Origin of the sequence: Micromonospora sp. NBC_01405 (genome assembly GCF_045040155.1) — a bacterium.
Lineage (GTDB): Bacteria > Actinomycetota > Actinomycetes > Mycobacteriales > Micromonosporaceae > Micromonospora.
Genome location: NZ_CP109532.1, coordinates 3347672 through 3404439, shown reverse-complemented (window position 1 = coordinate 3404439; position 56768 = coordinate 3347672). Strand labels below are relative to the sequence as shown.

The window sequence follows — 56768 nt, the reverse complement described above, 5'->3', positions numbered from 1 at the left end:
CGTCGACCACGACCTGCCCCGGCTCGCCGACGCGGTGGAGCCGGTGCTCGGCCGGCGGCCCACCTTCGCGGTGCTCAAGGGGCGGCACCACTACCTCTGCCTGGCCCGGCTGGACAACTCGACCGAGGACGAGCCGACGGACACCCTCTTCGACGCCGTGGAGCCCCGGGCCGGCGGCGGGGGCGGGAAGTGGCTCGGCGAGGCCGGCCGGATGGGCAAGCAGATCCAGCGGCTGCGGGACTGGGCGCTGGAGACCGACACCGGCGACCGGGACGAGCTGGACCCGGGCGTCGACGACCAGGCATGGCGGCTGGTGTCCATGCCGGCCCGGGAGTGCGTCGGGGCGTCCCGCTGCCCGTTCGGCGCGGAGTGCTTCGCCGAGGCGTCCCGGGCCCGGGCCCGCGAGGCCGACCTCGTGGTCACCAACCACAGCCTGCTCGCCGTCGACATGCTCGCCGGGCGGCACATCGTGCCGCCGCACAAGCTGCTCATCGTGGACGAGGCGCACGAGTTGGCCGACCGGGTCTCCTCCGCCGCCCAGGCCGAGCTGGTGCCGGAGCTGATCGACCGGTCCACCCGGCGGGCCCGCCCGCTGCTGCGCCCGGAGGTCGCCGAGCGGCTCACCGAGGCCGGCGACGCCCTCGCCGGCGGGCTGGCCGAGGTGCCGGCGGGCCGGCTCACCGCCGGGCTGCCGGGGCCGCTGCGCGAGGCGTGCACGCTGCTCGACGCGGCCACCCGGGCCGCGCTGGACGCGATCGGCGACGTCAAGTCCGACGACCCGGACCCGGTGCGCAAGCAGCAGGCCAAGGCGGTGCTGGACGAGCTGTCCGCCACCGCCCAGCGGCTGCTGGAGGAGGCCGAGCACGACGTGGCCTGGGTGGAGAAGCCGGACAACGGCAGCCGCCGGGCCCTGGTGGTGGCCCCGCTCTCGGTCGCCGGCACCCTCGCCACCCACCTCTACGACGAGCGCACCGTCGTCGCCACCTCGGCGACCCTGGCGCTGGGCGGCCGGTTCGACACGGTGGCCCGGGCGCTGGGCCTGGACGCGCCGACGCCCTCCCCGCCGTCCCCGGCCGCCGCCGCGCTGGCCGTCGCCACGGCCCGTGGTGACGCCCCGCCCGGTGCCGCCCCGGTCGCCGCCGCGCCGGGCAGCCGCCCCACCACCGGAACCGTCCCGGCCACCGAGGGGCCGGGCTGGCGGTCGCTCGACGTCGGCTCGCCCTTCGACTACGCCCGGCAGGGCATCCTGTACGTCGCCGCGCACCTGCCCCGCCCCAGCGTCTCCGGGCTGCCCGAGGCCGCCGGCGAGGAACTGCTGGCGCTGGTCGGCGCGCTCGGTGGGCGTACCCTCGGGCTCTTCTCCTCGCGGCGGGCCGCGCAGCAGGCGGCGGAGCTGCTGCGGGCGCGGACCGACCTGCCGGTGCTGCTCCAGGGCGAGGAGTCGCTGCCGCTGCTGGTCCGCAGGTTCCGCGAGGAGCGGTCGAGCTGCCTGTTCGGGGTGATGTCGCTGTGGCAGGGCGTGGACGTGCCGGGCGACGCCTGCCAGCTCGTGGTGATCGACCGGCTGCCCTTCCCCCGCCCGGACGAGCCGCTCGCGGCGGCCCGCGCCGCAGCCGTGGACGCGGGCGGCGGCTCCGGCTTCGCCGCGGTGAGCGTGCCGATCGCCGCCGTCCGGCTGGCCCAGGGGGTGGGCCGGCTGATCCGGGCCACCGGGGACCGGGGCGTGGTAGCGGTGCTCGACTCGCGGCTGGAGACGGCGCGCGGCTACGGCCCGTTCCTGCGCCGCTCGCTGCCCCCGTTCTGGTACACCACCCGCCCGGAGGTCGCCCGGGGCGCCCTGGAACGCCTCGGCCGGTCCTGACGTACGCGTACGGCGAGAGACGGGCCCGCCCCCGCGCGAGACGGCGGGGGCGGGCCCGGTGGCTCCACGGGACGGTCAGGGCGCCTTCGAGGCGACCACCACGGCGTCCGGCGGGGTGTCCGGCACGGTACGCGCGGCGAGCCGGCGGACCGCCGTGTTGAGCACCGCGATCAGCGGCACCGAGACCAGCGCCCCGGTGATCCCGGCGAGCACCACGCCCGCCGCGATGCCGATGATCACCGCGAGCGGGTGGATGGCCACCGCCCGACCCATGATCAGCGGCTGGAGGATGTGGCCCTCGACCTGCTGCACGCCGATCACCACGCCCAGGATGATCAGCGCGGTGACCGGGCCGCTGTCGACCAGCGCGACCAGCACCGCGACGACGCCGGAGAGCGCCGCACCGACGATCGGGATGAACGCCCCGAGGAAGACCAGCGCGGCCAGCGGGAACGCGAACGGGATGTCGAAGAAGACCAGGAAGGCGCCGATGCCGACGGCGTCGATGAACGCGACCAGCACGGTGGCCCGGACGTAGGCGCCCAGGGTCTCCCAGGACGCCCGGCCGGCGTCGTCGACCTTCCACCGGGCGGCCACCGGCAGCAGCCGGACCATGAAGCGCCAGATCCGGCTGCCGTCGCGCAGGAAGAAGAAGGTGGCGAAGAGCACCAGCACGATGCCGGTCAGCACCTCGGCCAGGGTCGCCGCGGTGGAGACGGCCCCACTGGTGAACTTCTCGGTGTTGTTGTTGATCCAGTCCTGCGCCTCGTCGATGTACCGGGTGAGCTGACTGTCGGACAGGTGCAGCGGGCCGGTCTTGAGCCAGTCCTGGATCTGCCGGACGCCCTCGGACGACTTCTTGCTCAGCTCCGGCACGCCCTTGATGAACTCGTTCACCACCAGCGTCAGCGTGCCGATGACGCCGGCCAGGCCGCCGACCAGCACCACCGCCGTGGCCAGCGAGCGGGGCAGCCGTGCCCGCAGCAGCCAGCCGACGGCCGGCGCGAGCAGCGCCGAGAGCAGCAGCGCGATGGCCAGCGGGATGATCACGATGCTGATGGTGGCGACGATCTTCAGCAGCGCCCAGAACACCACACCGACGACGATCAGCCGCCACGACCAGGCGCCGGCGATCCGCAGGGCGTGCGGCACGTCGGCGTCGTCCCGGCTGGCGGTGGAGTTGTGCATCGCGGCGGGCGGCTCGGCGCCGACCACCGTCGCCGACGGCGGGGCCGCCGGGCCCGGCGAGGTGGGGGACGCCACCCCGGCCACCCCGGTGGAGTCGACGCCGCCCGCCGCCGCAGCCCGGCCCGGTCCCCCGTCGGCGACGGTGGTCGGGTCGGCGCGGGCCCGCCGCACCGACTCCCGGCCCGACTCGTACGCGCGGCGGAGCCGTCCCCGTACCCGCTCGAAACGGCTCAAGCGCACCTCCCGCATCAGAATCAACCTGTCCGGAGGACAGGGGGGACAGGATACGTCCGTCGCCCCAGCCTAGGGCGGTTCCGCCACACATTGCCCCGGCCGGCGTCCGCGCAACCACCCCCGGGGCGGCCCGGCCGGACGCGGTACCGTTCCGTCCGTGACCGCCGACCAGAACCTCGACTCCGGCCTGCCGATCCGTCTGCTGCACGACCGCGTGCTGGTGAAGGTGGACGGCAGCGAGGGTGAGCGCCGCTCCAGCGCCGGCATCGTGATCCCGGCGACCGCCGCCGTGGGTAAGCGACTGGCCTGGGCGACCGCCGTGGGAGTGGGGCCGCACGTCCGCTCGATCGTCTCCGGCGACCGGGTGCTCTTCGACCCCGACGACCGCTCCGAGGTCGAACTGCACGGCCGGGGGTACGTCCTGCTGCGCGAGCGGGACGTGCACGCCGTCGCCGCCGAACGGATCGAGTCGGAGTCGAACGGCTCCACCGGCCTGTACCTGTAACGCCTCCGGCAGGCCCTTCCGCTTTCCTCCCCCGGGTCCGCTCCGGCCTCCCGCCGTCGTCCACCCCGGTCGGCGACGCGTCGTTTGCGGCTGCCCACTACGGGAAGCCAGGCACGTCCAGCGCCCTGGGGAGGGATCGTGCCGGTATTCGTGAAGAAGGTCTTCCTCTGGGGAAGCGTCGCGTTCCTGATCTACTTCGTGGCTTTCCGACCGGACAGCGCGGCGCAGATGTGCAAGGCGATCGGGGCGGGCCTGGCGGCGATGGCCGTGGGCATCGGTGACTTCCTCACCGGCCTGATGACCTGACCGGCCGACCCGCCCCCGTCGGGCGGCGCCCGCCTGACCGGCCGACCCGCCCCCGTCAGGCGGTGCCCGGCGGCCAGGGGGCGGCCGGGCGGGGGCCGTACCAGCCGGGCGGGCCGTAAGGCCCCGGGTGGGCCGGGGGCGGCGGCGGGGCGAGCACCACCGGGATCGGCACCACGGGCTCGTCCGGGGCGTCGACCGGCCGCTGCGACCCGTCGGGGAACCGCAGGTGGTAGCGGTGGCCGTCCCAGCTCCCGACCGGCACCTGCGGATCCCGGCCGACGAAGAAGGACCGGTACGCGGCGATCGCGTCCAGCAGCTCCCGTTCCTCCCACGCGGTCCGTTCCCGGTCGGCCGGCCGACGGTCCAGCCCTCGGTGCATCCCGTCGCGCAGCAGCGCCAGCCGGGTGGCGGAGAACTGGTATCCGCGCATCGCCTTGAGCCCCGCGTCGCCGGCCACCCGCCGGGCCCAGGTCCGGGCGGCGTGCCGCCGGCCCAGGCTGCCCAGCGCCGCCACCTCCGGCGGGGTCAGCCACCCGGCCCGCACGTATTCGGGCAGGGTGCGCTCGGTCAGCCGCCCCTCCCAGCCGCGCAGCCAGACCGCCAACCCGACCATGCCGAAGAAGATCGGCACCATCACACCGAGGTAGCCGTACAGGGCGAGCATCGTCTGCCCGGTGGCCTGGGCCAGCGACGGCAGCAGGTTCCAGGTGCCGTGCAGCATCATCGCCAGTAGCAGGCCCGCGACCGGGGCGAGGAAGCGCACCCGACGGTCGGCGGTCCGGGCGGCGATGCCGAGACCCACACCGGTCATCGAGGTGAACAGCGGGTGGGCGAAGCCGAACAGCAGGATCCGGACGATGAAGATCGCGATGACCTGCCGCGCCCCGGTCGCCGGACCGTACTCGTTGACGCCGGAGGCGTAGCCGTAACCGCCCAGGTAGAGGATGTTCTCCACCATGGCGAAGCCGACCGCCGACAGCCCGCAGTAGACCAGGCCGTCGGTGATGCCGGACCACTCCCGGCGGCGGAAGATCAGCAGCAGGATCGGGCCGATCGCCTTGGTCAGCTCCTCGATGAACGGGGCGACCAGCACCGCGGTCAACGCGTCGGGCAGCCCCCAGTCGGCGAACCGGGCGGCGAAGAACCCGTTGACGGTCAGCGAGGCGGCCGTGGAGACGAACGCGCCCCAGACGAAGCAGAAGATCAGATACTTCAACGGCTCCGGCTCGTACCGGTCCAGCCACAGGAAGCAGGAGACCAGCACCGGCACCGGCAGGATCGCGGCGACCACGCCGATCAGCAGCGCCTCCGGCCCCAGGTTGAAGCCGAGCTTGAAGAGCATGTAGACCGCGCACGCCGCGATCAGCAGCACCACCAGGACCACCACCAGGACCCGCCGCCAGCCCAGCCGGCGCACCGGCATCCGGGGGGCGGCCCCACCGGGCTGCGAAGGGAGATCGTGCGGGGTCCACGGCGACGCGGCGCCGCCGGGCGGGGTGTCGGCCATTACATCAGCGTAGTCATCCCCCGCCGGCTGTTCCGGCCGCATCGGTCGACCGTTATCCTGTCGTCAGGTCACGAGCGCCAGCGTCAAGCCCCGGCTTGCTGGCCGGCAACCCTCGTCGAGTTCGCGGTGGGGTGCCCCGGGTGATGACCGGGCCCAGCCCTGTCCGGCGCTGGGCAAGCGCGGACCCCGTCCCGGTGGCGTCACCCGGGGTCCCCGGACCCGGAGGTCGTGCCATGACCGTCACCCTCGTACCCTCGCTCACGCCGCCGCCCGCGCGGACCGTGTCGGCGTCGTCGCGGCCGCTCGACGTGCTCGGCGTGCCGGGCCAGATCAACCTGGACTACGCCGCCAGCGCGCCGTGCGCGCGGGCCGCGGCCGACGCGGTGGCCGAGCTGCTCCCCTGGTACGCCAGCGTGCACCGCGGTGCCGGCGCCCTGTCGCGGCGCTGCACGTTGGAGTACGAGCGGGCCCGGCAGACGGTCGGCGACTTCTTCGGCGCCCGCGCCGACGACCACGTGGTGTTCACCCGCAACACCACCGACGCGCTGAATTTGCTGGCCCGGGCCCTGCCCACCGGGACCACGGTGGTGACGTTCGCCGGGGAGCACCACGCCAACCTGCTGCCCTGGCCGCGCGGCTCGGTGCGGCTGCCGGTGCCGGCCGCCCCCGCCGAGGCGGTCCGGGCGTTGGATGCGGCGCTGACCGAGCTGCGCCGAGGCGCCACCGCCCGCCCGCCGGTGCTGGTGGCGGTGACCGGGGCGAGCAACGTGACCGGGGAGCGTTGGCCGGTGGCCGAGCTGGCCCGGGTGGCCCGCCGGCACGGCGCCCGGATCGCGGTGGACGCCGCCCAGCTCGCCCCGCACGCCCCGGTCGACGTGGCCGCGCTGGACGTGGACTACCTGGCCGTCTCCGGGCACAAGCTGTACGCGCCGTTCGGCGCGGGGGTGCTGCTCGGCCGGGGCGACTGGCTCGACGCGGCCCCGCCGTACCTGGCCGGTGGGGGCGCCACCAGTCACGTCGGGGCCGCCACCCACGATGTGCGCTGGGCCACCGGCCCGGCCCGGCACGAGGCCGGCACCCCCAACCTGCTCGGCGCGGTCGCGCTCGCCTCGGTGTGCGCGGCGCTGGCCGGGGCGGACCGGGCCGCGCTGCACGCCCGCGAGCAGACGCTGCTGGCCCGGCTGCGGGCCGGGCTGGCGGCCCTGCCGCACGTGGTGGAGCTGCGCACCTTCGGCCCGGACTCGCCCCGGGTGGGCATCGTCTCGTTCGTGCTGGCCGGCCGGGACTCGGCCGAGGTCGCGGCGGAGCTGGCCATTCGGTACGACATCGGGGTCCGCGACGGGCTGTTCTGCGCCCACCCGCTGGCCCGTCGGCTGCTCACCGAGGCCGCCACGCGCAGCGGGCACCGGGACCTTCCGCCGACCGCCCTGCGGGCCAGCATCGGCCTGGGCAGCACCCAGCAGCACGTCGAGAGCCTGCTCACCGCCCTCGCCGAGCTGGGCTGAGCACGCCTCAGCCCAGCGGCGGGGCCGTGGGCGGCTTCGGGGCGGGGACGCTCTCGGCCGGGCCGACGTTCGGTTTCTCCTGCTCGCCGAAGGACTCCCGGATCAGCCGGTTGGCCTCCTCCTGGTCGATGCCGGAGGCGACCAGCAGGTCGCTGGCGGTGGTGCGCACCTGCGCGATCACCACGCTGCCGGAGAACCCGACCCCCTGCGCGTACGCCCGGCCGGCCTCACTGACCGCGCGCAGGGACCGCTCCCGGGCCCTCTCCGGTTCCGCCCCGACGGCGAACTCGTGGCGGAGCAGGCGGACCGACTCGGCGAGGTGGGCCACCGCGTACGGCATCGGCTCCGGCACCGGCTCCCCGTCCTCGATCATCGTCACGGAACGCCGGATCAGGGTCCCGCTGTTGCGCATCGCGCGGTCGATGGGGTCGGCCGCCTCGGCGTAGTGGGTCAGCTCACTGCGCCGGTGCCAACGGGCCGGGGAGAGGATGCTGGTCTCCTTCGCACCCTCGATCGCCTCGATGAGGGTGCTCAGCTCCTCCTTGTTCTCACGGAGCCGTTCCAGGGCCCGCTGGGCGCTGTCCCGGTCCCGCCCGCGCAGCGCCTCGGCGGCGGCGTCGAGCTGGTCGGCGAGCAGGTCCAGCGCGGGCCGGGCGGCCCGGTTGATCACCCGCAGCGGGTTCAGCGGCAACAGGATCGCCGTCACCAACAGCGCGATCCCGCCGCCGATCAAGGCGTCGATGAAGCGCGGTATCTCCAGGTCCTCGGTGGACGGGCTGAGCGTGACGATCAGCACGGCGGTGGCGGCGGCCTGGATGACGACCGACACGCTCCCACCGAAGAAGAGGGTCAGCACGATGGACGCCGTCACCACCAGCCCGAGCTGCCAGCCCCCGGTGCCGACGAGGTAGATCAGCAGGTCGCCGAGGAACACCCCGACCGCCACCCCGACGATCAGCTCGACGGTCCGGCGCAGTCGCTGACCGACCGACGCGGCCAGGGCGCCGACCGCCGAGATCGGCGCGAAGACCGGCTGCGGGTTTCCCAGCAGGTGATGGGAGATGACCCAGGCCAGCGTGGCGGCCAGCCCGGCCTGCACGGCCAGGCCCATCGCCATCCGGACCCGGTGCAGCCGATCGTGCAGGGTGGCTCTGCTGCGACGGCGAAGCTCCTCCATCGCCGCCGAGATCCGCGCCGAGTCGATGTCGGCCACGCCGTCGTGCAGGCCTGCACGCCGCAGCAGCGACGATCGGAGATCCCGGGCCACGGCCATGGCGGGGACTACCCACCGTGAGGGCGGTGAATCCTCGCCCGATCCGGCAGACTCGGCCAGATGACGGGCTCGGACGGCCGCCGGGGAACGGTGGAACTGATCGGCCGGTGGCGGGCGGCGGCCCTGGGCGCCGGGGCCGGGGACTCACCGGCGCTGACCGACGCCGGGGCGGGCCTGCTGGCCCGCTGGCGGGAACCGCACCGGCACTACCACACCGCCCGGCACCTGACCGCCGTCCTCGATGTCGTCGACGCGCACGCCGAACTGGCCGACGACCCCGACCTGGTCCGGCTCGCCGCCTGGTGCCACGACGCGATCTACGACCCGCGGGCCGGCGGGGACGGCAACGAGCGGGCCAGCGCCGACCTCGCCGACCCGTTGCTGACCGGGGTCGGGGTGCCGACCGTGGCGGTGGCGGAGGTCCGCCGGCTGGTGCTGCTCACCGCCGGGCACACGGTCGCGGCCGGGGACCGCGACGGCGCGCTGCTCTGCGACGCCGACCTGGCCGTGCTGGCCGGTCCGCCCGACGAGTACGACCGGTACGCCGCCGCCGTCCGCCGGGAGTACGCGCACGTGCCGGAGCCGGTGTTCCGGGCCGGGCGGGCCTCGGTGCTCGACGGCCTACTGGCCCTGCCCACCCTCTATCGGCTGCCCACCCTGGCCGCCCGCTGGGAGCACCCGGCCCGCGCCAACCTCCACCGCGAACTCACCGCCCTCCACTAACCCACCCCCACCTCTCCCCACCCCGCGCTCCGCGACCCGCCCCCGCCCTCGCCCTCTCCCTCGCGATCTTGCAGTTGCGGCCCGCACATATGCCACCTAAGGCGCAAAACTGGGGCCGCAAGTGCAAGATCGCGGTGAGCGGGGGCGTGGTGGGGCGGGGCGTGCGGTGGGGCGGTCGCGCGGCGGGGTGGGGCGGGGCGTGCGAAGGGGGGTGGGGTGGGTCAGGGGGTGGGGCGGGTCAGGTGTTTGGGGCGGCGGAGGCCGGATGCGCGCAGGAGGCGGACCAGTTCACGGCTGGGGACCACCCTGGCTCCGAGGTGCACCGCCATGGCGTACCGCTCGGCGGGGATGTCGTAGTGGTCGCGGTCGAACGCGCGGCGGGGCGCGCCGAGCGCCTCGGCGAAGGCGTGCAGCTCGGCGGGCGAGACGTCGCTGATCAGATGCGACCAGAGCCGCCCACGGGCCGGCCAGGCAGGCCGGTCAAGATACAGCATGGTCGCCAAACTAGCCGGGGGTTAGCCTCTGCTGCATGATTGCCTCACCCCTCCTCGCCGACCTGCGCGCCGTGCTCGGCGACGACGCCGTCCTGACCGATCCGGACCTGCTCCGGATGCACGAGCGGGACGAAGCCGACCTGTGCGCCTCCGGGACGCCGCTGGTGGTGGTCCGCCCACGCGGCACCGACGAGGTGGTCGGCGTGGTCCGGGCGGCGGCCCGGTACGGCGTACCGGTGGTGCCGCAGGGGGCGCGGACCGGGCTGGCCGGCGCGGCGAACGCGGTGGACGGCTCGGTGGTGCTGAGCACCGTGGCGATGGACCGGATCCTGGAGATCGACCCGGTGGGCCGGATCGCGGTGGTCCAGCCCGGCGTGGTGAACGCGACGCTGGCCGGGGCGGTACGGCGGGAGGGGCTGTACTACCCGCCGGACCCCGGCTCGTGGGAGTCGTCGACCATCGGCGGCAATGTCTCCACCAACGCGGGCGGCATGTGCTGCGTCAAGTACGGCGTCACCACCGAGTACGTGCTCGGCCTGGAGGTGGTGCTCGCCTCCGGCGAGGTGCTGCGCACCGGCCGGCGCACCGCCAAGGGCGTCGCCGGGTACGACCTGACCCGGCTCTTCGTCGGCTCGGAGGGCACCCTCGGGGTGATCACCGAGGTGACCGTGTCGCTGCGGCCCGCCCCGGAGGCGTCGCTCACCCTCGTCGCCGTGTTCGACTCCACGGCGGAGGCCGGCGTGGCGGTGGCGGAGATCGCCGCGAAGGGGCTCACCCCGAGCCTGCTGGAACTGCTCGACCGGACCCACCTGGCGGCGATCGAGGCGTACCAGCCGATGGGGCTGCGCACCGACGCGCAGGCGCTGCTGCTCGCCGCCGTGGACACCGGGTCGCGGGCCGCCGAGGACCTGGCCCGGATCGCCGAGGTGTGCGAGGCGGCCGGGGCCGACGAGGTGTACGCGGCCACCGACGCGGCGGAGGCGGCGGCGCTGCTCCAGGCCCGCCGGCTGGCCCACCCGGCGATGGAGAAGTTCGCCGCCGACGCGTACCCGGGCGGGAACGGCGGGCTGATCATCGACGATGTGGCCGTCCCCCGGGGCTCGCTCGCCGCGCTGCTCGACGGGGTGGCCCGGATCGCCGAGGAGTGCGACGTGCCGATCGGCGTGGTGGGACACGCCGGCGACGGCAACCTGCACCCGAACATCGTGGTCGACCGCGCCGACCCGGCCAGCCTGGACCGGGGCCGGCGAGCCTTCGACGAGATCATGCGGCTCGGCCTGGAGCTGGGCGGCACCTGCACCGGCGAGCACGGGGTGGGGCTGCTCAAGCGGGACTGGCTGGCCCGGGAGATCGGCCCGGTGGGCGTTCGGGTGCACCAGGCGATCAAGGCGGCGCTGGACCCGGAGGGGCTGTTCAACCCCGGCAAGGTGCTCTGACCCCGGCCTGCGGCAGCGGGTCGGTCACCGGGGGAACGACGGGAGTTCGACGGGATCGCCGTCGGCGCCCCGGTCCGCCGCGAAGCCCCGCACGTCCGGCGCGCCGAGCCGGGCCGCGTCGGCGGTCGCGTCGTCCGGCATCAGCTGGGACTGCCGCTCCGCCTCCACCCGCGCCCGGTAGTGCTCGACCTCGCGCGCCCGGGTCGCGGCGTCCCAGCCCAGCACCGCGCCCATCAGCTCCGCGGCGTGCTCGGCGGACTCCAGGCCGCGGTGGGTGGTCTCGAAGGAGATCCGGGTACGCCGGGTCAGCACGTCCTCCAGGTGCAGCGCCCCCTCGGCGCGGGCCGCGTACGTCACCTCGGCCGCGAGGTATTCCGGGGCCCCGGCCAGCGGGGACGCCAGCAGCGGATCGACGTCGACCAGGGCGAGCAGGTCGAGGGTCAGGGTGCCGTACCGCTCCAGCAGGTGCTCGACCACCCCGACCGGCACCCCGTGCCGGCGGGCCAGGTCGGCCCGGTCCCGCCACATCGCGGCGTACCCGTCGGCGCCGAGCAGCGGCAGGTCGGCGGTGCGCGACGGGCGAACCCCGCCGAGCCGGCGGGCCGCGTGGTCCACCACGTCGGAGGCCATCACCCGGTACGTCGTGTACTTGCCCCCGGCGACCAGCAGCAGCCCGAGCATCGGCTCGATGACGGCGTGCTCCCGGGACAGCTTGGAGGTGGAGTCGGCCTCGCCGGACAGCAACGGACGCAGCCCGGCGTAGACGCCCTCGATGTCGGCGGTGGTGAGCGGCCGGTCCAGCACCGTGTTGACCTGGTCCAGCAGGTACGCGATGTCGCGGGCCGAGGCGGCCGGGTGGGACCGGTCCAGCCGCCAGTCGGTGTCGGTGGTGCCGATGATCCAGTGCCCGCCCCAGGGGATCACGAACAGGACGCTGGTGGCGGTGCGCAGGATCAGCCCCGTCTCGCCGGTGATCGCCGAGCGGGGCACCACGAGGTGCACCCCCTTGGACGCCCGGACCCGGAAGCCGGGGCGCAGCCCGACGTCGTTGAGCATCCGGGACATGTCGTCGCTCCACACGCCGGTGGCGGCGATCACCGTACGGGCGCGCACCTCGAACTCGGCGTCGGGTGAGCCGGGTGGGGCCTCCAGGTCACGGACCCGGACGCCGGTCACCTCGCGGGCCTGCCGGATCAGGCCGACCGCGCGGGTGCTGTTGACCACGGTCGCCCCAAGGCTGGCCGCGGTGCGGGCCAGGGTGACCACCAGCCGGGCGTCGTCGACCTGCCCGTCGTAGTAGCGGATCGCCCCGGCCAGGGCGTCGGCGCGCAGGCTCGGGAAGATCCGCCGCGCCCCCTCCCGGGTGAGGTGCCGGTGCAGCGGCATGCCCCGGCCGCCACCGAAGAGCCCGGCGAACGCGTCGTACGCGGCCACGCCGAGGCCGTAGTAGGACCGGCGGAAGGTGCGGGCCGGCACGTCCCGTGCGCCCCGGCCGGCGGGCAGCGGGATCAGGATCGGCACCGGCCGGACCAGGTGCGGGGCGAGCCGGGTGGCGAGCAGCCCCCGCTCGGTGAGCGCCTCGTGGACCAGGTGGAACTCGAACTGCTCCAGGTAGCGCAGGCCGCCGTGGATCAGCTTGCTGGACCGGCTGGAGGTGCCGGCCGCGTAGTCGCGCGCCTCCACCAGGGCCACCTTCAGCCCTCGGGAGGCCGCGTCCAGCGCCGCCCCGGCACCGGTGACGCCGCCGCCGATGACCAGGACGTCGAACCGCTCGGCGCGCAGCCGGCGCAGGTCGGTGGCGCGGCGCGCCGGGGAGAGCTGACCGGCGACGGTTCGGGAGACGTTGGGGTCACGCACCCGTCCACGGTAACCGTCCCGGCCGTCCCGCGGCATGTCGTGATCACGCCGTACTGTCTGGGGATGGAGGTCGACCCCCCACCGTTCGCAGGCCAGCCCCTGCCTCCGGCCGTGCCGGGTCCGCCGCCGTCGGGCCCCGGCCCGTGGCCCGTGGTGGCGGCGGTGCTGGTCGGCTGCTGGGCTGTCGCGGTCACCGTCTCCGCCGAGCTGGCCGGCTGGCTGACCGACCAGATCCTGCTGATCAGCGGGCTGGACCGGGCGGTCTGGCTCTGGCCGGTGGTGGCCGGCGTCACCGTCCTGCTGGCCGGCGTGCCGGCGCTGCTGCTCACGCTGCTGCCCCGGTCCGGGACGGTCCGGGCCACCGGCCGGGCCTGGCTCACCGGGGTGCTGGCCGTCGGCGCGCTCACCCTGCTGCGCGCCCTGCCGCCGGTGCACCACGAGGCGTACCTCGCCGCGCTGGCCGTGGCGGCCGGCCTGCTCGCCGCCGTGCTCGGCCGGCTCGCCAGGGGCCGCGCCCAGGCGTCCCCGGGTGCCGGGACGGTCGGTGAACCGGGCACGTCCGCACGGCCCGCCCCGGTGCCGCCGGCCGCCGGCGGGAACGGGACGGTGACGCTGCTGGCGGTGGCCGCCGGGGTGGCGACCGTGCTGCCCTGGGCGTGGCTCGGGGCGCTCGGAGGGCTGCTGGAGACCGTCCTCGCGGCGGTCGCCGCCGCGGCGGTCGGCGTCCTCGCCGGTGCGCTGCTCGACGCCCGGTTCTGGGCGCACTTCGCGGTCGGCCGTCCGCCCCGGCCAGCCCGGCTGGTGCTGGTCGGCGGTGCGGTCGCCGGGGTGGCGCTGCTGCTCGTCGCCGCCGGGGCCGGGCAGTCCGGGGCGCAACTGCCCGCCCTGCTGACCCTGCCACCGCTGGGCTTCGTGCTGGCCGCCCTCCAGGCCCCCGCCGCCCGTGCGGGCGGGTCCGCCGGGCCCGGCCCGGCGCGCTGGCTCGTCGGGCTCGGCGTTCTCGGGCCGCTGGCCTTCGTCGACCCGGAGGAGAACACCCTCGTCCTGGCGGCCACTCGCGACGTGCCGTACTGGGTGGCGGCCACCGCCGCCGCCGGGCTCGCGGTGGCCGCGGTGCTGGCCGTCGCGTACGGCGTGCTGCTGGCCCGCCCGCGCGGCGGGACGCCCAGCCGGCCGGTGGCGGCGGCGGTCGCCGTGGTCCTGCTCGCCGGGGCGGCGGCGGTGTACCTCGGGCCCGGCCGGCCCGGTCTGCACGGCGAGCGGCTGCTGGTGGTGCTGCGCGAGCAGGCCGACCTGGGCGGGATCCCGGCCGGCGCACCGGGCCGGGCCGGCCGGGACGCCCGGGCCGGGGAGGTCTACCGGCGGCTCGTCGCCACGGCCGAGCGCACCCAGCCCGACCTGCGCCGCGACCTGGCCCGGCTACGGCTCGACCCGACGCCGTACTACCTGGTCAACGCGATCGAGGTGGACGGCGGCCCGGCCGTGCGGGCCTGGCTGTCCGGCCGGCCGGAGGTGGCCCGGGTGCTGGTCAGCCAGCGGCTGCGCCCGCTGCCGGCCGCCGCGCCGACCAGCCGGGGCGACGCGCCGGCACCGGCCGGGCCGGCCTGGAACGTGTCCCTGATCGGCGCGGACCGGGTCTGGTCCGGGCTGGGGGTGACCGGCGCCGGCGTGGTGGTGGGCAGCTCCGACTCCGGGGTGGACGGCCGGCACCCGGCGCTGGCCGCCGGCTTCCGGGGCGGCGACGACTCCTGGTACGACCCGTGGGACCACACGACGACGCCGACCGACCAGGGCGGGCACGGCACGCACACTGCGGGCAGCGCGGTGGGGCGCGGCGGCATCGGGGTGGCCCCGGGTGCCAGCTGGGTCGGCTGCGTGAACCTGGACCGCAACCTCGGCAGCCCGGCCCGCTACCTCGACTGCCTCCAGTTCATGCTGGCCCCGTTCCCGACCGGCGGCGACCCGTTCACCGACGGACGGCCCGAGCGGGCCCCACAGGTGCTGACGAACTCGTGGGGCTGCCCGCCGATCGAGGGCTGCGACCCGGCGGCGCTGCGGGCGGCGACGGCGGCGCTGGACGCGGCCGGCATCTTCGTCGTCGCGGCGGCCGGCAACACCGGGCCGCACTGCGGGTCGATCGAGGACCCCCCGGCGCCGTACCCGGACGTGTTCACGGTCGGGGCGGTGGACCGGGACCGGAAGGTCGCCCCCTTCTCCAGCCGGGGGCCGGTGCCCGGCGGGAGCAAGCCGGACCTGGTCGCCCCGGGCGTCGGGGTGCTCTCCGCGATGCCGGGTGGCACGTACGCCAGGCTGGACGGCACCTCGATGGCGACCCCGCAGGTGGCCGGGGTGGTGGCGCTGATGTGGTCGGCGAACCCGGCACTGGTGGGCGACCTGGACCGGACCCGGCGGATCCTGCGGGACACCGCCACCCCGGCCGGCGCGACGTACCGTTCCCGCAACCCGGCGGACGCCTGCGGCGGCGACGCGAACATCACCGGCGCCGGCCTCGTCGACGCGTACGCGGCCGTCCGCGCCGCCCGAGTGGGATGACCCGCGCCGCCCGCGGCGGATGACCCGGGCCCCTCGTCGATGCCCACGGCGCGGGCCTCTCACCCCCGCCGCCACCCGCCCCCGGGGCGGCGGGGCGGTCGGCAGGTGCGGCGGGGCGGTCGGTGATCTAGGGTCGGCGACCATGGACGCGGAGACCACCCTGGCCGAGCTGACCCCGGGCGCACTGCCCGCCGTGGTGGACCTGTGCCGGCGCGCGCTGGACCTGCCGGAGGACGCGGCCGAGGCGGCGGCCGTGGTGGACACCCTGCACACCCGCGCCGGGGCGGACCGGACGGTGCTGGGGCTGGGCGCGTACCACGGGACGGAGCTGGTCGGCGCGCTGATCGCCTCACTCTCCGGCGGGGAGCCCCCGGTCGGGCACGTCGACCTGGTGGCGGTGGCCCCCGAGCGACGGCGTCGGGGCGTCGGGCGGGCCCTGCTGGACCGGGCCGAGCGCGACCTCGCCGGGCGGGGCGCGACCGAGGTGCTGCTGGCCGGCAACCCGCCGTACTACGCCTGGCCGGGGATCGACGTGCGGTACACCCCGGCGGTCTGCGCCGCGCTGGCGCTGGGCTACGCCCAGGACCGCACGGCGTGGAACATGACGGCCGACCTGTCGTACGACGAATCGCCCGCGCTGCGGACGACGGAGCCGGCGGAGCGGCGGCTGGCCGAGCGGGGCGTCACGGTGCGGCGCGCCGAGCCGGCGGACCTGCCGGCGCTGGCCGCGTTCGCCCGGTCCACCTTCGGCGGCGCGTGGGACAGCGAGCTGGCCGGTTCGCTGGGACGCCCCGGCGCCGGGGCACACCTGGCGGAACGGGCCGGCACGGTTCTCGGCTTCGCCGCCTGGGGCTCGTCCCGGCCGAGCTGGTTCGGCCCCATGGGCACCGCCCCGGAGGCGGAGGGCACGGGGATCGGCGGGGTGCTGCTGCGCCGGTGCCTGCGCGACCAGCGGGCCGAGGGGGTGGAATCCGCCCAGATCGGCTGGGTGGGCCCGGTGCCCTTCTACTCGGGCAGCGCGGGGGCCCGGATCGAGCGGGTCTTCTTCCTGTACCGCAAGGCGCTGCCGGCCACCGGATGAGCGGGGACGCCCGGGCCGCCGAGTGCTGCGTGGCAGGCCGGGCCGCCGGGTGCATGGCAGGCCGGGCGGCGAAACGGGCATGGGCCCGTATAGCGCCGTTCGGCCGCGTCGGCCATCGACGGCCCCTACCGTCTGGGTAGAGGAGGCGGTCATGGCCACGGACGACGAGCAGACCGACGACGCGCAGCCGGCCACCTGGGTGCCGGTCGAGGAGATCCCGGGGCAGCTGCCGTTCGACCGGCTGGACTACGGCGACGCCGAGCAGCTCGCGGAGATGACGGAGGACGACGCGCCCCCGGCCGAGGAGCCGGTGGTCCTGGTGGACGAGCCGATCCGCATCCACCCGCCGTACGACCGGGCCCGGAAGCGACGCAACCAGCGACCCCTGCCGACGTGACCGGCGGGCCGGCAGACGACGAAAGGGGCGGGCCGTGTCAGCGGCCCGCCCCTTCGGCGTTCGGTGGAGCTGGACTCAGAAGTCCATGTCCCCGCCACCCGGGCCAGCCGGGGCAGCCGAGGCCTTCTCCGGCTTGTCCGCGACGACGGCCTCGGTGGTGAGGAAGAGCGCCGCGATGGAGGCGGCGTTCTGCAGCGCCGACCGGGTGACCTTGGCCGGGTCGATGATGCCCGCGGCCAGCAGGTCCACGTACTCGCCGCTGGCGGCGTTGAGGCCGTGGCCCGGGTCGAGGTTGCGGACGCGCTCGACGACCACGCCACCCTCAAGGCCGGCGTTGACGGCGATCTGCCGCAGCGGGGCGTCCAGCGCGATCTTGACGATCTGCGCGCCGGTCGCCTCGTCGCCGGTCAGGTCCAGCTTCTCGAAGGCGGTCTTGCCGGCCTGCACCAGCGCGACGCCACCACCCGGGACGATGCCCTCCTCGACGGCCGCCTTCGCGTTGCGAACGGCGTCCTCGATGCGGTGCTTGCGCTCCTTGAGCTCGACCTCGGTGGCCGCGCCGACCTTGATCACCGCAACGCCGCCGGCCAGCTTGGCCAGGCGCTCCTGCAGCTTCTCGCGGTCGTAGTCGGAGTCGCTCTTGTCGATCTCGGCCCGGATCTGGTTGACCCGACCCTGGATCTGGTCGGCGTCGCCGGCACCGTCGACGATGGTGGTCTCGTCCTTGGTCACCACGACCTTGCGGGCGCGGCCCAGCATGTCGAGGCCGACGGCGTCCAGCTTGAGGCCGACCTCCTCGCTGATGACCTGGCCACCGGTGAGGATGGCGATGTCAGCCAGCATGGCCTTGCGGCGGTCACCGAAGCCCGGCGCCTTGACGGCGACCGACTTGAAGGTGCCACGGACCTTGTTGACCACGAGGGTGGCCAGGGCCTCGCCCTCGATGTCCTCGGCGATGATCAGCAGCGACTTGCCCGACTGCATGACCTTCTCCAGGATCGGGAGCAGGTCCTTCACCGAGGCGATCTTGCTGTTGACGATGAGGAGGTACGGGTCGTCGAAGACGGCCTCCATACGCTCCGGGTCGGTCATGAAGTACGCGGAGATGTAGCCCTTGTCGAAGCGCATGCCCTCGGTGAGCTCAAGCTCCAGGCCGAAGGTGTTGCTCTCCTCGACGGTGATGACGCCTTCCTTGCCAACCTTGTCCATCGCCTCGGCGATGATCTCACCGACGGTGCTGTCACCGGCGGAGATGGAGGCGGTGGAGGCGATCTGCTCCTTGGTCTCGACGTCCTTGGCGAGCTTGGACAGCTCCTCCGAGACGCTGGCCACGGCGGCCTCGATGCCCCGCTTCAGGGCCATCGGGTTGGCGCCGGCGGCCACGTTGCGCAGGCCCTCACGGACCAGGGCCTGGGCCAGGACGGTCGCCGTCGTCGTGCCGTCACCGGCAACGTCGTCGGTCTTCTTCGCGACCTCCTTGACCAGCTCAGCGCCGATCTTCTCGTACGGGTCCTCGAGCTCGATCTCCTTGGCGATGCTCACACCATCGTTGGTGATGGTGGGGGCACCCCACTTCTTCTCGAGCACCACGTTGCGGCCCTTGGGGCCGAGGGTCACCTTCACGGCGTCGGCGAGCTGGTTCATGCCCCGCTCGAGGCCACGGCGAGCCTCTTCGTCGAACGCGATCATCTTGGCCATACGGCGTTGTCCTCCTGGACACTCACGGGCCACCCGAGTGTGTGTCCCGGATGGGCCGCCTGGTGTACGCACCTTGGGACGTCGCCACCTGGCGACGACGACGTCTCCTCGGCCGGGCCGGATAGCCCGCGACGACCGGCCATGCGCACCCGGCAGTTGTCCGCCGGGGGCCCGTGGCCCCACCGTCCCGACCATTGGCACTCACGGTATGCGAGTGCCAATGACCTGTTTAGCACTCTGCCTTGCCGAGTGCAAGCACGATGCCGGGTCCGGACCCGGTTTGCGAGCCCTGACCAGCGCTGTCCGGCCGCCGACTCGGCCAAGTTCACCCGCCTACCGACGGCGGTCACCGGGCCGCCACACGCCCGCCACCCAGGTCCGTGACGACCGAGCCGAACCGGCTCCGCAACCGTCACGGACCAACAAGCCGGCAGGCAGGCGAAGCCGAGGCAACCATCGGGGCTACGGGCCGGCGGGCGTACCGGGCACCGTGGGGTACCGGGGCGCCATGGGGTACCGGCTCATGGGGTACCGACGGCGGGCCGGGTACACCCGGGGTATGGGCGGCGGGCCGGGTACGCCCGGGGTACGGGGCGGGCCGCCAACAGCAGGCGGCGTCGGCCAAGGCGTCGGCGGGGCTCGACTGGGCGGCGGCCGGGTGGGCAGCCCGCCGGGGCGGCGCAGCACGCCGGGGCACCGGAGAGTCAGCCCCGCGTCGAGACTCAGCCCCGCGTCGCCGTCCCGGGGCCACCCCATCCGGCCACGGCATCCAGCTGACGCACCCGGCCACGGCATGCGGCTGACCCGTTCGGCTGGGGTGGCCCGTCGTCGCGGTCGCCGGGCGGGTCGGCCCGGGCGCGCCCAGCCGTGGGCCCCGGACCTGGTCGGGGGGTCAGGCGACGACGCGGACCCGCTCGGCCTGTGGGCCCTTCTGCCCCTGGGCGATCTCGAACTCCACCCGCTGTCCGTCGTCCAGCGCCTTGTAGCCGTCCATCTCGATCGCGGAGAAGTGGACGAAGACGTCCTGCCCCCCGTCGACGGCGATGAAGCCGTAGCCCTTTTCGGCGTTGAACCACTTCACGGTGCCCTGTGCCACGGTGCACTTCCTCACGTCGCGCGGCCTGCCAAAGCGGCGGGACGCCGGCGCGAACCGGCGGCCCCGGACCACCGGCTCCGGGGTCGACGACGACCCCGAATTCAGTGACCAAAATCGCACGGTACACGAGCCGTCACGCAGGCGCACGACCGCAAATCAGGCAATATCGGACCGACCTCGACCCGGAGACGCATAGGCGAGCGTCACTGCGGTATGCATGCGGAATGACAGCAGGTCCCCGCCCGTCGGCCGCCGGGCGCCCCGCGCCGGACAGGACGCTCGCCCCGGCCACGCGGGCGACCGTCGTCCACCGGGTGACCCCGTGGGACGCGGCCCGGATGCGCGCGCTGCGCCTGGAGATGCTCGCCGACGCCCCGCTGGCCTTCCTGGAGACCCTGGCGGACGCCGCCGCCCGTCCGCACGCCGACTACGCGGCCCGGATCGCCTCGGTCGCCGTCGGCCGGCACACCGCGCAGTTCGTCGCCGACCCGGGCACCGACCGACCCGGCGGCCCCGCCGGCCGGCTCCTGGGGCACGCCGGCGGCACGGTCGCCCCGGACGAGCCGGGCCTGACCGTGGTGTACGCCGTCTACGTCACCCCGCAGCGGCGGGGCACCGGCCTGCTCGCGGAGCTGATCGACGCGGTGGCCGGCTGGTCCCGCGAGTGCGGCCGGCCGGAGCTGATGCTGGAGGTGGTGGTCGGCAACGACCGCGCCTACCGGGCGTATCAGAGGCTGGGCTTCGTGGACACGGGCGTCCGGGTCCCCCACCCGGTGATTCCCGCCCTGCGCGAGCTCCAGATGCGCCGCCCGGCCTGAGCGCCCGCACCGAGGGGTGGGGCCCCAGCGCCGAGGGGTGGGGGTGCCCAGCGGCCCGGCCCGACGCCCGCGCGCCGAGCGGACCCCTGGGCACCCCGCCCCGTCAGGCGGGGCGGCGGCTCTGCACGACGCGGAACCGGTTCGCCACGTACGCGCCGTCGGTCAGGGCCGCGTTGGCGGCCGGGTTGGCGCCGCTGCCGTGGAAGTCGGAGAACGCCGCCGACTGGTTCACGAAGACGCCGCCGGTCAGGTTGCACGACAGGTGCACCCCGGTGTCGACCGCAGCCGCCTCGGCCGCGTCCAGGACCGACTCGTCGGTGGAGTAGACGCCGGCGGTCAGCGCGCCCTTCTCCCCCACCGTGGAGCGCAGGATCTCCAGGCCGTGCGCGGTGGAGTCGGTCGCGATGACGAACGAGATCGGCCCGAACCACTCCCGCGAGTACGTCCCGGTGTCGCCGGCCGCCAGCTTCACGATCGTCGGGGTGCGGACCACCGCGCCGGGGAATGACGGGTGCTCGACGGCCCGCGACTCCAGCACGGCCTCGCCGACCTTTGTGACCTCGTCGAGGCGCTCCAGCACCCCGTCGTTGACGATCGCCCCGGTCAGCTCGACGCCCCGGGCCGGGTCGGCGGTGATCTTGCCGACCGCCGAGGCGATCCCGGCGGCCACCTCGTCGAAGCTCCGGTGCCCCTGGTCGGTGGCGATGCCACCCGACGGGATCAGGATGTTCTGCGAGGTGGTGCACATCTGGCCGCTGTAGAGGGTCAGCGTGAAGCCCAGGTTGCGGCACATCCCGGCGAAGTCGTCGGTGGAGTCGATCACCACCGTGTTCAGGCCGGCCTTCTCGGTGTAGACCGCCGCCTGCCGGGCGTTGGCCTCCAGCCAGTCGCCGTACTCGGTGGAGCCGGTGAAGTCGACGATCTTCACGGCCGGGTGCAGGGCGAGCGTCGAGGCGAGCTTCTCGCCGGGGGCCTCGGGGGCGAGCAGCACCAGGTTCGGGTCGAAGCCGGCCTCGGCGAGCACCTCCCGGGCGTAGCGCACGGTGATGGCCAGCGGCAGCACCGCGCGCGGGTGCGGCTTGACCACCACCGGGTTGCCGGTGACCAGCGAGGCGAACAGCCCCGGGTACGAGTTCCAGGTCGGAAAGGTGTTGCAGCCGATGACGAGGGCCACCCCGCGCGGCACCACGTGGAACGTCTTGGTCATCCGCAGCGGGTCGCCCTTGCCTGCGGGCTTCTCCCAGCCGGCCGTCCCCGGGAGCCGGGTCATCTCCGCGTACGCGTAGGCGATCGCCTCCAGCGCCCGGTCCAGCGCGTGCGTCCCGCCGGCCTGGAAGGCCATCACGAACGCCTGTCCGCTGGTGAACTGCACAGCGTTGGCCAGCTCGAAGACGTGCTTGTGCAACCTGTCGAGGATCTCCAGGCAGACCCCCGCCCGGGCCTGCGGGCCGGCGTCGCGCCAGGCCGGCAGCGCGGCGGAGGCGGCGGCGACCAGCTCGTCGGCGCCGGCATGTGGGTACCGGACGTTCAGCTCCAGCCCGAACGGGCTCGCCTCGGTGGCCACCCGGTCGCCGACGCCCGGCTGGTCGAGCGGGAAGTCGCCGTTCAGGTACGCCTCGAAGGCAGCCTTGCCGTCGGCGGCGGCGGTCTCGCCGTACACCCGAGGGCTGGGTGATTCCGGGTAGGCGGACCAGTACCCACGCTCCGCGATCGCGGTCAGCGCACGGTTGAGGGTGTCGGCGTGCCTGTCGTGCAGGGGATGCGGGGTCTCCGTCATGCCCGCCATCATGCCCCAGCCGGGAACCGGACAGTAGGGGCCGACGACCGCCGCCGGCGTGCCGGGACGCCGCCCGGGCCGGCGCGGCGCTGAACAGCCGGGCGGTCGCACGGCGGCCGGTCAGATGGTGAGCTGCCAGTCGGTCCAGGCGTCGACGGGACGGAAGCCGAGCCGCTCGTTGATGTCGATCATGTGCCCGTTGGCTGCCGCGTTGAACGTGTCCACGGCACGCAGCTCCGGCTCCTGGGCGAGGGCGTACCGCAGGTTCTCCACCTTCGTCACCAGCCCGAGCCGGTGCCCCCGGTGTGCCGGGTCGACGATGGTGATCTGCTGGAACGCGTGCCACGATGCGCTGGGGCCGACGTCGAGCAGCGTCCAGGCGACCAGCCGGCCGGACGCCACGTGCACCGCCCCGTGGTGGTAGCAGCGGCGGCCCCGGGCGTCGAGCGCCCGTTCCATGCCCCGAATCCGCTCGACGTCGATCCGCTCCGGCTCCCACTCCAGGTCCCCCAGCGGGGCGTCGGTAATCAGCCGGCCTTCGAGGTGGGCCACGTCGGCGACGTACTCCTCGGGGGCGGGCCCCCGCCAGCGGACGGTGCGGTAGCCGGCGGCGCGGGGCCGGGCGTCGGCGAGCAGGGCGTCGAGCGCGGCCGGGTCGAGCCGGGTGGCGTCGAGCCGGCGGCGGACCTCGGCGAGCACCGGTCGCCCGCCCACCGCGGCGGCGAACGCTCCGCCTGCCCCGTCGCGTCCCGGCCCGTCGGGCAGGGCCGAGACGGCCATCCCGACCACCCGCTTGCGCCCCCGCTCGCGCAGCACCCGCACGCCGTGCTCGTGCAGCGCCCGGCCGACCCCGTGCCGGCGCTGCGACGGGTCCACGAACAGGTCCACGGTGGCGTTGTCGGTGTTGTCGAGCTGCGGCAGGAGCAGGCCGAGGTAGCCGGCCGGCACGCCGTCGCGGTGGGCGAGCGCCCAGACCGGCACGCGGCCTGGCATCGGGTGGCGGAGCCCGGCGTCGAACCGCCGCCGGCACAGCGGCGGGAAGTCGGGGACGTCCGCCGCTTCGGCCGCCGCCCTGATTCGGTACGCCGCGTCGACCGCGCCCTGGTCGGCCGGCTCGACCGGCGTGATCGTGATGCCCATGGACCGAGGGTGACCCGGGAATGACGATCGGGCCAGCGAATTAATCGCTGGCCCGATCGGACGTGGTCGGGAGGGACGATCGCACAACGCCTTCGGCGTTGGGTCGCAAGAACTAAAAAGTCTTCGGCGAAACGCCCTCCCGCACCGAGCATCCTGCGCCGTCCGGTTCCTGTCGTCAAGTCCTCGGTGGCGGGTTTCTCTCACCCAGGGCTAAAAGTCGGTTACTCGGGGGATCCGCCCCATCCCCCGTCCGGGCGATCCACCCGTCCACCGGACGGTCGGGCCCGGGGCGGCGGGCAGGGCCGGTGGGGCGCGGCAGGCGGCGTGCTTCCGGGCCGGGGCGGGGGAAGGGCCGCAGGCCACGCCAGGGTCGATCGAGCAGGTCAGCCGAGCAGGCCGGCGTCCCGGGCGGCGCGCAGCGAGGGCCTGATCCGGTGGGTCGGGCCGACCTGGGCGGCGACGGCGTCGATGGTCTTCAGCCCCTCGCCGGTGTTGAACACCACAGTCTCCGCCGTCGGGTCGAGCCGGCCGGACTCGACCAGCTTGCGCAGCACGGCGACGGTCACCCCACCGGCCGTCTCGGCGAACACCCCGGTGGTCCGGGCCAGCAGCCGGATGCCGTCGCGGATCTCGTCGTCGTCGACGTACTCCATCCAGCCGCCGGTGCGCCGGACCGCCTCCAGGGCGTACAGGCCGGCGGCCGGATCGCCGATGTTGAGCGACTTGGCGATGCCGGTCGGCCGGACCGGGGTGATGATGTCGGTGTCGGCGTGCAGGGCGGCGGCGATCGGGTTGCAGCCGGCGGACTGGGCGCCGAAGACCTTCCAGCCGCCGGCCGGGGCCTCGACGAGGCCGATCTCGACCAGCTCGCTGAACGCCTTGTCGATCTTGGTGAGCAGCTCGCCGCTGGCCATCGGGATGACCACCTGGGCCGGGATGCGCCAGCCGAGCTGCTCGGCCACCTCGTACCCGAGGGTCTTGGAGCCCTCGGCGTAGTACGGGCGGACGTTGACGTTGACGAACGCCGTGTCCTCGAACTCGTCGGTCTCCACCAGCTCGCCGCAGAGCCGGTTCACGTCGTCGTACGAGCCGTCGACGGCGACCAGCTCGCCCCCGTAGACGGCGGTGGTGACCACCTTGCCCGCCTCCAGGTCGCTGGGGATGAACACGACCGAGGGGACCCCGGCGCGGGCCGCGTGCGCGGCGACCGAGTTGGCCAGGTTGCCGGTCGAGGCGCAGGCGAACCGGGTGAAACCGAGCGCCCGGGCGGCGGTGAGGGCCACCGAGACCACCCGGTCCTTGAACGAGTGGGTGGGGTTCGCGCTGTCGTCCTTGACCCAGAGCGGGGCGGTGATGCCCAGCTCGGCGGCGAGGTTGGGCGCGGCGACCAGCGGGGTCAGCCCCGGGTCGACGGTCACCCGGGTGGCCGGGTCCTGGCCGGCCGGGAGGAGGGCGGCGTACCGCCAGATGTTCTGCGGGCCGGCCTCGATCTGCTCGCGGGTCACCCGCGCCAGGGCGGCGGCGTCGTAGTCGACCTCAAGGGGGCCGAAGCACTCATAACAGGCGTGCTGCGCGGCGAGCGGGTAGCGCGCGGTGCAGGCCCGGCAGACCAGGGCGCGGGCGGGGCTGGCGGTGGTGTCGATGCCGGACGCGGCGAGGGTCGACGTCATGTCGAGAAGGTCCTCTCATCTTTCCCCGCATCGCACCCTGCGGCGGGGACGGAATTGGCACCTGTCCGCACCGCTCGTCGTCGAGCGCGCGGGTGGTTGCCGGGGCTTCGTCGGGCCGTATCCCTCTGCCCCTCTGGATGAGGTATTCAGTTGTGCGCACGAGTCTACGGCGGATCGCCGGCTCCGCCACCAAAGGTTCCAGCGTGTGGGCCGCTCCGGGGCATTGAATTGATCACACCGTCACCGTGGGAGTCGACGACACCACCACCCGCAACGTTGGCCTTGATCAATTCCAAGGGGGGCCTGCATGGGGGCTGGCCTGGGGTTTCTACGCTCACCGCGTGACGTACCCCCCGACGCCCGGCTTCCCCGGGCCGCCCCAGAAGTCCCGCGGGCTCAGCCGGACGACCCGCACCGTGATCATCGTGGTCGCCGTGGTGGCGCTGCTCTGCTGCGCCGGCGCGGTCGGCGGCGGCCTCTGGCTGTTCCGCACCGTGCAGGGCACCATCACGCCGGCCCGGGACGCCGCGACCGCATACCTGGACGACACGAAGGCGGGCAACTACCCGGCCGCGTACGCCCGGCTCTGCGAGCGACTGCGCAGCCGGCAGACCGAGGCGCAGTTCACCCGGGCCCGGCAGGCCGAGCCGCCCCTGGACGAGTACCGCGTCACCGACACCCAGGTGCATACCAGCAACGGCGACACCAGCGCCGAGGTGACCGTCAAGATCGCGGACCGGAACAGGGTCATCAGCCTGGTCAAGGAGGGTGACCAGTGGCGGGTGTGCGGGGGCTGATCGGGTGACCCCGGCCGGTCCTGCCCGTCGTCGGTCAGGCCGGCACGGCCGCCTTGCCCGGGACCGGGACCGCAGCGGCGGGTGGCGCGGAACCGCTACGGTGCGGGAAGCCCACCCCCCGAGAGAGGAACTGGCCGATGCGCCGGACCCTGCCCAGTCTCGCGATCCTCGCCCTGGCCTGCCTGTTGACCGCGAGTTGCGACCCTGGGGGGTCGGCCTCCTCGGCGGATACGACCACCGCTCCCGCCGTCGCCGATCCGGCCGCTCCGGCGGAGGACGACGGCCCGGAGCCGGCCCCGGCGACGACGGGCCCTGCCGCCCCGCCGGAGCCGACCGTCGCCGGCACCACCGCCGCGCCGCCGAAGCCCGCGCCGAAGAAGGTGCCCGCGCTGACCTGCAAGCAGCTCGCCGGCGCCCACGTCGGCAGCACCAAGGTCCCCTACCAGGGGTACGCCGACTACCTCCCGCTGGCCGAGGGCGTCTGGTCCGGTGAGGACGGCGACACGGTCACCCTCCAGAAGCCCTGCGGGATCGGCGACCTCGACGGCGACGGCGCGGCGGACGCGGTCGGCGCGGTCGCCCTCAAGAGCGGGGGCAGCGGCACCTTCTACACGCTGGTGGTGTGGCGCAACGCCGACGGTGAGCCGGTCTACCGGAGCCTGGCCGAACTGGACGACCGGACCCCGGTCGTCTCGATCACCGTGTCCGGCGGCCGGGCGAAGGTCGTCTGGCTGACCCGCTCCGCCGAGCGCGGCATGGCGGAGCTGGACATCCGACGCACCTCGTACTACCAGCTCTCCGGCAGCACGTTCACCGAGGTCAGCCACACCGACGCGCCGTACAAGCCATAGCGGCGGGGGTACGGCTCAAGCCGGTGGGTACGACTCAAGCCGGCACGGACCGCTTGCCCGGCACCGGGGCCACGACGGCGGGCTCCCGACGGCGACGGAGCAGGCTGTCCAACGCCCAGGTGCCGGGGCCGAGCACCGCGACGAGCACGAACGACCAGCAGAACAACGCCGCCAGCTCGCCGCCGTTGCGCAGCGGGAGCAGCCCGTCGGGCTGGTGCACCACGAAGTAGGCGTACGCCATCGAGCCCGAGGCGACCAGCGCGGCGGGCCGGGTGAACAGCCCGGCCAGCACCAGCACGCCGCAGGCTGCCTGGATCAGCGCCGCCCACCAGCCCGGCCACTCGCCGAACGGGACGGCCTGGCCGGCGCCCCGGGCACCGCCGAGCACGCCGAACAGCGACGACAGCCCGTGGCACAGGAAGAGCAGGCCGACCACCATGCGGAACAGGGACAGGACGAGTCCGCCGAGTCGGTCGAACTTCATGCGACACCTCCAACGACATTGATCGATGCATTCAGCATGCGAGCAAGGGCGGGGGATGTCCACGGAATCCCTCCTTGTGGGAACGCTCCCACAAGGAGGGCGCGCGGCCGCTCGGGCGCCGGCCGGGGCGCGGCGATCGCAAAAGGGGATGCCCGGATTCCGATCGGGCGTCAGGATCCGGTCATGACCACGTTGCTCACCGGCCAGGACGACCCCGAGTTGGAACGTCGCCTCTCAGACGAACTGGACGCCATCAACCGATCCTCCATCGCCTCGGACGACGAGACGCCCTTCTCCATCCGGGCCACCGACGACGCCGGCACCCTTCTCGGCGGGATCACCGGGTGGACCTGGGGCGGCTGCGGCGGCATCACCTCCCTGTGGGTGGAGTCGGAGCAGCGAGGCCGCGGCCTGGGTCGTCGCCTGTTGGCCGCCGCCGAGGACGAGATCCTGCGGCGCGGCTGCGACCGGGTCGTCGTGGCGACCATGTCCTTCCACGCGCCCGGCTTCTATCACCGTCACGGCTATCAGGAGGTCGGGCGCACGCCGGAGATGCCGGACGGCACCGCGAAGCACCACTTCCACAAGCGACTGGTCACGGCGCATCCCGTAGTTCACGCAGGCGATTCACCTGTTACCGGGTGAAGCAGTACCCGAGACGGGCCTCGTGAGATGTCGGCACAGAACCCGGACCGGGTCACACCGTGAGGACGTCCACGTATACAGCGCGATCGACGCGTCGCCGGTGACCAACGTCAAGCCCTCGGTGACCGCTTACGCCACCAGCATCCGATCGAAGGGATCACGGTGATGGAGCGGGAGGCGGCCGGCGGCGATCGCGTCGGCGTGGGTCACTGGTAGCTCGCGGAAGCCCAAGCCCGCCGGCTGACCCGGAGTCTCATGGGGGCCGGGACCCCGGAACGGGGAGATCTTGGAAGCAAACGGCCCTTCCAGGGGCCGAAATCTTCCAAGATCTACGGCCCGCGCTGGCCGGACCCGGCAAATCCTGCTTGAGCGCAACGTGCCTGGCAGCGCAACGTGCCTGGCGGGCCAGCACTCTCCATGAACGTTTGCTGAGATTGGAGAAGACACCCTGCGTGTCGTCTCATTGATCATCAAACGATCAAGGTGCTGCGCCGACTCGTGGCCGGCAATCGGCCGGCAGCGGCCGTCAGCTCGTGATGTCCTTGCGGGTGAAGCGCCAGAAGGCCATCGACCAGAACAGCGTGGCGTAGGCGATCGCCGAGATGCAGCCGCGCACCACGTCGTCGGTCTGCACCGGCGTCGACAGCAGCCCCAGCCAGGCGTTGGCGTAGTGGGTGGGTAGGAACGCCCGGATCCCGCCGAGCGCGGTGATCTGGTCCAGGATGCTGGACAGGATCCACAGCAGCACCGCACCGCCGACCGCGCCGAGCGCCGCGTCCGTGACGACCGAGAGCAGGAACGCCAGCCCGGCCACCGCCAGCAGGACGACCGCCAGGTAGCCGAGCACGGCCAGCAGCCGCAGCAGCCCCTCCCCCGGCTCCAACTGGGCCGCCACCTGGCTGCTCAGCGGCTCCCAGCCGTACCGGAGGGTGCCGGCGAGCAGGGCGGTGCCGGCGAGCAGCAGCAGGGCCAGCCCCGAGTACGCGAGCGCGACCACCAGCTTCACCGCGAGCAGCCGGGCCCGGGGCACCGGGACGGCCAGCAGATAACGCAGGCTGCCCCAGCTCGCCTCGCTGGCCACCGTGTCGCCGCAGAACAGCGCCACCACCACGACCAGCAGGAACGACGCCGAGACCAGCAGCGCGAAGAGGGTGAAGTTCAGCCCGCCCGAGGTGGCCAGGTCGGACAGGCTCGCGAACTCGCCCCCGCCGTTGCGGTCGTCCTCGCCGGAGTCGAACTGGAACGCGATCAGGATGATCAACGGCAGCAGCACCATGAACCCGAGCGCGAGCTGGGTACGCCGCCGGGACGCCTGCCGGCGGAACTCCGCCGCGAACGGCAGGGTGGCCGAGGGGCGGTAGCCCGCCGCCGCGCCCACCGTGGAGGACGACTGCGCCATCACCGGTCCCCGCTTCCCCGAGAGTTCTCGCCCACCAGGGCGAGGAACGCGTCCTCCAGGCGGCGGCGCGGCACCACCCGGTCCACCCCGATCCCGGCCCGGACCAGCTCGGCCACCACCTCGCTGCGCGCGGTGCCGTTGGTGTCCACCACCAGGTTTCCGTCGGAGTCCGGCAGCACCGTGACCCCGTCGAGCCGGCCCAGCACCTCGCGCGCGGCGGCCGGGTCGGTGACGTCGAGCAGCACGCTCGGGGACTCGCCGACGATGTCCTCGACCGGGCCGGACGCCACGATCCGCCCCTTGTTGACCACCACGGCGTGGGTGCAGGTCTGCTCCACCTCGGCGAGCAGGTGGCTGGAGACCAGCACGGCCCGCCCGTCGGTGGCGTAGCGCTGGAGCACCCGGCGCATCTCGGCGATCTGCGGCGGGTCCAGGCCGTCCGTCGGCTCGTCGAGCACCAGCAGCTCGGGCAGGCCGAGCATCGCCTGGGCGATGGCCAGCCGCTGCCGCATGCCGTGGCTGTACTTGCGGGTCCTGCGGTGCACCGAGTCGCCGAGCCCGGCGATCTCCAGCGCCTCGTCGAAGTGCGCGTCCGCCCACGGCCGGCCGGTGGCCCGCCAGTACGCCTTGAGGTTGTCCAGGCCGGACAGGTGCGGCAGGAAGCCGGGGCCCTCCACCAGCGACCCGATCCGGGACAGCACCGGCGAGCCGGGCACCAACCGGCGGCCGAACACGTAGATCTCCCCGGCGGTCGGCTGGGTCAGCCCCATCAGCACCCGCAGGGTGGTGGTCTTGCCCGCGCCGTTGGGCCCGAGCAGGCCGACGACCTGGCCGGGGTGCACCTCGAAGTCGACGTTCGACACGGCGACGAAGCCGTCGGCGTACTCCTTGCGGAGCTGCCGGACGGCCAGCGGGACGCCCGCGTACTCGGGGTGGACCGAGCTGTCCTGGCGGCGGTGCCGGCGGCGGGCCAGCAGGACGACCGCGACGAGCCCGACGGCGATCGCGGCCAGCAGCCCGGCGAGCACCCAGCGCCAGACGACGGCCGTGGTGGGGATCGGCTCGCCGGCCACGGTGGGCAGCACGATCGGGCCGTCGCCGGCCGCCACGGTGTAGACGGTCGGCTCGACCGGCGTGGTGTACGCCTGGTCGGTGGTGGCCACCGTGATCCGCAGCCGGTGCCCGGCCTCGATCCGGCGGACGATCGCCGGGAGTGTGACGGTGACCGGCGTCGCGGCACCGATCTGCGTCGGCAGCCCGGTGAGCCGGACCGGGGCGACCAACCCGTTCGGCAGGGTCGCCGCGCCGGTCGGGTCGACGTCGTAGAGCTTGACGAACAGCACCGCCTCGCCGGTGGGCGACGCCGCCCGGATCGAGACCGTCGGCGCGCCGGCCACGTCCACCGCCTCGGCCAGCGGCTCCGACTCGAACCGGGCGTGCTGGCCGGGGACGTCGCCGGCCACCCCGTCCAGCAGCGAACCGAGCGCGCCGGCGAACGGCACCGACGAGATGGCCGCCGGGTTGCCGTTCGGCGGGTTCGCAACGGGCTGGGCCGGGCCGGTCACCGCGACCTCGCGGCGTCCGTCGCCGGCCAGGCCGGGGTAGTCGGCGGTGCGGAAGCCGGTGGCGACCAGGCCGCGGTCGAGGGCGTCGAAGCCGGCGATCCGGGAGTACGTGAAGTCGTCGCCCGGGGCCGACCCCTCGCCCTTGACGTAGTGGTCGAGCCACTGGACGGTCAGGTACTTCACCCGGTCGGAGTCGTTGCGCGGCCCCGCGCCGCCGTCGTGGCCGCCGGTGTACCAGGCGACCCGGACCGGGGTGCCGTTCGCCGCGATGCCGCGCGCGTTGGCGTCCGCCTCGGCGATCGGGAAGAGGCTGTCCGCCTCCCCCTGCACCAGCAGGGTCGGCGCCTTGATCTTGTCCAGCACCGGGGCCGGGCTCGACCGGCGCAGCAGCTCCACGTCGGCCTTTTCGGCCCGGCCGGTGGTGGCGATCCGCAGGTACGCGGCGCAGACGTCGGCGGCGAACCGGCCGCACGCCGGATCCGCCGCGCCCGCCGGGGTGCGCCCGGAGCCGGTGCCCGGCCCCGAGCCCGGTGCCGGGCTGGGCGGCCCGGCCGAGGCGGGGGCGCCCTCCGGCTCGGCGGCCGAGGTGCCGGAGAGCCCTGCGGGGCCGGAGCCGGCGTTGCCACCGCCGCCGAAGAAGATCCCGGCCCAGCCCTTCTTGAACACGCCGGAGGTGGCGTCCTTGCCGGTGCTCTCCGGCAGGAACGCCCGGGACAGGTCGTTCCAGGTGATCATGGGGACGATCGCGTCGACCCGCCGGTCCTGGGCGGCCAGCAGCAGGGCCAGGCCGCCGCCGTACGAGCCGCCCACCACGCCGACCCGGGGGTCGCCGGGGGCGTCGGTGCGCACCTCCGGTCGGGCGGCCAGCCAGTCCAGCAGGCGCTCGCCGTCCCGCACCTCGTGGTCGGGGCTGTCCAGGTGGATCTGGCCGCCGCTGCGACCGAAGCCCCGGGCGGTCCAGGCGAGCACGGCGTACCCCTGAGCGGCCAGGTCCTCGGCGTCGGCCCGGACCGACTCCTTGGTGCCGCCGAAGCCGTGCGCGAGCAGCACCGCGGGCACCTTGCGGCCGGCCGACGCGTCGTCCGGCAGGTAGAACGTGGTGTCCAGGTCCACCGGCTCGTCGCCTGTTGGCCCGGACCGGACGGTGACCAGCGCGGACTCGGTGCGGAAGCCGGCCTCGTCGGGCCGGGTCGCCCACACCGCGACGGCGGCCACCAGCACGGCCGCCACCGACCCGGCGACGATCCGGCGGCGGCGGGTGCCCAGGGCCCGTCGGACCGGAGCGACCGGCAACGGCGATCTCATGGGGCACAACGGTACGGGGCAATTCCTGAGCGTTGGCTGAGATCCTCCGTACGTCCGTCCGGTGAGGCCGATCGGCGGCCGGATCGGATCGACCGCGCAGGGTACGGCGCGGCCCAGTGAGATGAATTCGGATCACGTGAATTCCGATGTTCCTCCTAAAATCACATCCGATCCATCCATGTCCACCGAACCGTGGGCACCAAGAGTGCGGCCGTGCTGCACACGGCGTTACATCGCTCGAAGTGACGCAAAACTGACCGACCGGCGGCTCTGCCGGCCCTACCTGGTCGGTTAGTTTTCCGGTCCGGTGAGCGGGACTGCATCGGCGACCCCCGACACCTGCCCGTCCCCCGCCGTCGCCGGAGGAGCCATCCATGACCGTCCCTGCGGAGCGGGTCCCCCGACGGCCTGCCCTCCCGGGTCGCGTGCTGCCGCTGCTGCTCGTCGTGGCACTGCTCGTGCCGGTGGCGTTCCTCTTCGCCCAGCAGCGGCGGCTCACCGACGACGACCGGGGGCTGGCGGTCCGTGAGCGGATGGGCGTGGAGTACCTGCGGGCCCTCGGCCCCGTCACCCTGGCCCTGGTCGACGCCCAGTCAGCGGCCGTCGCCGGGCGGACCGCGTCCCGCGATGCGCTGAACCGGGCGGTGCAGGACGCCGCCTCGGTGGACACCCGCATCGGCGACCAGCTACGCACCCACGACCGGTGGACCGGGCTCCGGGCCAAGCTGGAGGCGCTGCCCGACCGGGCGCTGACCGATCCGGAGGCAGCCTTCGTCGCGTACGGCGAGGTCACCGACCTGCTGCTGGCCCTGCACCGCAAGGTGCGGGAGGGTTCCGGGCTGATGCGGGACCCGCAGTCGGACTCGTTCTTCCTCCAGGACGCCGTCAGCGAGGAGCTGCCCGAGGCGCTCGTGACCGCCGGCCGCCTCGCCGACCTGGCCACCCTCGCCGCCCGCCGCCCCACCGCCGAGCGGATCCGCACCGGGCCCGAGCTGGCCGGCCTGCGGGTGGCCGCCCTCACTCCCGCCACCGACCTGGTCACCGACCTGCGCGCGGCGGTCGACAGCACGGAGAGCACCAAACTCGGCGCCAACGTGCTCACCCCGCTCGACAACTACCAGCGGGCCGTCGAGCGGCTCGCCGCGCTCTCCGCCCCGACCGGCCAGGCCGGCACCGAGGATGCCCCGGGGCTGGGCGGGCTGACCGAACTGACCGCCGCCCGGAACAACGCGCAGAGCGCCGCCAGGCAGCTCCAGCCGGTCATCCTCGACGAGCTGGACGTGCTGCTGCGGGAACGGGTCGACCGGCTCGACCGGGAGCGGTGGCTGGCCGGGGCGGCTCTCGGGGCAGCCGTCCTGCTGGTCGCCGCGCTCGCGGCGATGCTGGTCGCCGCGTACCGTCGGGCCCGCCGTCGGGCCGTCGGGGAGCACCGGGCCGACGAGGACGCCGGCGCGTCGCCGGGTGGCACCGGCTGGGAGCCGCCGGGCGAGCCCCGGGGGCCCGCCCCGCTCGGCACGCTCGCCCCGGCCGAGCCCCGGACGCTCCAGCCGGCAGGGCGAGGCCGCGCCGCCGGCACCGCACGGTGGGGGCCCTTCGATGCTGCTCGGTAGGCTCCGCATCCGGGGCAAGCTCGCCCTGCTGGTGATCATTCCGCTGCTCAGCATGGTCGGGCTCGCCGTGCCGGTGGTGTTCGACCGGATCGCCGCCGCCGGGCGGGCCGCGGACACCGCCGAGAGCGTCCGGGTGGCCAACCGGGTCGGCACGCTGGTGCAGGGCATCCAGCAGGAGCGCCTGCTCTCGGTCGGGCTGCTGCTCGGCCGGGTCACCCGCACCGAGCTGATCCAGGCGTCGGCCACCGTGGACGACCGGGTCGCCGACCTGCGCGCCGAACTGGGCGACCAGCTCCCCGCCCGGGTCGCCACCGCCCTGGACGGGGTGCGGCGGCTGGCCGACCTGCGTACCGCCGTGCTGGCCGGCCGGGCCACCCCCACGCAGGTCATGGAGACCTTCGGCCCGGTCTCCATGACGCTGATCGAGTCGCTGCGGCTGCCCTGGCAGGTCGACACCACCACCACGATCGGCCAGCAGGTGCTGGCCTTGGACGCGTTGCTGCGCGCCGACGAGTGGATCGGGGCGTGCGCCACCCTGATCGTCCTGGTCCGGGCCACCGGCGACCCGCAGGTCTCCGCCAGCTACCTCGCCTGCATGGCCAAGCTGAACGTGAACAACGAGCGGTTCCGCAACCTGATCACCCCGGAGCAGCACCAGCTGGCCCTGCTCGACGACGCGGCGGTGGCCGCCCGGACCAGCCCGGCGTTCCTCGCCCACAGCGTGCGGGACCCCGTCGCCGCGATCTCCATGATCCCGCTGGACACGCTCTTCCCGTCGGTCCGCTCGATGATCACCCTCGGCCAGTTCGTCGAGAAGAAGATCATCGCGGACGTCACCACGCAGGTACGGGCCGAACAGCAGCGGGCGCTCGTCGCCGCCTGGCTGGTCGGCGATGCGGCGTTCGCCATCCTGCTGGTCGTGGTGCTGCTCAGCGTGGCGGTGGCCCGGACGGTGGCCCGCCCGCTGACCCGGCTCACCCACAGCGCCGATCGGGTCGCCCGGGCCGCCGAAGCCGAACTGGTCCGGATCGCCGACGACGAGATCGAGAGCGTCCCGCCGATCCGCCTCGACCCGGTCGACGTCCGGGGGCGGGACGAGGTCGGCGACCTGGCCCGCGCGTTCGAGCGGGTGCAGACCACCGCCGCGCGGCTGGTGGAGCGGCAGGTCGCCGGGCGGCGCAACGTGGCGCAGATGTTCGGGCACGTGGGCCGCCGCACACAGAACCTGGTGGGCCGGCAGCTCGCGCTCATCGACCAGCTGGAACGGCAGGAGACCGACCCGACCCGGCTGGAGCACCTGTACCGCCTCGACCACGTCTCCAGCCGGCTACGCCGCAACGCCGGCAGCCTCGTCGTGCTCTCCGGGTCGACCGACGCCGACGGGCACGTCGCCCCGGTGCCGCTGGCCGACGCGGTGCGCCTCGCCCTCGGCGAGATCGAGGACTACACCCGGGTCGACGTGCAGGTCCCGCCCGGCGTGTCCGCGGCACCGGCGATCGTCGGCGACCTGGTGCTGGCGGCGGCGGAGCTGATGGAGAACGCCACCGTCTTCTCCCCGCCACACACCCGGGTTACGGTCACCGCCGCGCCGACCGAGGGCGGGGTCCGGCTGTCGGTGGTGGACCGGGGCATCGGGATGACCGAGGAGCGGCTGGCCGAGGCGAACGCCCGGTTCACCCGCCGGGAGCGGCTCGACCTCGCCCCGACCGAGGTGCTCGGCCTGTTCGTGGTGGGCCGGCTGGCCCGCCGGCACGGCTGGACCGTGGACCTCGTCCCGACCGCTGTCGGCGGGGTCACCGCCCGGCTGGAGATCCCGTCGGCGCTGCTGGTCGTACCGCCGGCCGACCGGGCGGGGGCCAACGTGGCCCGGGCGTCGGTGCCGGACCGGGACCGGCGGACCACCCCCGCCCGGCCGGAGCCGATCGGCCCCAGGCGGGCCCTGGCCGCCGTGGCCGCGTCGCCCCACCCGACGGTCGGGGCCGACCCGCTCGACCCGACGGCGTCGCCCGGGTTCGACCCCGAGCTGCTCAGCCGGGCCACCCGGTCCATGGAGTCCGGACAGCCCTGGAACGCCTTCGGGGCCGGCACCGGGGCCCTGGTCGCCGGGGCCGCCGGGCCGGACCGGACCGGAGCTCCCGCCGCCGGCCCGCCGCCACCCGTGATCACCCCGCCGACCGCCGACGTCACGCCGGTCGTGTCCGATGCCGCCGCTCCCCCGGCGGCCTCCGGCGCGGCCCGGCCGCCCCGTGACGGCGCGGCGGTCGGCGGGGCCGGCCCCGCCGCCGCGCCGCCGCTGCCCGTGCGGACCCGGGGCACCTCCTTCCCCTCCTGGCCGCTGTTCGGCAGGCCCGGCGACCCACCCGGCCCGCCGACCGCTCCGCAGATCGGGCCGCCGACCTGGCCGACGCCCCGGGCGGGGGCGGGCACCGGGTCGGCCCCTCCGGTCGCCGGGTCGGGTGGGTCGGTGGCCGGCGCCCTGCGCGGCGGCTCGGGCATCCGGCAGCGCATCCCCGGGGCGAGCCTGCCCCGCACCGGGCCGGTGGCCGGCCCGGTGGACGGGTCCACCGCCGATCCGGCCGCCGCCCGCGCCCTGGTCGAGGAGTTCGAGGCCGGGGTACGCCGGGCGGGGCTGCGGGCCCCGACCGGCGACCCGGCCGCGGCGAACAAGCCGCCGGTTTCGCCCCGGCTGAGCCGGCGGGTCCCCGGCGCCAACCTGACCGTCTCGCCGCCCCGACCCCTGCCGGTCTCCGACCCCGGCGACCCGGCCGAGGTGCGGGACCTGATCAACCAGTTCGAGGCGGGCGTCGCCCGTGCTCTGCGCGAAGTCTGTCCAGCCCGCCGCCATGAAGAGGGATCAACACGGTGACCAGCCCGTTCCTGCACGACAACGTCGAGCACCAGAACCACCCCGGCGCCGGGGACCTCAGCCCCGAGGCCCGGACGTTCAACTGGCTGCTGGACTCCTTCACCTCCAGCACCGCCGGGGTGATGGAGGCGATCGCGGTCTCCTCCGACGGGCTGCTGATGGCCATGTCGGCGATCAAGGACCGGTCGAACGCCGAACGCCTCGCCGCCGTGGTCTCCGGCATGACGAGCCTCGCCGGCGGCGCGGCGAGCTGGTACGCCCTCGGCGGGCTGAACCGGGTGATCGTCGACATGACCGACGGCTACCTGTTGATCAGCGCGATCAGCAGCGGATCCGTACTCGGGGTCGTCGCCGACCGGTCAGCGAACCTCGGCACCGTGGCGTACGAGATGACCCTCTTCGCCGGGCGGGCCGGCGGCGCCCTCACCCCACGACTGATCGTCGAGCTGAAGAACGCCGTCCAGCAGTGAGTTCGGACGCCGCCGGCACCGGGCCGGGTCCGGAGCCCACGGTCCGGATCCGGCCCTACCTGCGGGCGTCGTCCCCGGGCGGCGACGGCGGGCCGGACGGCGTCCCTGGCGCGCCGGCTGTCCCCGAGCCGGAGCGGCCGGCCGGCCCGCGCCCGTTCGTGCTGACCGCCGGCCGGGTGGCCGGGGCGGACCCGGCGATCGGACTGGAGACCCAGGTGACCGCCCGGGCCGAGGCCGGCGGGTGGAACGTCACACCCGCGTCCCGGCTCGCCCCGGAGCTCCAGGCGATCATCGCGCTCTGCGGCGAGCCGATCTCGGTCGCCGAGATCTCGGCCCGGACCCGCATGCACTTCGGCGTCACCCGGGTCCTGGTCGGCGACCTGCGGGGCGCCGGCCACCTCGACGTGCACGTCGGCACGGCCGAGGACGCCCTTGACCCCGACCTCATCCTGCGAGTGATTGATGGACTCCGTGCGATCTCCTGAATGGCCGGCGGCCCCGCTCGGCGGGCTCGCCGCCAACAGCGCCACCACCCGCTACGGCACTCCGGCGGGCACCGCGCCGGCCACCGGACGGGCCACTCCGCCGGCCCCACCGTCGCCGGTTCCACCGCCGACAGCTCCGCCGCCGCCGTACCGGCCGCCGGCCGGGCCGCAGCACGCCGCGCCGGACCGCGGTCCGGGCCGGGTCGCCCCACCGATCCCGGTCAAGATCCTCATTGCTGGCGGGTTCGGGGTCGGCAAGACCACCACGGTCGGGGCCATCTCCGAGATCACGCCGCTGACCACCGAGGCGGAGATGACCAGCGTCGGGATCGGCATCGACGACCCGGGCGGTCGGTCCGGCAAGACCACCACCACGGTGGCGATGGATTTCGGCTGCGTGACCATCGACCGCAGCCTCAAGCTCTACCTCTTCGGCACCCCCGGCCAGGCCCGGTTCGGATTCATGTGGGACGACCTGGCCCGGGGAGCGCTGGGCGCGCTGGTCGTGGTGGACAGCACCCGGCTGGACGACTGCTATCCGGCGATCGACTTCTTCGAGCGGGCCGGGCTGCCGTTCGTGGTCGGGGTGAACGCCTTCGACGGCCGGCTGGCCCTGGACCTCACCTCGATCCGGTGGGCCCTGGCCATCGGCGATCAGGTGCCCCTGATCCGGTTCGACGCCCGGGACCGGCTCTCGGTGCGGGACGCCCTGCTGGTCGTCCTGGACCGGGCGCTGGACCGGGCCACCCGGGAGGGACGGGACTGAACGAGCCCTGCCTCGGGATCCGATTCACCGGAAGGGATGGCGACATGAGAGGTGACCTGGACGAGACACTCGCCCGGCTGGCCCGACGCGAGGAGGCACTCCGGCGGCGGGGCGCCGAGCCGGCCGAGGAGCCCGGCCGGAAGGCGGCAGCCCCGTCCGCCGCCGATGCCGAAGGGGTGCCGCCGGGAAGCGACGCCGGGCGGGGCCGGCCGGGCGGGGCAACCGTCCCGAGCCGGCCGGCGAGCGACCCCGTCCCGGTTCCCCCGGAGGGGGGTGACGTCGGCCCGAGCGGGGCGGCGACCGGCACCCCGCCGGACCGGGTGGGCGGGGACGCGGACCGGCTGGCCGGCCCGCCGGGCCGGGCAGGGACCCTCCGCGCCCTGCCAGCCGGCCCTACGGCCGGCACGACGGGCGGCGGGGTGGGCGGCACGACGGGCGGCACGGTGGGCGGCGGGGTAGGGACTGCCGGCGGCACGACGGGCGGCGGGGTGGGCGGCACGACGGGCGGCACGGTGGGCGGCGGGGTAGGGACTGCCGGCGGCACGACGGGCGGCGGGGTGGGCGGCACGACGGGCGGCACGGTGGGCGGCGGGGTGGGCGGCACGACGGGCGGCACGGTGGGCGGCGGGGTAGGGACTGCCGGCGGCACGATGGACGCGTCCGTCGGGCGGGATCCGGTGGCGGAGGTCGCCGAGGCGGTCGCCCGGGTGGTGGCGACGCACCCCGGCGTGACGGTCACGGTCCGGGTGGAGCACGACGGGCAGGCGTACCCGCTGCGGGTCGGCTGGTCGGGCGGGCAAGTGACGGTCGGTGCGGAGGCGGCCACCGTCCCGCCGCCGGTCTGGCCGCTGTCGGTAAGGACCGTGCCGGCGTGGGTGCCCAACCCGGACCAGCTCACGGCGGACCCGACGGCCCGGCTTGCGGAGCTGATCCGGCGCGACCAGTCCCTGTTCGGTGGCCTCGGCGACCGCCCCTGACTCCACCGCCCTGAACCCCACCGCTCTCATCCGACGGCCGACACCGACGGGCCACGAACGTGTGGGCGACAGCGCGGGGCGGTCCGGCCCGCTCGGCGGCGCTTGTGCGGGGTCTTCCTTGCCCGGCGGCTACCCTCGGGCGATGGCCGCACCTGACCTGACCCTCACCGCCAGCCTGCGCCCCGCCGCGCTGGACGCCCGGCGCGGCGTTGTCCGGCTGCACCCGGAGGTGCTGACCGCACTGGCGCTGCGGCCCGGCGACCCGGTCCGGCTGGCCGGGCAGCGGGTGACCGCCGGCATCGTCGCCCCGGCCGGGCCGGCCGCGAGCACCGCCCTGCTCTACGCCGACGATCTGCTGCTGGGCAACCTCGGCATCCGCGACGGCGGGCAGGTGACGGTGAGCCGGGCGCCGGTGGTCCCCGCCCGCCGGGTGACCCTGGCCGGGCCGGTCCAGGTGGTCGCCGCCGTCTCCCCGGAGATGCTGCGGCTCGCCCTGCTCGGCAAGGTGGTGACCGCCGGGGACGACGTCTCCCTGCTGCCCCAGGACGTGCTGCCGGACGCCTCCGTACGCACTCTCGTCGAGGCAGCCCGGCGCAGCCTCTCCAACACGGTCGGGTACGCCTGGACCAGCACCCTGCTCACCGTGACCGCCGCCGAGCCCGGCTTCGGGGCGCTGGTCACCATGGACACGGTGGTCGGCTGGGAGCACGGCCAGACCACCCGGACCGGCGGCCGGCCCGGCGCGGCCCGGCCCGGCACCGGGCCGGACGGCGGTACGGCCGACCGGGCCGGCCGGGCCGACGCCTCGGCCGACCGGGCCGACGGGACCGACGAGCCGGCCGACCGGCCCGACGACGCGGGCGGGACCGAGGACGCACCCGGCGTGGACGAGCTGCCCGGGCTGCGGGCCCAGGCCGAGGAGTTGACCGAGCTGCTCGACCTCGGGTTCCACCACCGGGAGGTGCTGGGCCGGCTGAGCACCGCCGTGTCGCTCGGGGTGCTGGTCGCAGGGCCCGCCGGGTCGGGCAAGTCCGCGCTGGTCCGGGCCGTCGCCGCCCGGGTGGGCGCGACCGTCCGACCGCTCTGGGCCCCCGAGCTGGCGGCGCTCACCAACGACGCGGCGGCGCGACGGCTGCGCGCCACCGCCGACGAGGTACGCGGAAACGGCCCGGCCGTGCTGCTGGTCACCGACGTGGAGGCGCTCGCCCCCGCCGAGAACCCCGGACCGCTGTCCACCGTCTTCCGGCAGCTGCTCGCCGAGACCGTCCGGGCCGGGACGGCGGTGGTCTGCACGACCAGCCGTCCCGAGGCGGTCGACCCCGCGCTGCGCGCGCCGGACCTGCTCTCGCTACGGATCACCGTCCCCCTGCCCGACCAGGCACTGCGCCGGGAGCAGCTCACCGTGCTGACCCGACAGGTGCCGCTGGCCGGGGATGTCCGGCTCGACGAGGTCGCCGGGCGTACCCCGGGGTTCGTCGCCGCCGACCTGGCCGCGCTGGTCCGGGAGGCCGGGGTGCGGGCTGCTCTGCGGCAGAAGTCGGCCGAGTCGCCGACAGTGGCGATGACCGACTTCACCGCCGCCCTGGAGGTGGTCCGGCCGACCACGATGGCCGGGTCCACCCTGGAGCTGGCCAACGTCACCCTCGACGACGTGGGGGACATGGCCGAGGTCAAGGAGACGCTGACCGAGTCGGTGCTCTGGCCGCTGACCTACCCGGACACCTTCGCCCGGCTCGGGGTGCAGCCGCCGCGCGGGGTGCTGCTCTACGGGCCGCCCGGCTGCGGCAAGACGTACCTGGTCACGGCGCTGGCCGGGTCGGGCCGGGCGAACGTGCTCTCGGTGAAGGGCGCGGAGCTGCTGTCGAAGTGGGTCGGCGAGAGCGAGCGGGCGGTCCGGGAGCTGTTCCGCCGGGCCCGGGAGGCCGCCCCGACGCTGGTGTTCCTCGACGAGGTGGACGCGCTCGCCCCGGTTCGCGGGCAGGCCAGCGACGGGGGCACCACCGACCGGGTGGTCGCCGCCCTGCTCACCGAGCTGGACGGGGTGGAGTCGCTGCGCAACGTGGTGGTGGTCGGCGCGACCAACCGCCCCGACCTGGTGGACCCGGCCCTGCTGCGGCCCGGCCGGCTGGAGCGGCTGGTGTACGTGCCCCCGCCGGACGGGGCGGGCCGGGCGGAGATCCTGCGCGCCGCCGCCCGCAACGTCCCGCTGGCCGACGACGTCGACCTCGCCGCGCTCGCCGACGGGCTGGACGGCTTCTCGGCTGCCGACTGCGCGGCGCTGGTCCGGGAGGCCGCGCTCGCCGCGATGCGGGAGTCGATGACCGCGTCGACAATCACCGCCGGGCACGTCGAGTCCGCGCGACGGCGGGTCCGGCCGTCCCTCGACCCCGACCAGGTCGCCTGGCTGGCGGCATACGCGGAGGCCAGGGCGGCGCGCTGACCGACGCGATCGGGCGCGCTGGTCAGCGCGCCGGCTCCCGGAGCGTCCGCGCCGGCTCCGGCGGCCGCTGCTCCGCGAACGAGTACGCCGGCCAGGGCCCGGTCAGCTCCAGACGTACCTCGGGATGGCGGCCGGCGAGCCCCGCCACCAGGGCGGTGAACCCGCCGGGCGCCACCGGCTCCACCAGGTAAGCCCCGTTGAGCACCATCGCGGTGGGCGCGCCGGAGAGCCGCCGGTCCTGTGCGGCGTGCCGATGGGCGGCCACGGCGTACCCGGCGAGCGCCTCGTGCACCGCCACAGCGGCCTCGACGGCAGCCCGCTGCCCGTCAGAGGGCGGGCGGGGTGGCGTCGAGGGATATCTCGGCGCGAACCGCGTCGCCGTCCTCGACCAGGGTGGCGCCACACCTGCCCAGCACCGAGAGTGCCCCGGCGTTCTTCCGGGTGGTCTCCGCCACGACGGTACGCATCCCGGCCGCCGCCGCGAGGTTGAGCAGCTCGCGCAGGGCGGCAGCACCCACGCCCTGCCCCCGGGCGGACCGGCCGAGCCAGAGGCCGGTCTCGACCGTGCCTGGCGCCGGGCAGCGGGTCATCCGGATCATCCCCATCACCTCACCGCCCACGAGGACGGCGTACATCCGGGTGCCGGCCCGGCCGTCGAGCCCCGCGAAGCCCGTGCGGTAGTAGTCGCGGAACGCCTCCCGGCGCGCGTGCGACCAGCCTGCCGGCGCGTCGACCGGGGGCATCACGTCGTCCGGCTCGGCCTCGGCGACCGCCACCGAGAGCAACGGCTCCAGGTTCCGCTCGTCCACCGGCTCCAACCGGACCACACCTGTCACGTGCCGCAGTCTGCCGGCCGAAGCCCGTCCGAGTCCACCCTTTCCCCCAGCGCCACCGCTGCGACGGCGGACATGAGCCGGTCGGCCGTGGCGGCGGCCGGCGTCACACCGGGTCGAACTCGCAGAGGACGACCGAGGCGTCGTCGGTGCGCTTGTGCCGGCGCAGCCGCTCCGGCAGGTCGCGCTCCGCGGACCGGACCCGGTCGATCAGCGCGCCCGGCCCTTCGGCGGTCACCAGGTTGACCAGCCCCGCCCAGTCGAACAGCCCGAACTGCTCGACCGAACTGGACGCGCCGTCGCTGAGCAGGACCGCCCGGCGCACCGCATCGGGCCCGCGCAACGAGGCCGTGCCGGTGACCGCGTGGTACGCGGCGTCGGGGTCGGCGGCGGCGACCCAGTAGCCGTGCGTCCGGTTCATCCGACCCCGTTGCAGTCCCACGGCCCGCCGGAACCAGGCGGCCCGGTCACCGTCGCCGGGCAACTCCGCCGCCATCCGGCGCAGGTCGGCCATCGCGGTCTCCAGCCGGTCGTCGGCGACCACGTCGACCCGGTCGCCGGTGTCGAGCACCAGTGGGCTGTCGCAGAGCACCAGCCAGTCCACCTCGTCGCCGCTCCCCCGGAGCAGGCAGATCGTGGACGAGGGCGTGCCGGGGTGGTCCAGGTCGCACCCGCCGCCGTGGTCCGACCGAACCGCGAGGATCGCCGCCGCGAGGCTGCTCATCAGCGTGGCCGCCGGGCGGGCCGCGACGGCCAGCCCGATCCGGGCGGCGAGGTGCCGGACGTACCAGGCGGGACCGTGCCGGCAGCCGGTGTCGAAGCCGTCCGGCACGGTCGCGCCGTCCAGCACCCCGACCAGTGGGCCGAACCGGAAGACCAGATCCTCGTTGACCGCCCGGCCGGGCGCCGGGGCGGACGCCGACCGTACCTGCATCATCGGGCCAGTCGAGGCGGCCCGGGTGCCGGGCGCGGTCACCGTCTCCGTCGCCCGAGCGGGCCGGGCGTCCCCGCGCGGTACGCCCCCGTTTGCCGCCGCCATCACCGCGCTCCCTCCGTCGCCGGGCCGGCTACCCCACGCCGCAGGAGACATGCCGATCACGGGGCCGACGACCGACCATTCTCACCACTTTGCATTATGCCGCAGTTACTGACGGTAGCGTCAGAAGTGGTTGACTACCGGAGCGGCCCGACGCGGCACACGCCGGGGCCAGCGACTCGGGAGCCGTTCGACGACGACAGGGGGATCGCATGTTGGCACGGTTGCATCAGTCGGGCATCAAGGCGGAGCACGCCTACCTGGCCGGGTTCGTCAGTATCGGCCTGTCGTTCACCAGTTGGTTCATGTCCAAGCACCTGGAACGGGCGGGCGTGGCGCGGGCGGACCGCTGGGGCATCTTCATCGGCGAGTGGGCCCCGACGTTCTTCGCCATCGGCAACGGGCTGCGCAGCTACGAGAAACACTGAGCGGGTGGAGTGCCGGCGGGCGGCCGACACCGGTGCGGGCCGCGCAGCTCAGCGCCGTCGGTTGCGGGCCCGCGAGGAGCGCAGCCGGCGCAGCCGGCCGACCAGCACCGGCTCGGCGGCCAGCGCGGCCGGGTTGTCCAGCAGCCCGTTGAGCAGTTGGTAGTAGCGCGTCGCGGAGAGCCCGAAGGTGTCCCGGATCGCCTGTTCCTTGGCTCCGGCGTGCCGCCACCACTGCTGTTCGAAGGCGAGGACGCGCAGCTCCCGCTCGGTCAGACCGGCGGCGGGGGCCGCGACCGGGCCAGCCGTACCCGCGTCGTCGGCCCCGTCGGTGGACTCCGCCGGGGCTATGGCCGCCGGGTCGGGGGCGTCGTGGCGAAGGGTCGCGGGGACGCCGGGCGGCGGGGACGCCGGGGTGGAAGTGGCCGACTTGGGCGCGGAGCGGGGTGGGGGGACGGTCATGCCCTCCCGGACGTCGGTGCCCGACGGCTCGGACCGGGCGGTGGCGGCCGGGGAGGCGTCGGCAGGCGGCATGGCGCTCCTCACGCGGGCGGGCGAGAGGCCGGCAGTGGCGTGCCGACCGGGGGATCCCCAGCCTAACCAGGGCCGGCCCGGGCCGCATCGGACGAGCGGTGCGGCCCGGGCCGGCCGGTGTGACGGAAGCGCCGCAGGTCAGGCGATGTCGCGGCGGCGCATGGTGACCAGCGCCGCCCCGAGGGCGGCCACCAGCCCGACGGCGAGCAGGATCGAGGCGTGCTGCCAGGTCAGGTCGAGGGTGTCCGGCTTGCACTCCCCGTAGTAGGTGGCGTTGCAGGCCTCGTAGTTCTCCAGGGTGACCTTCTTCTGCATCCAGGCCAACCCGTACGTCGGCAGCAGCCACGCCTCGATGAACCGGGTCCCGGCCATCGACAGCAGGATGCCGACGCCGAACTGGCCGACCACGGCGATCCCGATCGCCCCGCCGAGGGCCATCGCGGTGTGCCGGCCGAGCGAGGCGAGCGCGAACCCGATGGTCGCCGCGACCACGATCAGCACCAGCCCGCGCAGCCCGGTCAGCGCGAACGACTGCCACGTCCCGCCGGTCATCTTCGCGGTGCTGCCGCGCAGCGTGCCGACCAGCCAGAACCCGGCGGTCCAGACCGCCGCGGCGGCCACGGTCAGGGCGACCAGCCCGGTCAGCAGCGCCGCCAGCTTGGTCAGCAGCACGGTGAGCCGCCGGGGCCGCCAGAGCAGCAGGTTCATCATCCCGCCGGAGCTCCACTCGGCGCCGACGAAGGAGGCACCGACCACGAACCCGATCACCGCCAGGATCGCGGTGAACGTGACGATCATTTCCTCGAAGCTGCCGCGGAAGTCGAACGTCGACGGCAGGAACCACTCCGCCTGGATGCTCTCCCGCGGCGGACCCTCGATCATCGCGCAGTCCTGCGGGTACCGGCCCTCCGACTGCTCCTGGCCGGACGCCTTGGCCTGTACGCAGGCCGCCCGTTCCTGCTCGGCCCAGCGCGCCTGCTCCTGGTACTGCTGCTCGGCCTGGCGCTGCGCGGCGGCCTGCTGCTCGGTGCCGATCTTCTGGTTGGTGAAGAAGACCCCGACGAGCACCGCCCCGAGGACCAGCAGGCCGAGCAGCGTCGCCCAGCGGGTGAAGCGCCGCTTGCCCAGCCGGCGCAGTTCCGTGCGATAGAGGCTCATGCGCCCCAACCTCCTCCGACGGCGCCGGGCTGACCCGCGCCGCCGACCTTCGTGGACTCGTCGACCTGGCGGTGCTGCCCCGGCACGGGGGCGGTCGCGGTCAGCTCCAGGAAGACGCTCTCCAGGTCGACCGTGACCGGGGCCAACTCGCTGACGTAGAGGCCCTGCTCGGCGAGCAGCCGGCTCACCATGGCCGGCTTGTCGACCCCGGCGAGCATCAGGTGGTCGGGCTGGGCAGTCACTGCCACGCCCGCCCGGGTCAGCGCGTCGGCTGCCCTCGGCAGGTCGGTGGCCGCCTCCAGGCGGACCCGCACCGCGCCGCCGGAGTGCTCGGCGAGCACCTCGTCGACCGGGCCGAACGCGACCCGTCGGCCGAGCGAGATGATGGTGACCGAGTCGCAGATGAGCTGGATCTCGCCGAGGATGTGGCTGGACAGCACCACGGTCATCCCCGAGGCGGCCAGATCGCGCGTGAGGGTGCGCATCTCCCGGATGCCGCCCGGGTCGAGGCCGTTGGCCGGCTCGTCCAGGATCAGCAGCTTCGGCTTCTTGAGCAGGGCCGAGGCGACCGCGAGCCGCTGCTTCATGCCCAGCGAGTACGTCTTGACCCGCTCGCCGGCGCGGTCCCGCAGGCCGACCAGTTCCAGCACCTCGTCGACCCGGTTCTGCGGCACCTCGCCGGCCCCGGCGAGCAGCGACAGCGTGTCGCGGGCGGAGAAGTGCGGGAAGAACTGCGGGCTCTCCACGATCGCGCCGACCTGGCCAACCACGGCGGACAGCGCGGCCGGCACCTCCTGACCGAGGATCGCCATCCGGCCGCCGTTGGGCCGGATCAAACCGAGCAGGGTACGCAGGGTGGTGGTCTTCCCCGACCCGTTGGGGCCGAGGAAGCCGTGCACCTGGCCTTGCTCGACCAGCATGTCGAAGCCGTCCAGGGCATGTCGCACGCCCCGGCGTCGGCTCTTGTACGTCTTACGTAGACCTTCTATTTCCAGGACAGCAGGCAAAGCTGCGCCTCCCCCGATAGCTGCAGGTGACGAGGCACACCATACGCGGTATACACCGGCCCGCAATACCCGGTATGCAGTTCGGCGTGTCGGCCGCTCAGGCGCAGATCACGTGCACGCCCGCCGCCCGGAACGCCTCGACCAACCCGGCATCCGCGCCGGAGTCGGTCACCAGCGTCTCCACCCGGTCGACCGGGCAGATCCGGGCGAACGCGTGCCCGCCCAGCTTGGACGAGTCCGCGATGATCACCACCCGCTTCGCCCGGGCCACCATCAGGTTGTTCATCGCCGCCTCGCCCTCGTGGTGGGCTGCGGCGCCGAGCTGCGGGTCGATCGCGTCCACCCCGAGCAGGGCCACGTCCAGGGTGACCTCGCGCAGCAGCGCCCCGCCCAGCGGGCCGACCAGCTCGAACGACTTGGGGCGGACCACCCCGCCGGCCACCACCACCTTCATCCGGGACCGGACCAGCAGCTCGTTGGCGATGTTGAGCGCGTTGGTGACCACGGTGAGCTGGGCGCCCTCGGCGTTGGTGTTCAGGTCCGGCCGAACGGCCAGCGCCCGGGCCACCTCCGTGCTGGTGGTGCCGCCGTTGAGGCCGACCACGGTGCCCGGGGAGACCAGCGCGGCGGCGGCGGCGCCGATCCGCTGCTTCTCGGCCGAGTGCTTGGCGGTCTTGTAGCGCAGCGGCAGGTCGTAGGAGACGCCGTTGGCCACCGCGCCACCCCGGGTCCGGGTGATCATCTGCTGCTGGGCGAGCTGGTCGAAGTCGCGCCGGATGGTGGCCTGGGAGACGTCCAGCCGCCCCGCGGCATCCTCGACGCTCACCCGGCCGTTGTCAGTGAGCATCTCCAGCAGCGCGTTCCATCGGGCGTACCGGTCCACCGCGGGTGCCTCCACCGATTCTGCACGAAGGGTGATTGATTGCGTGCACAGTAGTGCGCGAAACTACGTAGGCGCAAAACTTCGCTCTGCGCGATCGGGCAGCCGGTTGCCAGGGTCGCGATGTCTCGCGCAGAATAACGCGCGAAAGACGGCCATATTGCGCCGTATTGCGCACGGCCGCCCGGTGAGGAGTTCTCATGGCGTTCGTCCACGCGGAGATCGCGAGTCAGCCCGACTGTTGGCGGGAGGCTGCGCTGCTGGCCCCCACGGTCACCGAGCACCTGCCGCGCCCCGGGGAGCGGGTCGCCATCGTCGGCTGCGGCACGTCGTGGTTCATGGCGACGGCGTACGCCGGGCTGCGTGAGGCCGCCGGCCACGGCGAGACCGACGCCTTCCAGGCGTCCGAGTTCCCGTCCGGCCGCCGCTACGACCGGCTGATCGCCATCACCCGCTCCGGCACCACCACCGAGGTGCTGGAGTTGCTCGCCGCGCTGCGCGGCCGACTCCCCACCACCGTCATCGTCGGCGACCCCGGCTCCCCGGCCGTCGAGTTCGCCTCCGCCGCCATCACCATGCCGTTCGCCGACGAACGCTCGGTCGTGCAGACCCGGTTCGCGACCACCGCGCTGGCCCTGCTCCGCGCCCACCTCGGCCACAACCTCGCCGCGCTCTCCGCCGATGCCGAGGTCACCGTCCGGGCCCCGCTGCCGATCGACCCGGCCCAGGTCGAGCAGGTCACCTTCCTCGGCCGGGGCTGGACGGTCGGCCTGGCCCAGGAGGCCGCGCTGAAGTGCCGCGAGACGGCCACCTTCTGGGCCGAGGCGTACCCGGCCATGGACTACCGGCACGGCCCGATCTCGATCGCCGCCCCGGGCCGGCTGGTCTGGGCGTTCGGCGACATCCCCGAAGGGCTGGCCGAGGACGTCGCAGCCACCGGGGCCGCCTTCGTGCACAGCCGCACCCACGGCTGCCACACCGTGCTCACGAGCTGGGCGGCCGGGCGCACCCCGGTCGACCCGATGGCCGACCTGATCCTCGCCCAACGCTTCGCCGTCGCCCTGGCCACCAGCCGCGGCCTCGACCCGGACGCGCCCCGGCACCTGAGCCGCTCCGTGGTGCTCACGTGAGCCCAGTCGACGTCGTCGTCGCGCTGGACGTGGGCGGTACCGGGATGAAGTGCGCCCTGGTCGGCCGGGACGGCGGCGCCCTGCGCGCCGAGCGCCACCCCACCGACGCGGGCCGGGGCCCGGGCGCGGTGGTCGACACCATCCTGGACGTCGCCGAGGGGTTGGCCGGCAAGGCGCGGGCCGACGGGTTCGAGCCGGTCGCGCTCGGCGTCGCCGTCCCCGGCGTCGTCGACGAGGCCGCCGGGGTGGCGGTGTGGTCGGCGAACGTCGGCTTCCGGGACGTACCGCTGCGGGACCTGGCGGTGGCGCGGCTCGGGCTGCCCATGGCGCTCGGCCACGACGTGCGCGCCGGTGGCCTGGCCGAGGCCCGGCTCGGCGCGGGCCGGGGCACCGGGCACGTGCTGTTCGTGGCGATCGGCACCGGCATCGCCGCCGCGCACGTGGTCGACGGGTCGGCCGCCACCGGCGCGCACGGCGCCGCCGGGGAGATCGGCCACATCCTGGTCCGCCCCGGCGGCCCGCGCTGCGGCTGCGGCCGGCGCGGCTGCCTGGAGGCGGTCGCCTCGGCCTCGGCGATCGCCCGCCGGTACGCCGAGCTGACCGGCGTCCCCGCGACCGCTGCCGAGGTGGCCGACCGGGCCGCAGCAGGCGAGCCTGCGGCGACCCGGGTCTGGGCGGAGGCCGTCGAGGCGCTGGCCGACGGCCTGGCCACCGGCCAGTCCCTGTTCGACGTGGAGACTGTCGTGGTGGGCGGCGGCCTGGCCCAGGCCGGGCCCCTCCTGTTCGACCCGCTGCGCGCGGCGCTGCACGAGCGGATGACATTCCACCGGGAGCCGCGTCTCGTCGCGGCGGCCCTCGGCGACGAGGCCGGCTGCCTCGGCGCCGCCCTGCTCGCCCTCGACAGTCTGGAGAAGTGATGGCGCTTCGGGTGAACGGCAAGGTGGTGACCCCGACCGGCGTGGTCCGGCAGGGCTGCGTGGAGCTGGACGGCGACCGGATCACCGCCGTCGCCGAGTATCCGTCCGCGCGCGACGGGCACTGGATCGTGCCGGGTTTCGTGGACATGCACACCCACGGCGGGGGCGGGCACACGTTCACCACCGGCGACGCCGACTCCGCCCGGCAGGCGGCGTCCTTCCACCTGGGACACGGCACCACCACGCTGCTGGCCAGCCTGGTCAGCTCACCGTACGAGCTGATGCGGGACGCCACCGCCGCGTTCCGGCCGCTCGTCGAGGAGGGCGTGCTGGCCGGCGTCCACTTCGAGGGGCCGTACCTCTCCTCGGCCCGGTGCGGCGCGCAGAACCCGGAGTTCCTTCGCGACCCGTCCACCGACGAGCTGGCCGCGCTGATCGAGCTGGGCGGCGGCGCGGTCCGGATGGTCACCCTGGCCCCGGAGCGGGACGGCGCGCTGGAGGCGATCAAGCTGCTCACCGCGCACCGGGTGGTCGCCGCGGTCGGCCACACCGACGCCACGTACGACCAGACCCGGGCCGCGGTGGCAGCCGGCGCAAGTGTCGGCACCCACCTGTTCAACGGCATGCGCCCGGTGCACCACCGCGAGCCGGGCCCGGTGGTGGCCCTGCTGGACGCCCCGAGCGTGGTCTGCGAGCTGGTCGCCGACGGGGTACACCTGCACGCCGGGATGCTCACCTTCGCCACCTCGACCGCCGGCCCGGAGCGGGCCGCCCTGATCACCGACGCGATGGCCGCCGCCGGCATGCCCGACGGCGAGTACGAGCTGGGCGGCCAGTCCGTCACCGTGGCCGACGGGGTGGCCCGGCTGACCCGGGGCGGCGCGATCGCCGGCAGCACCCTCACCATGGACGCCGCCCTGCGGCACGCCGTGCACGCCGGAATCCCGATGGCGGACGCCTGCCGGATGGTGGCCACCACCCCGGCCCGGGCCATCGGCCTCGGCGACCGGGTCGGCGCGCTCCAGGTTGGCCTCCGCGCCGACCTGGTCGTCCTCGACGACGACCTGAACGTGGTCCGGGTGATGAAGGGCGGCTCCTGGCTGGAGTGACGCCCCACCTGATCGGGACGCTGGGTCGGGGCCGACCCAACCCGGCGCACGCCCTTTGGAGCTGCCCCGCCCGCGCGCCCACGCCCGACGGGCAGGAACATGCGCGGCCCCTTTGGAGCTGCCCCGTCCACGCGCCCACGCCCGACGGGCAGGGCCCGGTTCGGCCCCGTCTGCGGCTGCCCCGTTTATGCGGGCAGCTCCAAAGGGGCCGACTTGGCATGCCCGCTGGACGTGCTGGCTACCCCCGCGAGGAGCCCCGGGGCGTTCCGCGCCGGGCAGGCGTCGCGGCCGGTAGGCGCTCAACCAAGGGCGGCGGGTGGCGCGGCCCGGCGTCGCTCAGCCGAGGGCGTCGACCTCGACGCCGAGGATGGCCTGCTCGTCCGGGCGGTGCACCAGCACGTCGGACAGGAACGACTGCACCGCCGGGCCCATGCCGACGTCCCGGCCGGCCCGCTCTGACAGCAGCCACTTGTGCTCGATGATCTGCGCGAACAGCTCCTGCGGCTCCAACTTGCGCCGCAGGTGCGCCGGCACCGCCCGGACCACCGGCTCGAACACCTCGGTCAGCCAGCGGTGGGCTGCCTGCTGCTCGTCGGTCAGGTCGCTCTCCGCCCGGTACGCGTCCAGGTCGTTGAGGAGCCTGCGGGCCTGGTTCTCCTCGGCGTCCAGGCCGGTCAGCCGCAGCAGCCGGCGGGTGTGGTAGCCCGCGTCGACCACCTTCGGCCGGACCAGGTACCGCCCGTCGGCGATGGTGGACAGGGCCACCTCGGCCACGTCGAAGCCCAACTCGTTGAGGCGGCGGATCCGGCCCTCGATGTCGTGCCGGGCCTCCCGCTCGACCTGCTGCTCGTAGGTGATCTCGTGCCAGAGCCGCTCGTAGCGCTGCACGACCTCCTCGCAGACCACCTCGGGGTCGATGGACTCGTGCAGCAGCCCGGCCGCCTGGAGGTCGAGCGCCTCGCCGAAGATGTTCACCTGGGCGATCTCCAGGTCCTCGCCCCGCTGGCCGTTGGACAGGGTGTTGTGCAGCGCCCCGGTCTCGGCGTCGACGAGGTAGGCGGCGAACGCGCCGGCGTCCCGGCGGAACAGGGTGTTGGACAGCGAGCAGTCGCCCCAGAAGAAGCCGGTCAGGTGCATCCGGACGATCAGGGCGGCCAGCGCGTCGAGCAGCCGGCCCATCGTCTCCGGCCGCAGGGTGTGCGAGAAGAGCGCCCGGTAGGGCAGCGAGAACTGCAGGTGCCGGGTGATCAGCACCGATTCGAGAGTTTCCCCGTCCTCGGTCTGCCGGTCGGCGACGACCGCCACCGCCTCGACCGACGGGAAGTCGATCCGCTCCAGGGCCCGGAGCAGGTCGTACTCCCGCTCGGCGATCCGCTCGCGGGTCTCCTTGAACGCATACACGTACCCGCCGAACCGGACGAACCGGACGATGTGCCGAGAGATGCCCTGCGGCAGCGCCACCAGGTGCTCGGCAGGCCACTCCTCCAGCGGGGTCGACCAGGGGAGGTCGAGCAACGCCGGGTCCACAAGGGCAGAGGTGATCCGCACGCCGACAAGCATGCCGGGTAACCCGGCCGAGCGCCTCCCTTCGTGGCTCGCCCCACAGCCGCCGGGCGGCGGGCCGGTAGCGTGGTCGCGTGCGGGAACCCCAGGCGGTACGGCGGAAGGTCCAGCTCAGGCCCGTACGTCCGGCGGGCTGGTGGTGGGACGCGCTGCTGGTCGCCGCCCTGGTCGGCCTGACGGCGGCGCTCGCCGCCGACCGGCTGTTCGGCGTCGACCGGGCGGTGGCCGACTGGGCCGAGGCGCACCGGCCCACGGCGGCGTACTGGGTCGCGGTCGTGTTCAACTACCTGGGCCAGGGCAGCCCGCTGACCCTGATCGCGCTGGGCATGGGGGTGCTGCTGGCGGTCCGGTCGCGGTCGGTGCGGCCGGTGCTGCCGCCGGTGCTCGCCTTCGTGCTCACGTCCTTCACCATCGGCCCCCTGAAGGTGTGGACCGCGCGGCCCGCGCCGAGCGCCAGCGTCAAGGAGCCCTTCCTGCCCGCCGAGGCGACCCTGCCACTGTTCCAGCACGACCTGCCGGTGCGGTTCGCCCAGTCCTACCCCTCGGGGCACGTCGCCAACGCGATCGTCTGGTACGGCGTCATCGCGCTGCTGCTGGCGCCGCTGCTGGCCACCTTCAACCGGACCGTCCCGCCGCCGCTGGTCACCGTGGTCCGGGCGGTGCCGCCGGTGGTCGTGCTCTGCACCACCACGTACCTGGGCTGGCACTGGCTGACCGACTCGGTCGCCGGGCTCCTGCTCGGCCTGTTCCTCGACCGGCTGCTGCGCCGGGTGCCGTGGGACGACGTCCCGCTGCCCGGACGGCTGGGCGCCTGGAACCGGCCCGCGCTGTTCACCGCGGCCCCCTAGCTCATTCCCCGCTCGCCCGGGGCGGGGGCGGGCCGGCGGGCGCGTCGGGCGGGTGCTCCGGCGGGGGCGGGGTGGTCTCGCGCAGCAGGGCGGTCAGCCCGGCCCGGCGGGCCACCACGGTCAACCGGTCGCCGGCGCTGATCACCAGGCGGGAATCGGCCGACCAGTCCGCCTTCAGCCCGGCGCGGGCGTGCGCGAGCAGGCGTACCTCGCCGGGGTGGGCCACGGCGGAGAGCGGGCGGCCGTCCAGCGGCGACCCGGCGGCCACCGGCACCTCGGTGACCAGCAGCGCGTGCCGGCCCACCGGGATGGTGGCGATCACCGCCCGGTCCAGCAGGGCGGCGGCGAACGAGGGCGCGGCCAGGTACGACACGCTGCGCGAGATGCCGATCCCGAACGCCTTCTGGATGCGCTCGGCGAAGTCGCCGTCGAACAGCCGCAGCACCACCCGCAGGTCCGGGTTGAGCCCCCGGCCGTTCAGCGCGGCCCGCAGGTTGACCCCGTCGTCGGTGGAGGCCACGACGAGCGCCTGGCAGGTCTCCACGGAGGCGGACCGCAGCGTCTCCTCCAGCGCCGCGTCGCCGACCAGCACGGGCACCCCGAGCCGGTGGGCCAGCGAGGCGCCCCGCGCGTCCGGGGTCCGGTCGATGGCCACCACCTCGACGCCGAAGTCGTTCAGCTGGGCCATCACCCGGGTGCCGATGTTGCCCAGCCCGACGACCACCACGTGCCCGGACCGGTCGGGCTGGATCCGCCCGGCGTGCAGGGCCAGCCGGGCGTTGACGATCCCGTCGACCACCACGGCGGTGATCAGCGGGATCAGCGCCAGCCCGGCCAGGTTGAGCACCACCTGCATGACCTGCGCGGCGACGGGCTTGGCGACGTCCGGGTCCTCGCCGGTGAGCGTGGTGACCAGGGTGAGGTAGAGCGCGTCGGCCCAGTTGACCCCGGCCGCGCGGGAGTTGAGCCAGCCCAGCGCGGCGATGACCGCGAGCAGCACCAGCACCGCGATGCCGATCTTGCGGGTGGCGAAGCTGCGGACCGCGCGGAGCAGCACCGCGACCGGCTGGCGACGGCGCCGGGCGCGGACCAGCCTGCGGGCGGCCAACTCGGTGCCGGGCGGCTGGCCGGTCGCCTCGGCGAGCACCACGTCGGCGGTCGCCTCGTCGGCGGGCAGCACCCGGGGCCGGGACGGGTCTCCGGTGTCGGCCACCCCGCACACCACGTCCTGCGGGCGGACGTCGGTGCGGCGGGCCACGTAGAGGGTACGTCCGCCGTGCCGGAAGTGGGTCGGGGCGACCTCGCCGAGCGCGGCGGCCACGAACGCGGGGGCGGCCATCGACGCGTCGGAGAGCACCGCCGAGTCGGGGAAGAGCTGCCGCACCCCGTTGGCCAGGCTGGTGTTGAACATGCGCACCACCAGCCGCAGCCGGGGCTCCACCTCCTGGGCGCAGAGCGCGGCGTGCATGTTGCCGACGTCGTCCTGGTGCAGCAGGGCCAGCCCGTCCGCGCCGGCCAGCCCGGCTCGGCGGAACGTCGCCTCGTCGAGCCGGTCCGCCCGGACGACCTGGATGCCGTCGACGTCCCGGCCGTCCGGGCCCTCGGAGCGGCGCCGCTCGGGCACCACGAGGGTGATCCGGATCCGGCCGGTGTCCAGCTCGGTGGCGAGCAGCGCCCGCACCACCCAGTACGCCAGCGGGTCCGACCCGCAGACGACGTAGTGCGGGCGGTTCTCCCCGTTCATCCGCAGCCGCCACCCGGTGGCGCGACGCGCGCGGTCACGCAGGGGCTCCGCCATGCGCCGAATCGTAGTCAGCCGACGGGCAACCGCGCAGCCCCACACGATCATGAACGAATGTCGCGGCCCGGTACGGGTAGAGCAGCGGCATGCAGACGTTCCTGCCGTACCCGGACTTCCTGGCCAGCGCCCGGACGCTGGACCAGAGGCGGCTGGGCAAGCAGCGGGTGGAGGCCATCCAGGTGCTGCGCGGGTTGACCTGGCCGGGGTACGGCTGGCGCAACCACCCGGCGGTCAAGATGTGGGCCGGGTACGAGGAGGCGCTGGTCCGCTACGGCCTGGACGTCTGCGCGGTGTGGTGCGAGCCGGGCCGGGCCGACACCTGCGCGGCGACGCTGGCCACCGACCTCGCCGCCGCCTGCGGCGTCGCCACCGTGCGCACCCAGGAGGTGCTGGCGCGGGCCGGTGAGCTGCCGCCGTGGCTGGGCCGCGACGACCTGCACCGCAGCCACCGCTCCTCGCTGCTGGGCAAGGACCCGGAGCACTACCGTCCGTTCTTCGACGACGTCGGGCCCGGCCTGGAGTACGTCTGGCCCGCCTCCGACCGCGAGCCGCACTGCCGCCCGTCGTGAGCGGAAGCCCGCGCCGGCCGCCCCGCGTCGGAAGCGGCCCCTCCCCCGCCCCTCGGGCAGACTGAGTCGCATGGCGCTGTCGCGGCTGGTGGGCCGGCTCTTCGGCGTACGGGAACACATGGTGGACCCGGGCGGCGGTGCCGCCCCGCGCGTGTCGCGCCCGGTCGAGGCCGTGGTGGTCGGCGGCGGGATCGCCGGCATGTCGGCGGCGGTGGTGCTCGCCGAGCGCGGGGTGCGGGTGACCGTGCTGGAGGCCGCGCCGACCCTCGGCGGCCGGTTGGGCGCGTGGCCGGAGCCGCTGGCCGACGGCACCCAGGTGAACGAGCACGGCTTCCACGCGTTCTTCCGGCAGTACTACAACTGGCGGTCGATCCTGCGCCGGATCGACCCGGGGCTGGCGTTCCTCAGGCCGGTTCCCGGGTACCCGGTCCTGAGCGCCGAGTGGCCGACGGAGGAGTTCGGCAAGCTGCCGCCGGCCCCGCCGGCGAACCTGCTCGCCCTGCTGCTGCGCAGCCCGAGCCTGCGCCTGGCCGACCTGCGCGGGATGGACCGGGACGCCGCGCTGCCGCTGCTCACCTACGACCCGGTGCGCACGTACGCCGAGTTCGATGGCGCCACCGCCGACGAACTGCTCACCTCGCTGCGGCTGCCGGACCGGGCCCGGGCGATGCTGTTCGAGGTCTTCTCCCACTCGTTCTTCAACCACGAGGCGGAGATGTCGGCCGCCGAGATGATCGCCCAGTTCCACTTCTACCTGCTCGGCAACCCGGAGGGATTGACCTTCGACTGCCCGGACGCGGACTACGCCACCGCGATCTGGCAGCCGCTGAGCCGGCACGTGGAGAAGCACGGCGGACGGGTGGTCACCGGGGCCGCCGCGACCCGGCTGGACCGGGGCCCGGACGGTTGGCGGGTGACCACCGCCGACGGCACGGCGTACCGGGCCGGGCACGTGGTGCTGGCCGTCGACCCACCGGCGCTGGCCCTGCTGGTGGGTGCCTCGCCGGTGCTCGCCGGTGCCGCCCCGGAGCTGGTGTCGGCCATGCCCTCGTTCGGCGCCCCCGGCCCGCCGTACGCGGTGGCGCGGTACTGGTGCGACGGGGACGTCGACGGGGGGCGGGCGGTGTTCAGCGGGGTGTCCCGGCAGCCCACGCTGGACTCGGTGACCCTGTACCACCG

At 74.7% G+C, this 56768-nt stretch carries 48 protein-coding genes, 2 pseudogenes and 2 riboswitches (2 of these 52 running past the window's edge); of the genes and pseudogenes, 27 read left to right on the top strand and 23 right to left on the bottom strand.

The window, feature by feature from the left end:
* Nucleotides 1-1861 (top strand): annotated as a pseudogene (locus OG559_RS14460) (ATP-dependent DNA helicase); its annotated part reaches 329 nt to the left of the window's first position; the annotation flags it as partial.
* A 75-nt stretch (nt 1862-1936) separates the two neighbouring features.
* Here OG559_RS14460 and OG559_RS14455 read toward each other — a convergent pair.
* Complete coding sequence (locus tag OG559_RS14455; protein ID WP_405115950.1) at nt 1937-3298, bottom strand: AI-2E family transporter; 1362 nt, start codon at nt 3296-3298, stop codon at nt 1937-1939.
* A 142-nt stretch (nt 3299-3440) separates the two neighbouring features.
* Here OG559_RS14455 and OG559_RS14450 point away from each other — a divergent pair, with 142 nt between their 5' ends.
* Nucleotides 3441-3788: a GroES family chaperonin gene (locus OG559_RS14450; RefSeq protein ID WP_405115948.1), complete on the top strand. Its 348-nt coding sequence runs from the start codon at nt 3441-3443 to the stop codon at nt 3786-3788.
* A 138-nt stretch (nt 3789-3926) separates the two neighbouring features.
* Nucleotides 3927-4094 carry a hypothetical protein gene (locus OG559_RS14445; RefSeq protein WP_405115946.1) on the top strand — a complete coding sequence of 56 codons (168 nt, stop codon included), beginning with the start codon at nt 3927-3929 and terminating at the stop codon, nt 4092-4094.
* Nucleotides 4095-4149: 55 nt separating this feature from the next.
* On the opposite strand, the gene OG559_RS14440 is transcribed toward OG559_RS14445, so the two are convergent.
* Nucleotides 4150-5643 (bottom strand): PrsW family intramembrane metalloprotease, encoded by a 1494-nt coding sequence (locus OG559_RS14440; protein WP_405115944.1) that lies wholly within the window; start codon nt 5641-5643, stop codon nt 4150-4152.
* Between the two features lie 24 nt (nt 5644-5667).
* Nucleotides 5668-5787: riboswitch (SAM riboswitch) on the top strand.
* Between the two features lie 47 nt (nt 5788-5834).
* Here OG559_RS14440 and OG559_RS14435 point away from each other — a divergent pair.
* Nucleotides 5835-7106 carry an aminotransferase class V-fold PLP-dependent enzyme gene (locus OG559_RS14435; RefSeq protein WP_405115942.1) on the top strand — a complete coding sequence of 424 codons (1272 nt, stop codon included), beginning with the start codon at nt 5835-5837 and terminating at the stop codon, nt 7104-7106.
* 7 nt (nt 7107-7113) lie between these two features.
* Here the strand turns inward: OG559_RS14435 and OG559_RS14430 are convergent, their stop codons facing one another.
* Nucleotides 7114-8373 (bottom strand): FUSC family protein, encoded by a 1260-nt coding sequence (locus OG559_RS14430; RefSeq protein ID WP_405116657.1) that lies wholly within the window; start codon nt 8371-8373, stop codon nt 7114-7116.
* 66 nt (nt 8374-8439) lie between these two features.
* Between OG559_RS14430 and OG559_RS14425 the strand changes: the two genes are divergently transcribed.
* Nucleotides 8440-9102, top strand: a complete 663-nt coding sequence (locus OG559_RS14425; protein ID WP_405115940.1) for a metal-dependent phosphohydrolase — start codon at nt 8440-8442, stop codon at nt 9100-9102.
* Nucleotides 9103-9323: 221 nt separating this feature from the next.
* Here the strand turns inward: OG559_RS14425 and OG559_RS14420 are convergent, their stop codons facing one another.
* A complete protein-coding gene (locus tag OG559_RS14420; protein ID WP_405115938.1) occupies nt 9324-9596 on the bottom strand; it encodes a DUF4031 domain-containing protein in 273 nt (90 codons plus the stop codon).
* 35 nt (nt 9597-9631) lie between these two features.
* On the opposite strand from OG559_RS14420, the gene OG559_RS14415 reads away from it, so the two are divergent.
* Nucleotides 9632-11032 carry an FAD-binding oxidoreductase gene (locus OG559_RS14415; RefSeq protein WP_405115936.1) on the top strand — a complete coding sequence of 467 codons (1401 nt, stop codon included), beginning with the start codon at nt 9632-9634 and terminating at the stop codon, nt 11030-11032.
* 24 nt (nt 11033-11056) lie between these two features.
* On the opposite strand, the gene OG559_RS14410 is transcribed toward OG559_RS14415, so the two are convergent.
* Nucleotides 11057-12925 (bottom strand): glycerol-3-phosphate dehydrogenase/oxidase, encoded by a 1869-nt coding sequence (locus OG559_RS14410; RefSeq protein WP_405115934.1) that lies wholly within the window; start codon nt 12923-12925, stop codon nt 11057-11059.
* 27 nt (nt 12926-12952) lie between these two features.
* Between OG559_RS14410 and OG559_RS14405 the strand changes: the two genes are divergently transcribed.
* The 3 genes from OG559_RS14405 to OG559_RS14395 all read left to right on the top strand — a co-directional run bounded on the left by OG559_RS14405 (nt 12953) and on the right by OG559_RS14395 (nt 16920).
* On the top strand, nt 12953-15442 hold the full coding sequence (locus OG559_RS14405) for a S8 family serine peptidase (RefSeq protein WP_405115932.1): 2490 nt from the start codon (nt 12953-12955) through the stop codon (nt 15440-15442).
* Between the two features lie 142 nt (nt 15443-15584).
* Nucleotides 15585-16523: a GNAT family N-acetyltransferase gene (locus OG559_RS14400; protein ID WP_405115930.1), complete on the top strand. Its 939-nt coding sequence runs from the start codon at nt 15585-15587 to the stop codon at nt 16521-16523.
* 151 nt (nt 16524-16674) lie between these two features.
* Nucleotides 16675-16920, top strand: coding sequence for a hypothetical protein (locus OG559_RS14395; RefSeq protein ID WP_405115928.1), 246 nt, complete (start codon nt 16675-16677; stop codon nt 16918-16920).
* Between the two features lie 75 nt (nt 16921-16995).
* Here the strand turns inward: OG559_RS14395 and groL are convergent, their stop codons facing one another.
* Together groL and OG559_RS14385 are read right to left on the bottom strand one after the other, a co-directional pair.
* Nucleotides 16996-18618, bottom strand: a complete 1623-nt coding sequence (groL, locus tag OG559_RS14390) for a chaperonin GroEL (protein ID WP_405115926.1) — start codon at nt 18616-18618, stop codon at nt 16996-16998.
* An 892-nt stretch (nt 18619-19510) separates the two neighbouring features.
* Nucleotides 19511-19714 (bottom strand): cold-shock protein, encoded by a 204-nt coding sequence (locus tag OG559_RS14385; protein ID WP_007073263.1) that lies wholly within the window; start codon nt 19712-19714, stop codon nt 19511-19513.
* A gap of 224 nt (nt 19715-19938) precedes the next feature.
* On the opposite strand from OG559_RS14385, the gene OG559_RS14380 reads away from it, so the two are divergent.
* The gene (locus OG559_RS14380) at nt 19939-20532 is read left to right on the top strand and encodes a GNAT family N-acetyltransferase (protein WP_405115924.1); all 594 of its coding nucleotides are present in this window, start codon (nt 19939-19941) and stop codon (nt 20530-20532) included.
* 103 nt (nt 20533-20635) lie between these two features.
* Here OG559_RS14380 and paaN read toward each other — a convergent pair whose 3' ends face one another.
* The 3 genes from paaN to thrC all read right to left on the bottom strand — a co-directional run bounded on the left by paaN (nt 20636) and on the right by thrC (nt 25119).
* Nucleotides 20636-22309 (bottom strand): phenylacetic acid degradation protein PaaN, encoded by a 1674-nt coding sequence (gene paaN / locus OG559_RS14375; RefSeq protein ID WP_405115922.1) that lies wholly within the window; start codon nt 22307-22309, stop codon nt 20636-20638.
* Nucleotides 22310-22429: 120 nt separating this feature from the next.
* Nucleotides 22430-23449 carry a GNAT family N-acetyltransferase gene (locus tag OG559_RS14370; RefSeq protein WP_405115921.1) on the bottom strand — a complete coding sequence of 340 codons (1020 nt, stop codon included), beginning with the start codon at nt 23447-23449 and terminating at the stop codon, nt 22430-22432.
* A gap of 383 nt (nt 23450-23832) precedes the next feature.
* On the bottom strand, nt 23833-25119 hold the full coding sequence (gene thrC, locus OG559_RS14365; RefSeq protein ID WP_405115919.1) for a threonine synthase: 1287 nt from the start codon (nt 25117-25119) through the stop codon (nt 23833-23835).
* Between the two features lie 12 nt (nt 25120-25131).
* A riboswitch (SAM riboswitch) is annotated at nt 25132-25263 on the bottom strand.
* A gap of 197 nt (nt 25264-25460) precedes the next feature.
* Between thrC and OG559_RS14360 the strand changes: the two genes are divergently transcribed.
* Nucleotides 25461-25916: a hypothetical protein gene (locus OG559_RS14360; RefSeq protein ID WP_405115917.1), complete on the top strand. Its 456-nt coding sequence runs from the start codon at nt 25461-25463 to the stop codon at nt 25914-25916.
* Between the two features lie 137 nt (nt 25917-26053).
* Nucleotides 26054-26767 carry a hypothetical protein gene (locus tag OG559_RS14355; protein WP_405115915.1) on the top strand — a complete coding sequence of 238 codons (714 nt, stop codon included), beginning with the start codon at nt 26054-26056 and terminating at the stop codon, nt 26765-26767.
* Nucleotides 26768-26801: 34 nt separating this feature from the next.
* Here OG559_RS14355 and OG559_RS14350 read toward each other — a convergent pair whose 3' ends face one another.
* Nucleotides 26802-27251, bottom strand: a complete 450-nt coding sequence (locus OG559_RS14350) for a DoxX family protein (RefSeq protein WP_405115913.1) — start codon at nt 27249-27251, stop codon at nt 26802-26804.
* A gap of 183 nt (nt 27252-27434) precedes the next feature.
* On the opposite strand from OG559_RS14350, the gene OG559_RS14345 reads away from it, so the two are divergent.
* On the top strand, nt 27435-27896 hold the full coding sequence (locus tag OG559_RS14345; RefSeq protein WP_405115911.1) for a GNAT family N-acetyltransferase: 462 nt from the start codon (nt 27435-27437) through the stop codon (nt 27894-27896).
* 52 nt (nt 27897-27948) lie between these two features.
* On the opposite strand, the pseudogene OG559_RS14340 reads toward OG559_RS14345, so the two are convergent.
* The 3 genes and pseudogenes from OG559_RS14340 to OG559_RS14330 all read right to left on the bottom strand — a co-directional run.
* Nucleotides 27949-28127, bottom strand: a pseudogene (locus OG559_RS14340) (type II toxin-antitoxin system VapC family toxin); the annotation flags it as partial.
* Nucleotides 28128-28422: 295 nt separating this feature from the next.
* A complete protein-coding gene (locus tag OG559_RS14335; RefSeq protein WP_405115909.1) occupies nt 28423-29295 on the bottom strand; it encodes an ABC transporter permease in 873 nt (290 codons plus the stop codon).
* Complete coding sequence (locus OG559_RS14330) at nt 29295-32165, bottom strand: alpha/beta fold hydrolase (protein ID WP_405115907.1); 2871 nt, start codon at nt 32163-32165, stop codon at nt 29295-29297. The genes OG559_RS14335 and OG559_RS14330 overlap by 1 nt, the downstream gene beginning before the upstream one ends.
* Nucleotides 32166-32539: 374 nt before the next feature.
* On the opposite strand from OG559_RS14330, the gene OG559_RS14325 reads away from it, so the two are divergent.
* From OG559_RS14325 to OG559_RS14295, 7 genes are all read left to right on the top strand, one after another.
* Complete coding sequence (locus OG559_RS14325) at nt 32540-33775, top strand: hypothetical protein (RefSeq protein ID WP_405115905.1); 1236 nt, start codon at nt 32540-32542, stop codon at nt 33773-33775.
* Nucleotides 33762-36641 (top strand): nitrate- and nitrite sensing domain-containing protein, encoded by a 2880-nt coding sequence (locus OG559_RS14320; RefSeq protein ID WP_405115903.1) that lies wholly within the window; start codon nt 33762-33764, stop codon nt 36639-36641. The genes OG559_RS14325 and OG559_RS14320 overlap by 14 nt, the downstream gene beginning before the upstream one ends.
* Entirely contained in the window at nt 36638-37111 is a 474-nt protein-coding gene (locus OG559_RS14315) for a roadblock/LC7 domain-containing protein (protein WP_387014522.1), read from the top strand. Before OG559_RS14320 ends, OG559_RS14315 begins: the two co-directional genes overlap by 4 nt.
* On the top strand, nt 37108-37596 hold the full coding sequence (locus OG559_RS14310; RefSeq protein ID WP_405115901.1) for a DUF742 domain-containing protein: 489 nt from the start codon (nt 37108-37110) through the stop codon (nt 37594-37596). Before OG559_RS14315 ends, OG559_RS14310 begins: the two co-directional genes overlap by 4 nt.
* Nucleotides 37574-38362 (top strand): GTP-binding protein, encoded by a 789-nt coding sequence (locus tag OG559_RS14305; protein WP_405115899.1) that lies wholly within the window; start codon nt 37574-37576, stop codon nt 38360-38362. The genes OG559_RS14310 and OG559_RS14305 overlap by 23 nt, the downstream gene beginning before the upstream one ends.
* A 44-nt stretch (nt 38363-38406) precedes the next feature.
* Entirely contained in the window at nt 38407-39339 is a 933-nt protein-coding gene (locus OG559_RS14300; RefSeq protein ID WP_405115897.1) for a hypothetical protein, read from the top strand.
* Between the two features lie 142 nt (nt 39340-39481).
* Nucleotides 39482-41779, top strand: a complete 2298-nt coding sequence (locus OG559_RS14295; RefSeq protein WP_405115895.1) for an AAA family ATPase — start codon at nt 39482-39484, stop codon at nt 41777-41779.
* Nucleotides 41780-41801: 22 nt separating this feature from the next.
* Here the strand turns inward: OG559_RS14295 and OG559_RS14290 are convergent, their stop codons facing one another.
* The 3 genes from OG559_RS14290 to OG559_RS14280 form a co-directional block, all read right to left on the bottom strand.
* Nucleotides 41802-42182 (bottom strand): GvpL/GvpF family gas vesicle protein, encoded by a 381-nt coding sequence (locus OG559_RS14290; RefSeq protein WP_405115893.1) that lies wholly within the window; start codon nt 42180-42182, stop codon nt 41802-41804.
* Nucleotides 42106-42615: a GNAT family N-acetyltransferase gene (locus tag OG559_RS14285; RefSeq protein ID WP_405115891.1), complete on the bottom strand. Its 510-nt coding sequence runs from the start codon at nt 42613-42615 to the stop codon at nt 42106-42108. The genes OG559_RS14290 and OG559_RS14285 overlap by 77 nt, the downstream gene beginning before the upstream one ends.
* A gap of 103 nt (nt 42616-42718) precedes the next feature.
* Nucleotides 42719-43651, bottom strand: coding sequence for a hypothetical protein (locus OG559_RS14280; protein ID WP_405115889.1), 933 nt, complete (start codon nt 43649-43651; stop codon nt 42719-42721).
* Between the two features lie 209 nt (nt 43652-43860).
* Between OG559_RS14280 and OG559_RS14275 the strand changes: the two genes are divergently transcribed.
* Nucleotides 43861-44076, top strand: a complete 216-nt coding sequence (locus OG559_RS14275) for a hypothetical protein (protein ID WP_396677554.1) — start codon at nt 43861-43863, stop codon at nt 44074-44076.
* Nucleotides 44077-44124: 48 nt separating this feature from the next.
* On the opposite strand, the gene OG559_RS14270 is transcribed toward OG559_RS14275, so the two are convergent.
* The 4 genes from OG559_RS14270 to OG559_RS14255 all read right to left on the bottom strand — a co-directional run bounded on the left by OG559_RS14270 (nt 44125) and on the right by OG559_RS14255 (nt 47655).
* The gene (locus OG559_RS14270) at nt 44125-44607 is read right to left on the bottom strand and encodes a DUF3263 domain-containing protein (protein ID WP_405115887.1); all 483 of its coding nucleotides are present in this window, start codon (nt 44605-44607) and stop codon (nt 44125-44127) included.
* 138 nt (nt 44608-44745) lie between these two features.
* On the bottom strand, nt 44746-45765 hold the full coding sequence (locus OG559_RS14265) for an ABC transporter permease subunit (protein WP_405115885.1): 1020 nt from the start codon (nt 45763-45765) through the stop codon (nt 44746-44748).
* Nucleotides 45762-46685 (bottom strand): ATP-binding cassette domain-containing protein, encoded by a 924-nt coding sequence (locus OG559_RS14260; protein WP_405116655.1) that lies wholly within the window; start codon nt 46683-46685, stop codon nt 45762-45764. The genes OG559_RS14265 and OG559_RS14260 overlap by 4 nt, the downstream gene beginning before the upstream one ends.
* Nucleotides 46686-46869: 184 nt before the next feature.
* The gene (locus OG559_RS14255) at nt 46870-47655 is read right to left on the bottom strand and encodes a DeoR/GlpR family DNA-binding transcription regulator (RefSeq protein ID WP_405116653.1); all 786 of its coding nucleotides are present in this window, start codon (nt 47653-47655) and stop codon (nt 46870-46872) included.
* A 197-nt stretch (nt 47656-47852) separates the two neighbouring features.
* Between OG559_RS14255 and OG559_RS14250 the strand changes: the two genes are divergently transcribed.
* From OG559_RS14250 to nagA, 3 genes are read left to right on the top strand one after another with little or no spacing between them, the layout of a single operon-like run.
* A complete protein-coding gene (locus OG559_RS14250; protein WP_405115883.1) occupies nt 47853-48782 on the top strand; it encodes an SIS domain-containing protein in 930 nt (309 codons plus the stop codon).
* A complete protein-coding gene (locus OG559_RS14245) occupies nt 48779-49699 on the top strand; it encodes an ROK family protein (RefSeq protein WP_405115881.1) in 921 nt (306 codons plus the stop codon). The genes OG559_RS14250 and OG559_RS14245 overlap by 4 nt, the downstream gene beginning before the upstream one ends.
* Nucleotides 49699-50808 (top strand): N-acetylglucosamine-6-phosphate deacetylase, encoded by a 1110-nt coding sequence (gene nagA, locus OG559_RS14240; protein WP_405115879.1) that lies wholly within the window; start codon nt 49699-49701, stop codon nt 50806-50808. The genes OG559_RS14245 and nagA overlap by 1 nt, the downstream gene beginning before the upstream one ends.
* A gap of 336 nt (nt 50809-51144) precedes the next feature.
* Here nagA and OG559_RS14235 read toward each other — a convergent pair whose 3' ends face one another.
* Nucleotides 51145-52368 (bottom strand): DUF4032 domain-containing protein, encoded by a 1224-nt coding sequence (locus OG559_RS14235; protein ID WP_405115877.1) that lies wholly within the window; start codon nt 52366-52368, stop codon nt 51145-51147.
* 77 nt (nt 52369-52445) lie between these two features.
* On the opposite strand from OG559_RS14235, the gene OG559_RS14230 reads away from it, so the two are divergent.
* On the top strand, nt 52446-53219 hold the full coding sequence (locus OG559_RS14230; protein WP_405115875.1) for a phosphatase PAP2 family protein: 774 nt from the start codon (nt 52446-52448) through the stop codon (nt 53217-53219).
* A gap of 1 nt (nt 53220) precedes the next feature.
* On the opposite strand, the gene OG559_RS14225 is transcribed toward OG559_RS14230, so the two are convergent.
* On the bottom strand, nt 53221-55017 hold the full coding sequence (locus tag OG559_RS14225) for an NAD-binding protein (protein WP_405115874.1): 1797 nt from the start codon (nt 55015-55017) through the stop codon (nt 53221-53223).
* A gap of 89 nt (nt 55018-55106) precedes the next feature.
* On the opposite strand from OG559_RS14225, the gene OG559_RS14220 reads away from it, so the two are divergent.
* Both OG559_RS14220 and OG559_RS14215 read left to right on the top strand, forming a co-directional pair.
* The gene (locus tag OG559_RS14220) at nt 55107-55589 is read left to right on the top strand and encodes an MSMEG_6728 family protein (protein WP_405115872.1); all 483 of its coding nucleotides are present in this window, start codon (nt 55107-55109) and stop codon (nt 55587-55589) included.
* Nucleotides 55590-55659: 70 nt separating this feature from the next.
* A protein-coding gene (locus tag OG559_RS14215; protein ID WP_405115870.1) for an FAD-dependent oxidoreductase crosses the window boundary here: on the top strand, nt 55660-56768 show its 5' portion. Its footprint extends 433 nt past the window's final position; 1109 of the gene's 1542 nt are visible here — the first part of the coding sequence; the start codon lies at nt 55660-55662; the stop codon falls past the right edge of the window.

Bases quoted from the DNA above. Each gene is read 5' to 3' on its own strand.
- OG559_RS14455 (WP_405115950.1), bottom strand. From the start codon at position 3,298: ATGCGGGAGGTGCGCTTGAGCCGTTTCGAGCGGGTACGGGGACGGCTC.
- OG559_RS14440 (WP_405115944.1), bottom strand. From the start codon at position 5,643: ATGCGGCCGGAACAGCCGGCGGGGGATGACTACGCTGATGTAATGGCC.
- OG559_RS14435 (WP_405115942.1), top strand. From the start codon at position 5,835: ATGACCGTCACCCTCGTACCCTCGCTCACGCCGCCGCCCGCGCGGACC.
- OG559_RS14425 (WP_405115940.1), top strand. From the start codon at position 8,440: ATGACGGGCTCGGACGGCCGCCGGGGAACGGTGGAACTGATCGGCCGG.
- OG559_RS14420 (WP_405115938.1), bottom strand. From the start codon at position 9,596: ATGCTGTATCTTGACCGGCCTGCCTGGCCGGCCCGTGGGCGGCTCTGG.
- OG559_RS14415 (WP_405115936.1), top strand. From the start codon at position 9,632: ATGATTGCCTCACCCCTCCTCGCCGACCTGCGCGCCGTGCTCGGCGAC.
- OG559_RS14410 (WP_405115934.1), bottom strand. From the start codon at position 12,925: ATGCCGCGGGACGGCCGGGACGGTTACCGTGGACGGGTGCGTGACCCC.
- OG559_RS14405 (WP_405115932.1), top strand. From the start codon at position 12,953: ATGGAGGTCGACCCCCCACCGTTCGCAGGCCAGCCCCTGCCTCCGGCC.
- OG559_RS14400 (WP_405115930.1), top strand. From the start codon at position 15,585: ATGGACGCGGAGACCACCCTGGCCGAGCTGACCCCGGGCGCACTGCCC.
- OG559_RS14395 (WP_405115928.1), top strand. From the start codon at position 16,675: ATGGCCACGGACGACGAGCAGACCGACGACGCGCAGCCGGCCACCTGG.
- groL (WP_405115926.1), bottom strand. From the start codon at position 18,618: ATGGCCAAGATGATCGCGTTCGACGAAGAGGCTCGCCGTGGCCTCGAG.
- OG559_RS14380 (WP_405115924.1), top strand. From the start codon at position 19,939: ATGACAGCAGGTCCCCGCCCGTCGGCCGCCGGGCGCCCCGCGCCGGAC.
- paaN (WP_405115922.1), bottom strand. From the start codon at position 22,309: ATGACGGAGACCCCGCATCCCCTGCACGACAGGCACGCCGACACCCTC.
- OG559_RS14370 (WP_405115921.1), bottom strand. From the start codon at position 23,449: ATGGGCATCACGATCACGCCGGTCGAGCCGGCCGACCAGGGCGCGGTC.
- thrC (WP_405115919.1), bottom strand. From the start codon at position 25,119: ATGACGTCGACCCTCGCCGCGTCCGGCATCGACACCACCGCCAGCCCC.
- OG559_RS14355 (WP_405115915.1), top strand. From the start codon at position 26,054: ATGCGCCGGACCCTGCCCAGTCTCGCGATCCTCGCCCTGGCCTGCCTG.
- OG559_RS14350 (WP_405115913.1), bottom strand. From the start codon at position 27,251: ATGAAGTTCGACCGACTCGGCGGACTCGTCCTGTCCCTGTTCCGCATG.
- OG559_RS14345 (WP_405115911.1), top strand. From the start codon at position 27,435: ATGACCACGTTGCTCACCGGCCAGGACGACCCCGAGTTGGAACGTCGC.
- OG559_RS14335 (WP_405115909.1), bottom strand. From the start codon at position 29,295: ATGGCGCAGTCGTCCTCCACGGTGGGCGCGGCGGCGGGCTACCGCCCC.
- OG559_RS14330 (WP_405115907.1), bottom strand. From the start codon at position 32,165: ATGAGATCGCCGTTGCCGGTCGCTCCGGTCCGACGGGCCCTGGGCACC.
- OG559_RS14325 (WP_405115905.1), top strand. From the start codon at position 32,540: ATGACCGTCCCTGCGGAGCGGGTCCCCCGACGGCCTGCCCTCCCGGGT.
- OG559_RS14320 (WP_405115903.1), top strand. From the start codon at position 33,762: ATGCTGCTCGGTAGGCTCCGCATCCGGGGCAAGCTCGCCCTGCTGGTG.
- OG559_RS14305 (WP_405115899.1), top strand. From the start codon at position 37,574: ATGGACTCCGTGCGATCTCCTGAATGGCCGGCGGCCCCGCTCGGCGGG.
- OG559_RS14300 (WP_405115897.1), top strand. From the start codon at position 38,407: ATGAGAGGTGACCTGGACGAGACACTCGCCCGGCTGGCCCGACGCGAG.
- OG559_RS14295 (WP_405115895.1), top strand. From the start codon at position 39,482: ATGGCCGCACCTGACCTGACCCTCACCGCCAGCCTGCGCCCCGCCGCG.
- OG559_RS14280 (WP_405115889.1), bottom strand. From the start codon at position 43,651: ATGGCGGCGGCAAACGGGGGCGTACCGCGCGGGGACGCCCGGCCCGCT.
- OG559_RS14275 (WP_396677554.1), top strand. From the start codon at position 43,861: ATGTTGGCACGGTTGCATCAGTCGGGCATCAAGGCGGAGCACGCCTAC.
- OG559_RS14270 (WP_405115887.1), bottom strand. From the start codon at position 44,607: ATGCCGCCTGCCGACGCCTCCCCGGCCGCCACCGCCCGGTCCGAGCCG.
- OG559_RS14265 (WP_405115885.1), bottom strand. From the start codon at position 45,765: ATGAGCCTCTATCGCACGGAACTGCGCCGGCTGGGCAAGCGGCGCTTC.
- OG559_RS14260 (WP_405116655.1), bottom strand. From the start codon at position 46,685: ATGCTGGTCGAGCAAGGCCAGGTGCACGGCTTCCTCGGCCCCAACGGG.
- OG559_RS14250 (WP_405115883.1), top strand. From the start codon at position 47,853: ATGGCGTTCGTCCACGCGGAGATCGCGAGTCAGCCCGACTGTTGGCGG.
- nagA (WP_405115879.1), top strand. From the start codon at position 49,699: ATGGCGCTTCGGGTGAACGGCAAGGTGGTGACCCCGACCGGCGTGGTC.
- OG559_RS14235 (WP_405115877.1), bottom strand. From the start codon at position 52,368: ATGCTTGTCGGCGTGCGGATCACCTCTGCCCTTGTGGACCCGGCGTTG.
- OG559_RS14225 (WP_405115874.1), bottom strand. From the start codon at position 55,017: ATGGCGGAGCCCCTGCGTGACCGCGCGCGTCGCGCCACCGGGTGGCGG.
- OG559_RS14220 (WP_405115872.1), top strand. From the start codon at position 55,107: ATGCAGACGTTCCTGCCGTACCCGGACTTCCTGGCCAGCGCCCGGACG.